This is a genomic window from uncultured Sneathiella sp. (genome assembly GCF_963976355.1).
Taxonomy (GTDB): Bacteria; Pseudomonadota; Alphaproteobacteria; order Sneathiellales; family Sneathiellaceae; genus Sneathiella.
Window position 1 is genome coordinate 345,336 of record NZ_CAXBKA010000004.1, and the last position, 57,671, is coordinate 403,006.

54 protein-coding genes (2 of these 54 cut by a window edge) are annotated in these 57,671 nt (G+C 48.2%); 24 read left to right on the plus strand and 30 right to left on the minus strand.

The window, feature by feature from the left end:
- The 5 genes in view from AAC599_RS11875 to AAC599_RS11895 are tightly spaced (at most 25 nt apart) and all read right to left on the minus strand, a layout consistent with a single transcriptional unit that may run on beyond the window.
- Positions 1-744 carry the beginning of an AMP-binding protein gene (locus AAC599_RS11875; protein WP_340150615.1) on the minus strand. The gene continues 1,089 nt to the left of window position 1, outside the view, so the window shows 744 of its 1,833 coding nt (coding positions 1-744); it begins with the start codon at positions 742-744; its stop codon lies beyond the left edge, outside the window.
- A 25-nt stretch (positions 745-769) separates the two neighbouring features.
- Positions 770-1,543 (minus strand): ABC transporter ATP-binding protein, encoded by a 774-nt coding sequence (locus AAC599_RS11880; RefSeq protein ID WP_340150616.1) that lies wholly within the window; start codon positions 1,541-1,543, stop codon positions 770-772.
- Positions 1,540-2,304 carry an ABC transporter ATP-binding protein gene (locus tag AAC599_RS11885; RefSeq protein ID WP_340150617.1) on the minus strand — a complete coding sequence of 255 codons (765 nt, stop codon included), beginning with the start codon at positions 2,302-2,304 and terminating at the stop codon, positions 1,540-1,542. The genes AAC599_RS11880 and AAC599_RS11885 overlap by 4 nt, the downstream gene beginning before the upstream one ends.
- Positions 2,301-3,410, minus strand: coding sequence for a branched-chain amino acid ABC transporter permease (locus AAC599_RS11890; RefSeq protein WP_340150618.1), 1,110 nt, complete (start codon positions 3,408-3,410; stop codon positions 2,301-2,303). Before AAC599_RS11890 ends, AAC599_RS11885 begins: the two co-directional genes overlap by 4 nt.
- Positions 3,411-3,412: 2 nt before the next feature.
- A complete protein-coding gene (locus tag AAC599_RS11895) occupies positions 3,413-4,273 on the minus strand; it encodes a branched-chain amino acid ABC transporter permease (RefSeq protein WP_340150619.1) in 861 nt (286 codons plus the stop codon).
- A 526-nt stretch (positions 4,274-4,799) separates the two neighbouring features.
- Between AAC599_RS11895 and AAC599_RS11900 the strand changes: the two genes are divergently transcribed.
- Positions 4,800-5,894: a pyridoxal-phosphate dependent enzyme gene (locus AAC599_RS11900; RefSeq protein ID WP_340150620.1), complete on the plus strand. Its 1,095-nt coding sequence runs from the start codon at positions 4,800-4,802 to the stop codon at positions 5,892-5,894.
- Between the two features lie 81 nt (positions 5,895-5,975).
- Here the strand turns inward: AAC599_RS11900 and AAC599_RS11905 are convergent, their stop codons facing one another.
- The 3 genes from AAC599_RS11905 to AAC599_RS11915 all read right to left on the minus strand — a co-directional run bounded on the left by AAC599_RS11905 (position 5,976) and on the right by AAC599_RS11915 (position 8,990).
- The gene (locus AAC599_RS11905) at positions 5,976-6,350 is read right to left on the minus strand and encodes an SMR family transporter (protein WP_340150621.1); all 375 of its coding nucleotides are present in this window, start codon (positions 6,348-6,350) and stop codon (positions 5,976-5,978) included.
- A 39-nt stretch (positions 6,351-6,389) separates the two neighbouring features.
- The gene (locus AAC599_RS11910) at positions 6,390-7,826 is read right to left on the minus strand and encodes a UbiA family prenyltransferase (protein WP_340150622.1); all 1,437 of its coding nucleotides are present in this window, start codon (positions 7,824-7,826) and stop codon (positions 6,390-6,392) included.
- A 267-nt stretch (positions 7,827-8,093) separates the two neighbouring features.
- Positions 8,094-8,990, minus strand: coding sequence for a diacylglycerol kinase family protein (locus tag AAC599_RS11915; protein ID WP_340150623.1), 897 nt, complete (start codon positions 8,988-8,990; stop codon positions 8,094-8,096).
- Between the two features lie 144 nt (positions 8,991-9,134).
- On the opposite strand from AAC599_RS11915, the gene AAC599_RS11920 reads away from it, so the two are divergent.
- The 3 genes from AAC599_RS11920 to AAC599_RS11930 all read left to right on the plus strand — a co-directional run bounded on the left by AAC599_RS11920 (position 9,135) and on the right by AAC599_RS11930 (position 12,526).
- Positions 9,135-9,992: a UDP-2,3-diacylglucosamine diphosphatase gene (locus AAC599_RS11920; protein ID WP_340150624.1), complete on the plus strand. Its 858-nt coding sequence runs from the start codon at positions 9,135-9,137 to the stop codon at positions 9,990-9,992.
- Positions 9,920-10,996 (plus strand): glycosyltransferase family 1 protein, encoded by a 1,077-nt coding sequence (locus AAC599_RS11925; RefSeq protein WP_340150625.1) that lies wholly within the window; start codon positions 9,920-9,922, stop codon positions 10,994-10,996. Before AAC599_RS11920 ends, AAC599_RS11925 begins: the two co-directional genes overlap by 73 nt.
- Before the next feature lie 81 nt (positions 10,997-11,077).
- A complete protein-coding gene (locus AAC599_RS11930) occupies positions 11,078-12,526 on the plus strand; it encodes a deoxyribodipyrimidine photo-lyase (protein WP_340150626.1) in 1,449 nt (482 codons plus the stop codon).
- A gap of 5 nt (positions 12,527-12,531) precedes the next feature.
- Here the strand turns inward: AAC599_RS11930 and AAC599_RS11935 are convergent, their stop codons facing one another.
- From AAC599_RS11935 to ugpB, 5 genes are all read right to left on the minus strand, one after another.
- A complete protein-coding gene (locus tag AAC599_RS11935) occupies positions 12,532-13,317 on the minus strand; it encodes an SDR family oxidoreductase (RefSeq protein WP_340150627.1) in 786 nt (261 codons plus the stop codon).
- Positions 13,318-13,439: 122 nt separating this feature from the next.
- Entirely contained in the window at positions 13,440-14,531 is a 1,092-nt protein-coding gene (locus AAC599_RS11940) for a sn-glycerol-3-phosphate import ATP-binding protein UgpC (protein ID WP_340150628.1), read from the minus strand.
- Between the two features lie 19 nt (positions 14,532-14,550).
- Positions 14,551-15,399: a sn-glycerol-3-phosphate ABC transporter permease UgpE gene (ugpE, locus tag AAC599_RS11945; protein ID WP_340150629.1), complete on the minus strand. Its 849-nt coding sequence runs from the start codon at positions 15,397-15,399 to the stop codon at positions 14,551-14,553.
- Positions 15,399-16,280, minus strand: a complete 882-nt coding sequence (gene ugpA, locus AAC599_RS11950; protein ID WP_340150630.1) for a sn-glycerol-3-phosphate ABC transporter permease UgpA — start codon at positions 16,278-16,280, stop codon at positions 15,399-15,401. Before ugpA ends, ugpE begins: the two co-directional genes overlap by 1 nt.
- A gap of 74 nt (positions 16,281-16,354) precedes the next feature.
- Positions 16,355-17,671, minus strand: coding sequence for a sn-glycerol-3-phosphate ABC transporter substrate-binding protein UgpB (gene ugpB, locus AAC599_RS11955; protein ID WP_340150631.1), 1,317 nt, complete (start codon positions 17,669-17,671; stop codon positions 16,355-16,357).
- Positions 17,672-17,918: 247 nt separating this feature from the next.
- On the opposite strand from ugpB, the gene AAC599_RS11960 reads away from it, so the two are divergent.
- From AAC599_RS11960 to AAC599_RS11975, 4 genes are all read left to right on the plus strand, one after another.
- Positions 17,919-18,815, plus strand: a complete 897-nt coding sequence (locus AAC599_RS11960) for a LysR substrate-binding domain-containing protein (protein ID WP_340150632.1) — start codon at positions 17,919-17,921, stop codon at positions 18,813-18,815.
- 67 nt (positions 18,816-18,882) lie between these two features.
- Positions 18,883-19,806 carry a helix-turn-helix domain-containing GNAT family N-acetyltransferase gene (locus AAC599_RS11965; RefSeq protein WP_340150633.1) on the plus strand — a complete coding sequence of 308 codons (924 nt, stop codon included), beginning with the start codon at positions 18,883-18,885 and terminating at the stop codon, positions 19,804-19,806.
- Complete coding sequence (locus AAC599_RS11970; protein WP_340150634.1) at positions 19,803-20,699, plus strand: DMT family transporter; 897 nt, start codon at positions 19,803-19,805, stop codon at positions 20,697-20,699. Before AAC599_RS11965 ends, AAC599_RS11970 begins: the two co-directional genes overlap by 4 nt.
- A 309-nt stretch (positions 20,700-21,008) precedes the next feature.
- Complete coding sequence (locus AAC599_RS11975) at positions 21,009-22,787, plus strand: hypothetical protein (RefSeq protein WP_340150635.1); 1,779 nt, start codon at positions 21,009-21,011, stop codon at positions 22,785-22,787.
- Between the two features lie 20 nt (positions 22,788-22,807).
- On the opposite strand, the gene AAC599_RS11980 is transcribed toward AAC599_RS11975, so the two are convergent.
- A complete protein-coding gene (locus AAC599_RS11980; RefSeq protein ID WP_340150636.1) occupies positions 22,808-24,220 on the minus strand; it encodes a glycosyltransferase family 87 protein in 1,413 nt (470 codons plus the stop codon).
- A gap of 345 nt (positions 24,221-24,565) precedes the next feature.
- Entirely contained in the window at positions 24,566-25,954 is a 1,389-nt protein-coding gene (locus tag AAC599_RS11985; protein WP_340150637.1) for a glycosyltransferase family 87 protein, read from the minus strand.
- Between the two features lie 409 nt (positions 25,955-26,363).
- On the opposite strand from AAC599_RS11985, the gene AAC599_RS11990 reads away from it, so the two are divergent.
- Complete coding sequence (locus AAC599_RS11990; protein ID WP_340150638.1) at positions 26,364-28,085, plus strand: hypothetical protein; 1,722 nt, start codon at positions 26,364-26,366, stop codon at positions 28,083-28,085.
- Positions 28,086-28,114: 29 nt separating this feature from the next.
- Here the strand turns inward: AAC599_RS11990 and AAC599_RS11995 are convergent, their stop codons facing one another.
- From AAC599_RS11995 to AAC599_RS12005, 3 genes are all read right to left on the minus strand, one after another.
- Positions 28,115-28,909: an ion transporter gene (locus tag AAC599_RS11995; RefSeq protein ID WP_340150639.1), complete on the minus strand. Its 795-nt coding sequence runs from the start codon at positions 28,907-28,909 to the stop codon at positions 28,115-28,117.
- A gap of 774 nt (positions 28,910-29,683) precedes the next feature.
- Positions 29,684-30,352 carry a hypothetical protein gene (locus AAC599_RS12000; protein WP_339635224.1) on the minus strand — a complete coding sequence of 223 codons (669 nt, stop codon included), beginning with the start codon at positions 30,350-30,352 and terminating at the stop codon, positions 29,684-29,686.
- 27 nt (positions 30,353-30,379) lie between these two features.
- On the minus strand, positions 30,380-30,559 hold the full coding sequence (locus AAC599_RS12005; protein ID WP_339635223.1) for a hypothetical protein: 180 nt from the start codon (positions 30,557-30,559) through the stop codon (positions 30,380-30,382).
- 179 nt (positions 30,560-30,738) lie between these two features.
- On the opposite strand from AAC599_RS12005, the gene AAC599_RS12010 reads away from it, so the two are divergent.
- The 4 genes from AAC599_RS12010 to AAC599_RS12025 all read left to right on the plus strand — a co-directional run bounded on the left by AAC599_RS12010 (position 30,739) and on the right by AAC599_RS12025 (position 34,982).
- The gene (locus AAC599_RS12010) at positions 30,739-31,848 is read left to right on the plus strand and encodes a hypothetical protein (protein ID WP_340150640.1); all 1,110 of its coding nucleotides are present in this window, start codon (positions 30,739-30,741) and stop codon (positions 31,846-31,848) included.
- A gap of 195 nt (positions 31,849-32,043) precedes the next feature.
- Positions 32,044-32,286 carry a hypothetical protein gene (locus tag AAC599_RS12015; protein ID WP_340150641.1) on the plus strand — a complete coding sequence of 81 codons (243 nt, stop codon included), beginning with the start codon at positions 32,044-32,046 and terminating at the stop codon, positions 32,284-32,286.
- A gap of 4 nt (positions 32,287-32,290) precedes the next feature.
- Complete coding sequence (locus AAC599_RS12020) at positions 32,291-33,274, plus strand: RelA/SpoT domain-containing protein (RefSeq protein ID WP_340150642.1); 984 nt, start codon at positions 32,291-32,293, stop codon at positions 33,272-33,274.
- 1 nt (position 33,275) lies between these two features.
- Positions 33,276-34,982 carry a class I SAM-dependent methyltransferase gene (locus AAC599_RS12025; protein ID WP_340150643.1) on the plus strand — a complete coding sequence of 569 codons (1,707 nt, stop codon included), beginning with the start codon at positions 33,276-33,278 and terminating at the stop codon, positions 34,980-34,982.
- Positions 34,983-35,422: 440 nt separating this feature from the next.
- Here the strand turns inward: AAC599_RS12025 and AAC599_RS12030 are convergent, their stop codons facing one another.
- From AAC599_RS12030 to AAC599_RS12055, 6 genes are all read right to left on the minus strand, one after another.
- On the minus strand, positions 35,423-35,740 hold the full coding sequence (locus tag AAC599_RS12030; protein WP_340150644.1) for a transcriptional regulator: 318 nt from the start codon (positions 35,738-35,740) through the stop codon (positions 35,423-35,425).
- A gap of 4 nt (positions 35,741-35,744) precedes the next feature.
- Positions 35,745-36,071 (minus strand): type II toxin-antitoxin system RelE/ParE family toxin, encoded by a 327-nt coding sequence (locus AAC599_RS12035; RefSeq protein WP_339635206.1) that lies wholly within the window; start codon positions 36,069-36,071, stop codon positions 35,745-35,747.
- Between the two features lie 163 nt (positions 36,072-36,234).
- The gene (locus AAC599_RS12040; RefSeq protein ID WP_340150645.1) at positions 36,235-37,962 is read right to left on the minus strand and encodes a ParB/RepB/Spo0J family partition protein; all 1,728 of its coding nucleotides are present in this window, start codon (positions 37,960-37,962) and stop codon (positions 36,235-36,237) included.
- A 94-nt stretch (positions 37,963-38,056) separates the two neighbouring features.
- Positions 38,057-38,434: a DUF3768 domain-containing protein gene (locus AAC599_RS12045; protein ID WP_340150646.1), complete on the minus strand. Its 378-nt coding sequence runs from the start codon at positions 38,432-38,434 to the stop codon at positions 38,057-38,059.
- The gene (locus tag AAC599_RS12050) at positions 38,431-39,333 is read right to left on the minus strand and encodes a zincin-like metallopeptidase domain-containing protein (protein ID WP_340150647.1); all 903 of its coding nucleotides are present in this window, start codon (positions 39,331-39,333) and stop codon (positions 38,431-38,433) included. The genes AAC599_RS12045 and AAC599_RS12050 overlap by 4 nt, the downstream gene beginning before the upstream one ends.
- A gap of 90 nt (positions 39,334-39,423) precedes the next feature.
- The gene (locus AAC599_RS12055; RefSeq protein WP_340150648.1) at positions 39,424-39,696 is read right to left on the minus strand and encodes a hypothetical protein; all 273 of its coding nucleotides are present in this window, start codon (positions 39,694-39,696) and stop codon (positions 39,424-39,426) included.
- A gap of 1,141 nt (positions 39,697-40,837) precedes the next feature.
- On the opposite strand from AAC599_RS12055, the gene AAC599_RS12060 reads away from it, so the two are divergent.
- The 5 genes from AAC599_RS12060 to AAC599_RS12080 all read left to right on the plus strand — a co-directional run bounded on the left by AAC599_RS12060 (position 40,838) and on the right by AAC599_RS12080 (position 47,295).
- Positions 40,838-41,143 carry a hypothetical protein gene (locus AAC599_RS12060; protein ID WP_340150649.1) on the plus strand — a complete coding sequence of 102 codons (306 nt, stop codon included), beginning with the start codon at positions 40,838-40,840 and terminating at the stop codon, positions 41,141-41,143.
- Between the two features lie 149 nt (positions 41,144-41,292).
- Positions 41,293-42,552: a TolC family protein gene (locus AAC599_RS12065; protein ID WP_340150650.1), complete on the plus strand. Its 1,260-nt coding sequence runs from the start codon at positions 41,293-41,295 to the stop codon at positions 42,550-42,552.
- Positions 42,522-43,757 carry an efflux RND transporter periplasmic adaptor subunit gene (locus AAC599_RS12070; RefSeq protein WP_340150651.1) on the plus strand — a complete coding sequence of 412 codons (1,236 nt, stop codon included), beginning with the start codon at positions 42,522-42,524 and terminating at the stop codon, positions 43,755-43,757. Before AAC599_RS12065 ends, AAC599_RS12070 begins: the two co-directional genes overlap by 31 nt.
- 21 nt (positions 43,758-43,778) lie before the next feature.
- Entirely contained in the window at positions 43,779-46,925 is a 3,147-nt protein-coding gene (locus AAC599_RS12075; protein WP_340150652.1) for a CusA/CzcA family heavy metal efflux RND transporter, read from the plus strand.
- Positions 46,900-47,295: a hypothetical protein gene (locus tag AAC599_RS12080; protein ID WP_340150653.1), complete on the plus strand. Its 396-nt coding sequence runs from the start codon at positions 46,900-46,902 to the stop codon at positions 47,293-47,295. Before AAC599_RS12075 ends, AAC599_RS12080 begins: the two co-directional genes overlap by 26 nt.
- Before the next feature lie 48 nt (positions 47,296-47,343).
- Here AAC599_RS12080 and AAC599_RS12085 read toward each other — a convergent pair whose 3' ends face one another.
- The 4 genes from AAC599_RS12085 to AAC599_RS12100 are packed head-to-tail and all read right to left on the minus strand — an operon-like array spanning position 47,344 to position 50,175.
- Positions 47,344-47,757 carry a hypothetical protein gene (locus AAC599_RS12085; RefSeq protein WP_339635197.1) on the minus strand — a complete coding sequence of 138 codons (414 nt, stop codon included), beginning with the start codon at positions 47,755-47,757 and terminating at the stop codon, positions 47,344-47,346.
- Entirely contained in the window at positions 47,754-48,206 is a 453-nt protein-coding gene (locus AAC599_RS12090) for a hypothetical protein (RefSeq protein ID WP_340150654.1), read from the minus strand. The genes AAC599_RS12085 and AAC599_RS12090 overlap by 4 nt, the downstream gene beginning before the upstream one ends.
- Positions 48,203-49,843, minus strand: coding sequence for a hypothetical protein (locus AAC599_RS12095; protein ID WP_340150655.1), 1,641 nt, complete (start codon positions 49,841-49,843; stop codon positions 48,203-48,205). The genes AAC599_RS12090 and AAC599_RS12095 overlap by 4 nt, the downstream gene beginning before the upstream one ends.
- A complete protein-coding gene (locus AAC599_RS12100; protein WP_339635194.1) occupies positions 49,840-50,175 on the minus strand; it encodes a hypothetical protein in 336 nt (111 codons plus the stop codon). Before AAC599_RS12100 ends, AAC599_RS12095 begins: the two co-directional genes overlap by 4 nt.
- 694 nt (positions 50,176-50,869) lie before the next feature.
- Here AAC599_RS12100 and AAC599_RS12105 point away from each other — a divergent pair.
- Together AAC599_RS12105 and AAC599_RS12110 are read left to right on the plus strand one after the other, a co-directional pair.
- Entirely contained in the window at positions 50,870-51,592 is a 723-nt protein-coding gene (locus AAC599_RS12105) for a SprT-like domain-containing protein (protein WP_340150656.1), read from the plus strand.
- Positions 51,589-51,933 (plus strand): hypothetical protein, encoded by a 345-nt coding sequence (locus tag AAC599_RS12110; protein WP_340150657.1) that lies wholly within the window; start codon positions 51,589-51,591, stop codon positions 51,931-51,933. Before AAC599_RS12105 ends, AAC599_RS12110 begins: the two co-directional genes overlap by 4 nt.
- A gap of 132 nt (positions 51,934-52,065) precedes the next feature.
- On the opposite strand, the gene AAC599_RS12115 is transcribed toward AAC599_RS12110, so the two are convergent.
- Entirely contained in the window at positions 52,066-52,434 is a 369-nt protein-coding gene (locus tag AAC599_RS12115; protein WP_340150658.1) for a DUF736 family protein, read from the minus strand.
- A gap of 400 nt (positions 52,435-52,834) precedes the next feature.
- Between AAC599_RS12115 and AAC599_RS12120 the strand changes: the two genes are divergently transcribed.
- Entirely contained in the window at positions 52,835-54,373 is a 1,539-nt protein-coding gene (locus AAC599_RS12120; RefSeq protein ID WP_340150659.1) for a type IV secretory system conjugative DNA transfer family protein, read from the plus strand.
- Positions 54,374-54,577: 204 nt separating this feature from the next.
- Positions 54,578-54,964: an ankyrin repeat domain-containing protein gene (locus AAC599_RS12125; RefSeq protein ID WP_340150660.1), complete on the plus strand. Its 387-nt coding sequence runs from the start codon at positions 54,578-54,580 to the stop codon at positions 54,962-54,964.
- A gap of 164 nt (positions 54,965-55,128) precedes the next feature.
- Here AAC599_RS12125 and AAC599_RS12130 read toward each other — a convergent pair whose 3' ends face one another.
- Positions 55,129-55,980 carry a hypothetical protein gene (locus AAC599_RS12130; RefSeq protein WP_340150661.1) on the minus strand — a complete coding sequence of 284 codons (852 nt, stop codon included), beginning with the start codon at positions 55,978-55,980 and terminating at the stop codon, positions 55,129-55,131.
- 190 nt (positions 55,981-56,170) lie between these two features.
- Between AAC599_RS12130 and AAC599_RS12135 the strand changes: the two genes are divergently transcribed.
- Together AAC599_RS12135 and AAC599_RS12140 are read left to right on the plus strand one after the other, a co-directional pair.
- A complete protein-coding gene (locus tag AAC599_RS12135) occupies positions 56,171-57,004 on the plus strand; it encodes a hypothetical protein (RefSeq protein WP_340150662.1) in 834 nt (277 codons plus the stop codon).
- A protein-coding gene (locus AAC599_RS12140; RefSeq protein WP_340150663.1) for a hypothetical protein crosses the window boundary here: on the plus strand, positions 57,004-57,671 show its 5' portion. It continues 202 nt past the right edge of the window; the window shows 668 of its 870 coding nt (coding positions 1-668); the start codon lies at positions 57,004-57,006; its stop codon lies off the right edge, out of view. The genes AAC599_RS12135 and AAC599_RS12140 overlap by 1 nt, the downstream gene beginning before the upstream one ends.

Consider the following 57,671-nt stretch of genomic DNA (forward strand, 5'->3'; position numbering starts at 1 on the left):
GGATCGCTCCGCCACATGGCAAAGTGGCAAGAACGAGAGCTGCTCGTCTTTCGGCCCGAAACCGATAATGGGTGTCAGGTTTGAAATCTGGAACATCAGATTGCGATGGGAGATCATCGCCCCTTTTGGCGGCCCGGTTGTTCCTGATGTGTAGATGAGAATCGCAAGATCCTCGGCTTTTGAGAGGGCTATCTGCTCTTCCCAGAAATCCGGATGCTCTTTATGATAGGCCTCGCCCAGTTCGTACAACTCTTCAATACTTATAACCTGATCATCCTCAAAATCGCGGAGCCCGTCCATATCGAGGACAATGATTTTCAAAAGATCAGGAAGCCTCTCCCGCACTTCCAGAACTTTATCGAGCTGTTCTTCATTTTCCGCGACGAATATCCGGGTTCGGGAATCCTGGCAAAGATACTCGACCTGTTTTGGACTGTCCGTCGTGTATACCCCATTGCTGACGCCTCCGACACCAAGGGTTCCCATATCAAGATACAGCCATTCAGGATTATTATCGCTCAGTATCGAGACCGTTTCACCCCGCTTGAGGCCGAGTGCGACCAATCCAAGCCCACCGGCCCGAGCGCGGGCACCATACTCGGCCCAGGTAATGCTTTGCCAGATGCCAAACTCTTTCTCGCGCATGGCAATCTTCTGGTTATGCTGCTTTACCCGCGCCCAGAAAAGCTGTGCCGTTGTCTCTGCACCATCAATGACGGTTGGCGGATATGTCATTGCATTCATCTTGTTCCTCCAGCCCCAGACAACCCTAACGCCAGGTCTTCCGCTTTTTCCATCGGCGTTTACCGCGCACGCCGTGGTCCTGAATACCCAGATAAAACTCCCGAATATCCTCTTTTTGCAGCAAATTTTCTGTCGTATCTTCCATCACGATGCGGCCAACCTCCAGCACATAGCCGAAATCCGCAGTATGCAGCGCAATATTAGCGTTTTGCTCCACCAGAAGCATGGTCACCCCCTGCTCCACATTCAGGCGCTTGATGATCGCAAAGATTTCCTTCACAAGAAGCGGGCTTAACCCGAGGCTAGGTTCATCAAGCAGCATCAGCTTCGGACGCGACATCAGGGCACGGCTGATCGAGAGCATTTGCTGCTCCCCACCCGAGAGCTGGCCAGCGGGCTGGCTCGACCGCTCTTTCAGAATGGGAAAGTAACTGTGAACAAGCTCCACATCCTTGGCAACCCCGTCGCGGTCACTTCGCGTATAGGCGCCCATCATCAGATTGTCATATACACTCAGGAACGGAAACACCTCCCGGCCTTCCGGCACATGGCTGATCCCGCGGCGCATGATCCAGTCGGGATCGCGCTTTTGAATCTCCTCTCCGTCGAATTCAACGACCCCCTTTTGCGGGTCCATAATGCCGCTGATAGTTTTCAGGATCGTCGTTTTTCCGGCGCCATTGGCGCCAAGGACTGTCGCGATCTGCCCTTCGCGCACATCGATTGAAATCCCGCGAATAGCCATGATGGGACCATAATAGGTTTCGATATTCCGGACTTTCAGGATGGATTCCGTCATTCCTGTTCTCCCAGATAGGCCTTGATTACCTCGGGATCATTCTGAACCTCCTGTGGGGAGCCATGCGCCAGCATTCGTCCATAGTTCAAAACCAGCACTTCATCGGAAACTTCGGATACCAGCCCCATATCATGCTCAACCATAAGAACCGTAATGCCGAGATCTTTTTTGATATCGTCAATCCAGAAAGACATATCCTGCGTTTCCTCCACATTGAGGCCAGAGGACGGTTCATCAAGGAGGATCAGTTTAGGCTCCGTACAGAGCGCCCGCCCGAGCTCCACAACTTTCCGGACGCCATACGGCAGATTCATGATCATGCTGTCGCGATAATGCTGAAGGTCGAGAAAATCGATAATGTCTTCCACCTTCTCCCGATGTGCGACCTCCGCTTGCCGGACGGATGGCAGAAACAACAGCTCTGAAAACATGCCTGTGCGTGAATGACAATGCCGCCCCACCAGCAGGTTTTGCAGGACAGATGCATGTTCAAACAATTCGATATTCTGGAATGTCCGCGCGATGCCAAGGCTTGCAATCGCATGGGGCGGAACTTTCGTTATATCCTGCCCATCGAACGTCATCGTCCCTTCGGTTGAGTCATAAATGCGGCTGATCAGATTAAAGATTGTCGTCTTACCGGCTCCGTTCGGGCCGATAATCGTAAAACACTCCCCCTTCTTGATCTCGAAATTCACTCCATCGACGGCCTTCACGCCGCCAAAATTGATCGCCAGGTTTTCTGCCTTGAATAACGTCATTTCAACCGTTCCGACTTCATATACGCTTTCTGCCGTTTAAAGGTCGCCTTCTTGTAGACAGGGAACATCTGGAAATAGAGCTTGATCTTTAACCAGCGGCCATAAATGCCGTAGGGTTCAAAAATAATGACAAGCACGAGGATGAGCCCGAAAATGAAGGGTTCCATACCTGGCGTCTCCGCGATGGTAACGGGCAGATAGTCCTTCAAAATCGCTAGTCCCTGCGGCAGCGCCAGAACGAAAATCGCCCCGAAGATAGCCCCGTGAAGCGAACCTATCCCGCCCACGACAACCAGCACCAGCAACTCAAGCGACTGGAAAATGGTAAAACTTTCCGGAGATAAAAAACCAAGCTTATGAGCGAAAAGAGCGCCGGCAAGTCCGGTGATACCTGCGCTTAGAGCAAAGGCCTTGGTTTTGACCTGCGCCAGATTAACGCCCATGCTCTGCGCGGAAATCTCGGAATCTCGAATGGCCATCATCGCCCGGCCGGTAGGTGAGCGGAGAAGGTTTATCGAAAACAGGAGTACGAGTATAAGGACCCCAAGGCACAGGAAGTAGAATGGCGGGCCATCCGTAAGTTCCATATCCCCAACATACAGCGATTCAACAAGTAATCCCGAATATCCGTTCGTCACACTCTCCCAGCGAGACAGGATTTCCTCAATGACAAGGGCAAAGGCAAAGGTTGCGATGGCAAGGTAAATCCCTGTCAGCCGCAGGACCGGAATGCCGATTGCCACCCCTGCCAAGGCCGCAAAAATTGCGGCGACCGGCATGGATACGAAAAAGGAGAAAACAACCGGCTCCTCCACGAAGGGAAGCGGTATGCCGTTTCCGGTCAGTACAGCCTCCGTATAGGCGCCTATGCCAAAGAACGCCGCATGACCAAGACTGACCAGCCCCGTATATCCGGCCAGCAGCATCAACCCCACTCCTGCAATGGCGATAATGTAGAGCTGGGTCAATTGACCGATATAATACCCCTCCAGAAAGAACGGCGCCGCGAAGACGATCAGCAGCAAAAGACCATATGACCAGTAGTATCCGGAATGTTTCGCAATTCGAATGTCCTGGTTATAGTCTGTCTTGAACAAAAACCGCATGGCTACACCCTCTTACCGGTTTTCTGTCCGAACAGCCCTTGCGGCCGGACGACCAGGACAATGAGCAGGACAACGTAGGCAGCAACATTCTTGAAACCCGGCGGCAAATAAAAGCCGGCAAGCGTTTCAATAATGCCAATGATTAGCCCGCCAACGACCGCACCGGGAATGGAGCCAAAACCACCGAGCACCGCGGCGGGGAACGCCTTTAATCCGATAAATCCCATGCTCGTATCAATCAATGTCGTCGGAGCAAGCAGGATGCCAGCGGCAGCAGCAACAGCGGCGCTAATCCCCCAGATCATCGAAAAAACCGCTTTTACAGGTATCCCCATGTAATAGGCGGCCAGCTGGTTTTGTGATGACGCCTGCATCGCAATTCCGAGACGCGTATGGGTAAAAAATGCATATAGAACCGCACACAGGATAATTGTCGCAACAATCACGGAGATATCCGTTTGTGAGATTACCAGGGAACCCATTGATTCCGGTACAAGTTGCATTCCCTCGCTCGAGAAGGGGGTCGAAATCGCATAGGTTTCGGTACCCCATCCGGGCATCATGCCCGCCGCACTCCGGGCCATGTATCCAAAGCCGATTGTGACCATGACGATAGAGAACTGCGGTTGCCCCAGAACCGGGCGAAGGAAGACACGGTCAACCATATTCCCTGCGAAGAACATGCAGATGATTGCCGCCGCGGCACCAATCCAATAATTCCAACCCAGAATGGAAATGAAGGTATAAGCGAGAAACGCCCCCAGCATCATCAACTCGCCCTGCGCGAAGTTGACAACTTCCGTCGCCTTGTAGATTAAAACGAACCCGAGTGCGACGAGAGCATAAATACACCCGATCGACACGCCCCCGATGACCAGTTGCAAAAATTCAAACAGGATAGCCTCCCACTATTGTTCGATTTTTGTTATTTTTAGCCACATTCATAATATCGGGAAAATGTGGCAATTGAGCGAAGTATAGGCAAGCGTTTTGCTCAGCGTCAATAAAACATTTTAGTAATACGGGTGTTTTTTTGTTCGCATTTGCAATATAATTTGAGCATCATGTAAATATAAATTTTTATTTATTAAAATTATTGTGATATTTAAAATTATACTTATTAATATTTAATATTTAGCGTATTTTTATTCAAAAAAACGTATTCATTCGCTTCCAGCGCTGGTTGAGAATTCGGGGCCCTATGGCGCTTGATAATCTCCTTTTTGTTGCACTGCGTGACGGTCATCGCAAATCCGCCGGATTCCCGGCGGTAAGATTTTGTTATATTTGCAATTTCAAATATCTGCCGTTAGGCTCTTCCCCTGTTAATTGCGGCCCTTCAATAGACTTAATAAAACCGGCTTAGCCATCAGGAAGCGGGAGTGTAATATGCAACAAAATCCACAAGGTAATTCAAGAACAACAAAAGGACGTGGGCAACTATATAATTCAGTTGTCGATACAATTGGTGATACACCCTGTATCCGCATCAATCGGCTCGCACCGAAAGGCGTTGAGATATATGTAAAAGCAGAATTCTTTAACCCGGCCGCATCCGTCAAAGATCGTCTGGCGATCTCCATCATTGAGGAAGCCGAGAAACGCGGCGATCTTAAGCCAGGTCAGACCGTGATTGAGGCAACAAGCGGCAACACGGGTATCGGGCTCGCCATGGTATGTGCGGCGAAAGGCTATCCTCTTGTCGTTACGATGGCAGACAGCTTTTCAATAGAGCGGCGCAAGCTCATGCGCTTTCTGGGCGCCAAGGTCATCCTGACCCCGCGGGCGGCAAAAGGATTCGGTATGTATCAAAAGGCGAAGGAGCTGGCCGACGCAAATGGGTGGTTCCTTGCCCGTCAGTTCGAAACCTCTGACAATGCGCTAATCCATGAAAACACTACCGCACGTGAGATTTTGGCGGATTTTGACGGCCAGCGTCTTGACTATTGGGTCAGCGGTTATGGCACGGGCGGCACGGTGACCGGCGTCTCGCGGGTATTAAGAAAAGAACGTCCGGAAACCAAGATTATCCTGACCGAGCCTGCCAATGCGCAACTGGTTGGCAGCGGCGTACCGCAAGAGCGTGATGCAAGCGGATCGCCAAGTGAAGGACATAAATCTTTTGAACCCCATCCGATTCAAGGCTGGACCCCGGATTTCATTCCTTTGGTTCTTCAGGAAACACTGGACAAGGGGAACTATGACGAACTGATTCCAATCCCCGGACCGGAAGGTATAGCTTGGTCTCAGAAGCTGGCGCAGCAGGAAGGGATATTTACCGGCATTTCCGGCGGATCAACCTTTGCAGTTGCCATGAAAGTTGCGGAAAAGGCGGAACCGGGCTCAGTCATTCTTTGCATGTTGCCCGATACCGGCGAACGTTATCTGTCCTCCCCGCTTTTCGAGAATATCGTTGAAGATATGACAGATGAGGAAATTGCCCTTTCCCTCTCTACGCCCGGCTATCATATGCCTGACTCCTAGTCTTCAGGGCTAAAACGTCGCCCCGCGTCGATGAGAAACAAGCAGTTTTAAAATCGGCGCGGGCTTTTTATTTCGCGAAATTCAAGCTGATCTTCCGACAAGAACGCAGCCACCGACAATCAGAACTGTGCCGATAATACGCATCGTAGTAACATTTTCATTCAGCAAAAGTATGCCAAAGAGCATGGTGACAACAAATCCGATACCGACAAAAGGATAGGCCACGCTCAGATCGACCTTCGACAGGACCCACACCCAAAGTACTACGCTCAGCGCATAAATAATCAGTCCAAGCCAGATAAAAGGCGAAAGCGCCGCTGCAATGAAAGAATCCACAATGCCGGATTGCATTGCCGCCTGCATTTTCTGATCTCCGACACCGAGCTTCAGCACAAGCTGCGCGCAAGCTGATGAAAATACTGTCAGCAGGATAAGGCTAAGAACAAGGAATGACATTTAATTAGGCTCCGTTAAAACCGCATCGCGCAGAAAATTTCAAAATTGTATGTACTTTGCCAGAAACAGGACAATCACAAAGCTCACACCGACCAGCTGGCTCGCTCTGTCCTTGATTGCAAATACTACTGGATCGTCCGGAATTTCCTTCCGGCGGGCGCATACCCATATATGGTTTCCCCAAAACAGAACCAGAAGACACAGCAACCAGAGCGCTTCCGGCGTTGAATATGACAGCAATACGAATGAGCTGTTGATATAGAGGGCAAGAATCACAACTGCCGCCGTGAAGTTCGTTATACCAAGGGCGAACATGGTTTCACTGTCGTCGGCAGAGTAACCCCGCCCGCGGACCTTACTGCTCTTCTCCGTAAGCGCAGATACTTCAATATAACGCTTCATGAACGCGAGACTGACAAAGATAAAGACCGAAAACGCGATCAGCCAGGAAGAAAGCTCAACCCCGGACGCCGCCGCCCCGGCGACAACACGCATGGTATAGAGAATTGCCAGCGTCATTACATCGACCGTTGTCAATCGTTTCAGCAGGAAGGAATAAGCATTCGTAATTGCAAAATAGACCAGTAATACAACGACAAATGCGATAGGCAGGAACGCAATCGAAACGGTAAACGCAAAGAGTGGGAATCCGACTGCACCGGCGACGCCCAATGGTAGAGGAAGCGCTCCCGATGCAATCGGTCGATACTTCTTGCTGCGGTGCCGGCGGTCTTCTTGCAGGTCAAGAAGGTCGTTCAGGAAGTAAACACCTGAAGCACAAAAGCTGAAGCAGATAAATGCAAGAACTGTCGCCCACAGATGCGAGAAATCGAAATACTCATGCGAGGTGACCAATGGCACAAAAATCAATATGTTTTTCGCATATTGATGCGGCCGCATTTCCTTTACAAAGGCCTTAAGCGTCGAACTTTCGGATTTATGATGCCAACTCAGCTTTCCGGCCTTTTCAGCTTCCGCAACGTTACTGGCCGGCGCATTGACCATGATATTGGCGGCAGCCGCCCTCCAGATCGGCGTATCCGCGGAGCTATCGCCTGCATAGGCAAAATCGTCATCGCCTAACAACTCCCGGATAGCGGCAAGCTTGTTATTGCCTTTAAGATTGTTCTCGCCCGAAGTTGCCATAACTTTATCGAAGATACCCAGATGCTCTGCCACCTGATTGGCATAATTCCGATGAGACGCTGTTGCGAGAATAATCTCCTTACCATCCGCTTTCAGCTGCTTCAAATACGCGATAAGCCCCTCTTCATAGGGGAGGTATTCCGCATCAATATCGACGCTTTCCGCGATTTTTTCTTTGGCGAAGGCACGACCTTTCAGCAACCACATTACCAACTGGAATATTCTGAAAGGGTTGCCCTTCAAATACCGCAGCAGTGATTCCACGAAAAGATCTGTACGAACCAGCGTACCATCCAGATCAACGACGACATACTTCACGTTATCAACCAATAGACTTTTACCCTTGATCTCGGCCGCGCAAACTCATGAGAGTATTGGACAAATCCCCGAATTTTACGGCTTTCAATTAACCATGAAAAAACAGTATGTACCGGAAAATCCTTAATTTTAGCTTTCTTTTCTCATTCTAGAAAAAACACCGCTCCGGACCAGCGTTAACCATAATTATAAAGCGAATTATCAATCCGCGTGACATTTTTACGATGGCGTTAGTCACGCGGTAATATGGATATCAATGCATACGGTATGCCTGATATCTTATTCTCCTGTTGCCCGTAGAATTCGGATTGGTGTCAGATCAAGAGATATACGCAGCGGTGTTTCAAGGCAGATATCCCCGTCACATTGGCAGGGGAATATTTTTGAGGATTTTATCGAAATTTCCTGATCTGTCGTCAATGTCTCGACATCAGGCAATCGCGACAGCCGATTAAAAAGGAGCGCCATGCCATACCGAAAAGCGGCAATGAACCCGGCATTCTTCAGCAATACGACATCAAACCTCGGCTTTTCTATTCCGCCATCCGCCGCGATAACGAAAGGTCCGCCATAGTAGCGAGCCTTAGAGATCACGGCCGAGGCGGCAACATAGTGCTTTCCTTCGACGCTAACCTCGAGCTCCATATCACGGAAGCCCGGTGCCGCTCGGAATGCCGCGAACACATATGCAAATGCACTAAACCGCTTTTTCTCGCCCGGACGCAGCGCCGCAACTGTCAGGGAATCATAACCCGCCCCTGCCATCAGCAAAAAGCGCTTTTCATTTGCCCTCGCTGCATAGACCGGTACAGGTAATGCCGTCGCAAGTACCTTGATCGCTTTTTCGATTGAGGCGCCAACACCAATTTCTCGTGCAAGCACATTCGCAGTGCCGAGCGGAATGACTCCAAGCGGCAATTCCCCGCCATCAAGCCCGTTCAGAATTTCCAATACTGTTCCGTCCCCTCCTGCCGCAACCAGCACGATGTCAGGATCGTTCCGCGCCACCAACTCTCGGGTCATTTCAGTTGCGTGGCCCGGCCCCATGGTTTTCAGTATTTCCACTTCACAATCCGTATCCGCAAGACGGAGCAGCGCTTTGGAAAAGCGACTTTTGTTACGCATCCCCGATGTCGGATTGTGAATAATTACCAGACGCCGCTTTGACAGAGTCATGAGACTGACTTTCTAACGCAACAAAATCATAACCGCACAGTCATCAAACTGACTCTCAAGAGGCCTATCACATGCTCATATGATTGTTTCGCCATTGAAACCATTTGATGACCGTTTGATGACACGCGAAAAGAGTCATGCGTAATGGATGCCCGCACAGTTACTCATAAGTACCGCTCGATCTGGATTTCAGACATTCATCTGGGTACACCCGGATGCAAGGCGAATTTCCTGCTCGATTTTCTGAGAAGCACCAAAAGCGACAATCTTTACCTCGTCGGGGATATTATCGACGGCTGGAGCCTTCGGCAAGGCTGGTATTGGCCCCAGGAACATAATGACGTCATTCAAAAGCTTCTGCGAAAGGCACGGCAGGGCACCCGAGTAGTTTTCATTCCCGGCAATCATGACGAATTTGCCCGGCACTATGTCGACCTTGAGTTTGGCTCCATTAAGGTCCTTCATGAAACCATCCACAAGACAGCGGACGGACGGGACTTTCTTGTCCTGCATGGTGACGAATTTGACGTTGTCGTGAAATATGCCCGCTGGCTTGCCTATCTCGGGGACTGGAGTTACGGGCTATGCCTGAAGCTCAACGACGTTCTGAATGCCATTCGGGCCCGCCTTGGATATCCCTACTGGTCGCTCTCGGCCTATTTAAAGCTAAAGGTGAAAAACGCTGTGAAGTTCATCGCGGATTTCGAGAATGCGCTTGCCGATGTCGCGCGCGATCGCAAAGTTGACGGCATTATCTGCGGCCATATCCACCATCCCGAAATCCGAGACATCAACGGCGTGACATATTGCAATGATGGCGACTGGGTCGAAAGCTGCTCAGCACTGGTCGAACATTTCGACGGTCAACTGGAACTAATCCACTGGATGGGCGCAGCGGCCTCTCTCTCCGATTCACAAGGAAACAAAACATGCGACTCATCCTCGTTACCGATGCCTGGCATCCTCAAGTCAATGGGGTTGTTCGGACGCTCTCGAACCTGAGGGATTATCTGACAGGCCTCGGGGATGACATCGTCATGGTGACACCGGAGCTTTTCACCTCCGTTCCCTGTCCGACCTATCCGGAAATCCGCCTGTCCCTTTTTCCCGCGCGAAAAATCAGGAAGATTTTTAATGAAACACCGCCTGACGCAGTGCATATCGCGACGGAAGGCCCACTCGGATTTGCGGCAAGGCGTTATTGTCTCAAAAGTGACATTCCCTTCACAACCGCCTTTCACACGCGCTTTGCCGAGTATGTCCATGCCCGTGTCCGGTTGCCATTGCGCTGGGGCTACGCCGGATTAAAATGGTTCCATCGCCCTTCCCGCACTATCATGGTCGCGACACCAAGCCTCGAAGCCGATTTGCGAAGTCGCGGCTTTCGCCATATCCGGAGGTGGACCCGCGGGATCGACACCACACTCTTTCATCCCCAGGACAAAACCGCACTTGTTTATCAACCCCCGATCTTTCTCTATGTTGGCCGTGTTGCCGTGGAAAAGAATATCAAAGACTTCCTGATCCTGGACCTGCCCGGAACCAAAGTCGTCGTCGGGGATGGGCCGATGCGAAAAGAACTGGAGCGAAAATATCCTGCCGTCGCGTTCCTCGGCCTGAAAGAGGGAGAAGAGCTGGCCCGTGTCTACGCAAGCGCCGATGTTTTTGTGTTTCCAAGCAGAACCGATACCTTCGGCCTGGTCCTTTTGGAAGCGCTCGCGAGCGGTGTGCCTGTGGCGGCTTATCCGGTGACCGGACCGCTCGATGTGATCGGGAATCATCCGGTGGGTGTGCTGGATGAGGATCTGGAAAGTGCGGCGAAGAAAGCGCTTGAAATTGATCCGGCGGCCTGCCGTGACTACGCAATGAATTATTCATGGGCAACCAGTGCGGCGCAATTTAAAGAAAACCTGGTGATATTTACATCCACTGAGAACACATCGGCCGCCGTGCAGTCGGGCGAAAAAACGGGCACTCTCGATCCTGAGTATTTGCTTAGAAAGTAAGTTGCGAGTGATCCGGCTGGCCTTTAAAGACGTATTAGGATTTATGATACGGACTTCTTCCACAACACAGCCTGCCTGATCGTGACAAAACAACCCGCTCGTGCCCCCATTTCAATCCACTGGTTTCGTCAGGATTTACGCCTGTCAGACAATCCAGCGTTGCTGGCCGCAGCGGAGGCCGGCAGGTTGATACCGGTATATATTCTCGATGACGAGAACGCCGAAGAATGGAAAATGGGTGGAGCATGCCGCTGGTGGCTTCATCGTTCCCTCTCCTCCCTGAATGACTCATTGCAAGGAAAGCTCCTGCTTTTCCAAGGCAATGCGGAGAAAATACTCCCGGCCTTTGCCGAAAAAGCCGGGGCAAGCACTGTTACCTGGAACCGCTGTTACGAGCCCTGGCGGATACAGCGGGACAAAAAAATCAAAGCCACTCTTACTTCTGGCGGTATTGATGTCATTTCAAAAAACGGCACATTGCTATGGGAGCCTTGGGAGGTCTTAAAATCCGATGGGACACCCTATCGGGTTTTTACGCCATTTTACCGAAAAGGCTGTCTGAACAGACCGTCCCCGAGAAAGCCTTTAAAAGCGCCTTCAAAAATTGGCTTCGCAGAAGCTAAAGATATGAAGGGTCAACTCACGCTTTCGGATATGGGGTTGGACCCATCGCACTGGAGTATTAAGAAATCTCCTGACTGGGTTCCTGGCGAGACCGGTGCCCAGGACGCGTTGACCCAATTTCTGGATAACGGCATTAACGGGTATAAAGACGGCAGGAATTTTCCGGCGGCTGAGAACTGCTCTCATCTCTCCCCTCATTTGCATTTCGGTGAGATATCGCCGCATCAGGTTTGGTATGCCTTGGCCTTCCGCGAACATCTTTTGGAGGGAGATGAGGACCCGGATCATTTCCGGATGGAACTCGCCTGGCGGGAGTTTTCATACAGTTTGCTGTATCATAATCCTGAATTGCCAAAGAAAAATCTTCAGGACAAGTTTGATCTCTTTCCCTGGCGCAAGGATGAGGATGCACTTCGGGCGTGGCAGCAGGGGAAGACAGGTATCCCGTTTGTCGATGCAGGAATGCGGGAGCTATGGCAGACAGGCTCCATGCATAACCGTGTCCGCATGGTTACCGCCTCCTTCCTTGTGAAAAACCTGATGATCGACTGGCGTGAAGGCGAGCGCTGGTTCTGGGACTGTCTCATCGATGCCGACCTTGCTAACAATAGCGCCAGCTGGCAATGGGTTGCCGGGTCCGGCGCGGATGCAGCGCCCTATTTTCGCATCTTCAATCCCGCCACACAGGGCGTGCGCTTCGATCCGAAAGGGGATTACACCAGACAATACCTGCCCGAACTTGCGGCCCTGCCCGACAAATGGCTTTTCAACCCTTGGGATGCCCCGGCGGACGTCCTTAAGGAAGCCAATGTGGTCCTTGGAGAGACCTACCCCCATCCGATTGACGATCTGAAATCGTCACGCCGGCGCGCACTTGACGCCTTTTCCGAGCTGAAGGATGGCTAAAGCTTCTAGGACACACCCGCCGTATACATCCGGTTTGCCGTCGGGCTGATCACCAGTTGATTGACGCACACGCGTTTGTCGAGCTGCGCCAGAAACAGAATTGTCTCTCCCAGATCTTCCCCCTGCAGCATCACGGCTTTTTCCTCATCTGTCACCTTTACCGGCCGGTTTTCGAGAATGGGGGTTGCCACCTCTCCTGGGCAGAGAGCGCAAGAACGAATTCCATTTATAGCCTCTTCCATGTTAAGGCTCTCGCTCATGGCGACCATTCCATGCTTCGCGGCGGTGTAGGCCGGGCCAGTCAACTTCGAAACCCGGACCCCAGCCCAGGAGGCGACATTTACGATCAACCCTTCCTTCTGGCGGCGCATAATGGGAAGTACGGATCGGCAGCAATAGAATGCACCGTTCAGGTCAATATCGACAACAGAGTCCCAGCCTTGCGTCTCGACTTCCTTCCAGCTGCGGTTCTTGACATTGATACCAGCGCTCAGCACGGCAACGTCGAGCCGTTTAAACCGCTCCTCAATCCGGGCCACGACTTTCGAAACGCTGTCGCTGTCCGAAACATCCAGCTCCTCAATGACCGGCGTTTTTCCTGCCTTTTCAACCAGCGCCGCCGTTTCCTCAAGATTTTCCCGGCGGCGGCCGGAGAGAATTACCTCCATTCCCGCCCGCGCCAGCGACACAGCCCCTGCCTGTCCTATTCCGGTTCCGGCGCCGGTAATCCATGCGACTTTTCCGTTCAAATCGCGCAGTGCGCTTTCTCCGTTTCCCGCTATCCCTGCCATTTCAATATCCTTTTTATTTTAATTTCCGGCTAAATATGTTGCACCCGTCAGGACAGGTGAACAACAAATATGAACTCTGCGTATAGTTTAGCGAAGGCAGGGGTCTTTGTCGTGGTAAACTGCTAATTACCTTCAAGCCGTCTTTCACTTTCAGGATCGAAAATGTGCAAGTGATCGGGCGTAACACGAATTGGTAGCACCTCCCCACCCTTGACGTTCCGTATGCCGTCAAGCCGAACAGTGAGGTTTGACCTGCTCTCTCCGAAATGACCATGTACCAGGGTATCAGCGCCCAGCTGTTCAACCATCGCAACCGTCATGGGAACTGCGTCCGGGTCATCCGCCACCAACTCCAGATGCTCCGGCCGAACACCGAGAATAACATTCTTATTACTATACTTCGGCATTCCTCCATTCCCGAGCGGCAGAGCCGCCTGACCGGAAATAGTGACGTTTTTCCCCGCTTCATCGATTTTCGCTTCGGCAAAATTCATGGCAGGGGAGCCGATAAACCCTGCAACAAAAAGAGAGGCAGGTTTCTGGTACAGTTCAATCGGAGTGCCGAGTTGCTCCACATTTCCGGCGTTCAAGACCATCAACCGCTGCCCAAGTGTCATCGCCTCGACTTGGTCATGGGTAACATAAATACTGGTGATCCCAAGATTTGCTTGCAGGGATTTGATCTCAAGCCTCATCTGGACACGAAGCTTGGCATCTAGGTTGGACAGCGGCTCATCAAACAAAAAGACGCTCGGCTCGCGAACAATTGCCCGTCCCATTGCAACGCGCTGGCGCTGCCCGCCACTTAACTGCCGGGGCTTGCGGGTGAGCTGTTCATCCGTGAGTTCCAGAATAGCCGCCGCCTTTTTAACGCGCTCGTCAATCTCGGACTTGGGCAGCCCCATGATCTTAAGGCCATATGCCATATTCTTATAAACGCTCATATGCGGATAAAGGGCATAATTCTGGAACACCATGGCGATGTCCCGCTCCGATGGTTCCAGATTATTCACAACCCGGTCGCCGATGCGTAACTGGCCTTCCGTGATCGACTCAAGTCCGGCAATCATCCGAAGCAATGTCGATTTCCCGCATCCGGACGGCCCGACAAGCACAAGAAACTCCCCTTCCTCAATGGTCACATCCACGCCATGGATGGCCTTGAAGCCATTTGGGTAGGTCTTGCGTAATCCTTCTAGAATGACCCGTGCCATCTTCCTGCTTTCCCCAAACTTATTTTTCTGTTTCCGTCAGACCCCGAACGAAGAGGCTTTGCATGAATATAACCACACAAATAGGCGGCAGCATCGCCAGAAGCGCGGTCATCATGATTACATTCCATTCCGGCGCCTGCTCCGCCGCCTCCAGCATCTGTTTGATTCCCATCACCACCGTATACATCTGCGGCTCCGACGTAATCAGGAGCGGCCAGAGATACTGATTCCATCCATAAATGAACAGGATCACAAAAAGCGCCGCGATATTTGTCCGCGACATCGGCACCAGAATATCCCAGAAAAACCGCATCGGGCCAGCGCCGTCAATGCGCGCCGCTTCCAGCAGCTCATCAGGGATAGTCAGGAACACTTGACGGAACATAAAGGTCGCCGTGGCCGAGGCTATCAATGGAATGGACAGGCCCCAATAGCTATCCAGCATCCCGAGATTGGCCACGACTTCATAGGTCGGCAATATCCGCACCTCCACCGGCAGCATCAGCGTAATGAAAATCATCCAGAAGAAAAATATGCGGAAGGGAAAGCGGAAATAAACAATGGCGAAGGCGGACAGCAAGGAAATCACAATCTTGCCAACAGCAATCATCAGCGCCATCACCAAGCTGTTGAAAAGCATCCTGGCAACACCTTCCCCGCTCTGTCCGGAAAGCCCCTTATTCAGGGCAATATCCAGATTCTCGAAGAAGAACCCGCCGGGCAGCAAGGGCAATGGAATCTGTGTCATGCGGGTTTCCGGGTGGCTGGCGGCCACGAACATAATCCAGATCGGAAAGGCGATCATCGCAACGCCGAAGATCAGCATGATATGGGAGAAGAATGTCAAAAGCGGGCGGTTCTCGACCATCAGTATGCCACCTTCTTCTCGATATATTTGAACTGGGCAACCGTCAGGCCGATCACGATAATCATCAGAATGACCGATTGTGCCGCTGACCCGCCAAGGTCGAGTCCGACAAACCCGTCATTGAAAACCTTATAGACAAGGGTATTCGTGGCGCCCGCCGGTCCGCCCGCCGTTACCGCGTGGATAACACCGAATGTTTCGAAAAAGGCGTAAACGATATTGATCACCAGCAAAAAGAATGTCGTCGGCGAAAGCAGCGGCAGGATAATATCAATCGTGCGCCGTCCAGGCCCTGCGCCATCAATTGCGGCGGCCTCAATCAATGATCGCGGGATCGACTGCAGACCGGCGAGGAAAAACAAGAAATTATAGGCTACCTGCTTCCAGGCAGATGCCATAACGACAAGCGCCATGGCTTCGCTGCCACTCAGCTGGTGATTCCAGTCATACCCAAGCGCGGAAAGAGCGTAGCTAACAACGCCGAGGGTCGGGTTAAACATAAACACCCAAAGGGCGCCGGCTGTTACAGGCGCCACGGCATAGGGCCAGATCAATAACGTCCTATACACCCCTGTTCCCTTGATAACACGATCCGCGAAAAGCGCGAGCAACAGTGCAAAAGACATGGACAGGAAGGCGACAAGAAAGGAAAAGACCACTGTGATCTCGAAGGAGCTCCAATACAGCGGGTCCCGGAAGAGTTCCTCGAAATTTCTGAACCAGACAAATTCGGTTTTCAGGCCAAAGGGATCTTCAATCAGAACAGATTGATAGAGCGCCTGGCTAGCTGGCCAGATAAAGAACACTAGCGTGACCACAATCTGAGGCAGAACCAAAAGGAACGGCAGCACGGACGGCCCGAAGTGAACATTCTTCAACATATACGGTTACCCCTCCGATGATGCCGCCGCAGCGGGAGGAATCGCTGCGGCGGTCTCAATCAGAAAATCAAACGTCAAGAACCGTTTGCATCTTCAAATTTACGGAGAAGAGCGTCACCACGGCTGACCGCTTCATCCATCGCGTCAGAAGGGGTTTTGCTCTCATTCCAGATCGCTTCCATCTCTTCATTGATGACGTCGCGTATCTGAACAAAGTTACCAAAACGAATTCCACGTGAATTCGGCGTCGGCGTGTTCAGGCTCAGCTGTTTGATTGCTGTATCAGTGCCCGGGTTTTCCTTGTAAAAGCCCTGTTCCTTGGACAATTCATACGCGGGAGTTGTGATTGGAACATAGCCGGTTTCCTGATGCCACCATGCCTGAACTTCAGGTGAAGAAAGGTAGGTCATGAATTTCGCGACACCTTTATACTCATCATCCGGCTTACCGCGCAGCACCCACAGGGTTGCGCCGCCGATGATAGAGTTTTGTGGCTTCTCAATAACATCCGGATAGTAGGGGAGCATTGTCTGACCGAAGTTGAACTTGGCCTGGCTTTTGATCGATCCGTAATAGGCGGAAGAGTTCATCCACATGCCGCATTCACCATTGGTAAACATCGGCAGACTATCACCACGACGACCGCCATACTGGAACAGTTTGTCCTTGTGCCAGTTCTGCAGGTTCGTCATATGCATCTTGACGGTATCGTTATTGAATTCAAACTTGGTGTTGGTGCCTTTGAAGCCGTTTTCTTCGGTGCCCATGGGAATATTGTGCCAGGCACTGAAGTTTTCGACCATCACCCAGGACTGCCAACCAAATGAGAAACCGCATTTATAGCCCGCAGCCAGCAGCTGGTCGGAGGCATCCTTCACTTCCGGCCAAGTTTCCGGAATCTTGGTGACACCCGCTTTATCCAGCGCATCCTTGTTGTACCACATGACAGGAGTGGAGCTGTTGAACGGCATCGACAGAAGTTCGCCATCAGATGTCTGATAATAGCTGATCACGGCCGGCAGATAGACCGATTTGTCGAATGGCTCGCCAGCGTCGTTCATCATTTCTTCGACCGGATAGACAGCACCCTTGGCCGCCATCATTGTCGCCGTACCAACCTCAAAGACCTGCACGATATGCGGCTGTTTCTTCGCACGGAAGGCTGCGATGGCCGCCGTCATGGTTTCCGTGTAGTTACCCTTGAAGGTAGGGACGACTTTATAATCGGATTGGGTCGCGTTGAAGTCTTCCGCGATCTTGTTGACCCGCTCACCATTGGTACCGCCCATTGCGTGCCACCATTGAATCTCGGTAACCGCCGAAGCGACACCGGTTCCGCTCATAAAGGCGGCCAGCGCCGCCGGTAGAACTAGTTTTTTGAATATAGACATAATGTTTCCCTATAGGTTGTTTATAAAACACCGCCTATGACGATGCCCGAATCTGATTTCTTTCTGTCAGGAGGCAACCCGTCCCCTCCCGATAGAGTATAGGTATTTGTCCGACCTTCAATGACGGTTTAATGACAGCGCCAAAATCTATTTCAAGATTCCACAATTTGCGGGACTAATGATAATCTTGCGGAATAACTCCATAACATCATATTATGGGTACGCCGAATGAAGAGGGGCTGAGGGAATGAATCGTCTACGCCAACTTGAAGCATTTCGGGCTGTCATGATTGCCGGAGGCGTCACGTCGGCGGCCAACATTCTCAACATCTCCCAGCCAGCCGTCAGCCGATTGATTGCCAGTCTGGAAAAAGCCCTAAAAATTCCCCTTTTTGATAGACGGCAAGGGCGGCTTCATCCCACTTCGGAGGCGGAATTTCTCTATAGCGAGGTCGATCGCGCGATCGCAAACCTAGACCATGTGGCGCAACTTGCTGCGGATATTCGCAATCAGAAAGCCGGTCACCTCCGCATTGCCTGTCTTCCCGGCTTTGCGACATCTCTCTTGCCCAAAGTTGTCGCAGAATTTCTGGCAGAACGCCCCGATGTGACCATGTCAATTCAGACCCGGAGTTCGGCCCGAGTGCGCGAATGGATCGCGGCACAACAATATGACATAGGGATCGCAGATGAGTTTGAAGGACACAGCGCCGTCAACCATGAATCAGTCATTATCCGGACCGTTTGTGCACTTTCCAGCCGCCATCCCCTCGCCAGCAAACAGGTGATTACGGCTAAAGACCTTGATGGCATGCCGATGATCGTCCAGGATCGACAGAACCGGTTTTACCATGCCGTAAAGTCTGCCTTCGATGCGGCCGGAGCCGTTCTGAATCATAGGGTTGAAGTACGTCAATTCGCGACGGCCTGTCTGCTGGCGGAGCAGGAAGCCGGTATTGCCATCGTCAGTTCAATTGATGCGGCAGAATATGTCGGGCGCGGGCTGGTGACCCGGACATTTGAGCCTCAGCTCCCTTTTCAGCTTGATATTTTATATCCCAAGTTCCATCCGCGCTCTCTCTTGATGCAGGAATTCATCGTGCAGTTCCGCGAGAGTCTGGCCCCCTTTATTCTCACGGGATAGCCGCCAATCAATTTAGTTGACAAAATCCAATATTTTATTGTGTTATGACAATAAAATGGAGCGTAACATGGCCATATCTGAAACCCGCATTGATGCGATCAGAGCGTTCAACCGGTTTTATACCAAACAGGTAGGAGCGCTGAATGAAGGACTTCTTAAAAGCCCCTTTTCATTAACTGAAATGCGCATCCTCTATGAACTTAACTTCGGAGAGAAATTAACGGCCGGTGATCTGGTCAAAAGCCTGTCTCTGGATCCGGCGTATCTCAGCCGCCTGCTCAAGAAATTCAAAACCGCAGGATTACTTGAGACCATCAGGAGCGAGACAGACGGACGGCAACGCGTACTCGCCCTGACCAAGGAAGGCAGGCGTGTCTTTGCGCCCTATGTCAAAGCGTCCCGTGATGAAGTAGCTGCAATGCTTACCCCGCTTTCGGACAATGAACAGGCGCGTCTCGTTTCCTCCATGCAGGAAATTCTCTCTATTCTGGACACCGAAACTGATAAAGCTGATCCGGTAATTATCCGAGCGCATCATCCGGGCGATATTGGCTGGGTCATTCACCGTCATGGCGCGCTCTATGCGCAGGAGTACGGATTTGACGAGAGTTTTGAAGGTCTGGTGGCCAAGGTGGCCGGTGATTTTCTGCAAGAGCATGATCCTGCATATGAGCACTGCTGGATTGCCGAGAAAAATAGCGAAATTCTCGGCTCTGTCTTTCTGGTGAAAAAGGATAAGACCACAGCGCAACTGCGATTGCTCTATGTCGAGCCAACCGCTCGCGGTCTCGGCGTGGGTCGTAAGCTTGTCGATGAGTGCACCTCCTTTGCCCGTCGCAAGCAATACAAAACGCTTACCCTCTGGACCAATAGTATTCTCCATGCCGCTATCCATATATATGAGGAAGCGGGCTTCAAACTCATGGATGAAGAACCCCATCACAGCTTCGGTCAGGGTCTTATCGGACAAAACTGGGATCTCGAGCTATGACACGCGAGCAGTTGGCGCTGGTTGCCGCCGCCGGTAGCGGTGTCGTGGTCGGCTCGGCGACTGTCGCAACCGGATCCATTGTCGGAGACATCGGCCCGATTACCATTGCCTTTGTCCGCTACCTGATCGGCGTACTACTACTTCTGCCGCTTGCGTTACGGATTACATGGATAGCGGTCACGCCGCGTGCCATGGTCGGCATAGTGCTATTCGGCGTATTTCAGTTTGCGGTACTGATCATCCTGTTGAATTTCTCCGTCATCTATATCGCCGCAGGCCTCGCTGTTCTTATATTCGCCAGCCTGCCGCTGTTGACGATGGCCATTGCAATCCTGCTGGGTCGCGAAGCCTTCACCTATCGCAAACTGATCGGCATTTTACTCACCCTTGTTGGTGTGGGGTTCGCTGTTGGCGCCAATGCCTTTACGGGCGAGATCAACGCCGCAGGCTGGCTCGGTATCGGAGCCGCCTTTTTAAGTGCGCTGGTCGGTGCGCTTTGCTCTGTGCTCTATAGTGCCCACATGCCTCGATATCCGACACTTCAAATCAGTACGATGGCAATGGGCTCCGCCGTCGTCTTTCTGTTCGGTCTTGCCATTATGGAAGGCATGATTGATGCAATAACCGGATTTTCGATGAATACATGGCTTATTCTTCTTTTCATTGGGTTTGCAAGTGCGGTTGGCTACTTTTGCTGGCTATTTGCACTGTCACATATTCCTGCTTCTAATGTGACCGTTTTCCTCGGCCTCAGCCCGGTGGTAGCTGCTGTTCTAGGGGCAATTTTCATTGCACAGCCGCTGTCATTTGAGGATTTAGTCGGCGCCGGACTTGTCATCATCGGGCTGGTTGTTTCGTTGTGGCGAAAAGCCGGCACAACCGACCAACATTGAAATTACTTCGATCATATCCTGCAAATTTTAACAGCTGAAACGATCTGATTTTCAGCTCTTCGCCCTGATAGGCGCCAGAAATATATGATACCGGCGTCAATACAAATAACCATTCCTGACACATTTCATCAATATACAGCTTCTTTCTAATACTACTTGGCTAATTCCAGGCAGCTGCATCTTATAGCGGCATTGAAAAAGTAGATTTTTTAAATTTTTATATGTTAAGTTGCCTTGGTTTTGTTGGGAAATGACATGATAGCTGTCTTACTGCTCCCTTTTGTGATTATAGTTGGAGATTGAAGGTCAATGAGTAACAACAAATCCACGCACAAGTTAAAGGCTGTGGAAGTCGGTGCGTCTTCAATTTTTATTTTCCTTGCTATTCTACTATCGGTTAGCAGAGTTCCATTTCCAAGCTTCATTTTTCCGATACATATTGTCACGATAACAACCGTGGCTGTTGTATTAATTTTCCTGGCAACAGGAGGACGTAAGGCTGCAACCATATCAATAGCAGCGTTAGCAGTATTTTTTGCCATTGTTACCGCCTGGGCGTTCTTGACGAATCCCTTCTACTCGCCCGGTGACGACGACTACGGATACCACATTCTTGCTGTATGGGAGCTCGCAGAAGGATGGGACCCTTTTCAAACCCCGCATGATAATATTTGGCTCGATTCCTACCCGACCGGCATCTATGTTCTGGAATCATATATGGTGTCTTTGACGGGACTGCTGCTTTCCGGACGTTCGGTAATAATAGGGCTTGCCGTCACCGTAGGATTTTTGGCGTTCTCTTTCTATAATGACCGCATAGCCCCCCAAGTTCCATACTTCAAGTATATCTGTGCGCTGCTGTTCGCTGGTATTGTCGTCGCGAACCCCGTTGTTTTAACACAACTCACGACACATTATGTCGACACCCCCCTCTACCTTATGGGCTGCGCTCTCGTATTTTTTCTATTGTCCGATGCCTTCACGTCAAACCGCTTGGCCAGATGGAGTGTGATCAGCTGCATTATCTTGCTGGTGAACACTAAAACGGCAGCTCTTTACTATGTGCCATTAATTGTCATTTCCGGATTTGTTGTAGACCTTATCTTGAATAGCTCTAAAACAGATTTTTTCTCAAAAGCGTTTCATTGGATTGGAACCAAAGGTATTCCCTATGTGGTCGCATTTGCCTTCGGTATTCTCGTAATAGGCTATAAGCCCTTTGTTACAAATTATTTGGATCATGGCGAATTTCTTTATCCTTCAGTAGATGAAATTATGCAGGGAAATGTGCCTAAAAATGTTATTCCCTTGTCCTCGCCGATGAAGTTTATTTATGGAATAGGGGCAGAAACAGGCCAAACCACATGGCCGTTTTATTTCCATGCACCAATTGATCTCAAAGTCCCCGGGACATTCAAATTAGCTGAATTCAAGCTTCTCAGATATGATACTCGCCGGGGAGGGTTCGGCCCCCTTTTCAGTTTGGCCTTGCTCGCTTCAATTATTGCGTATGCATCAAGTAGAATAGCGGGCTACAACAAGTCCCGGTACAACTGGCATCGTGAGGGAGATGGTATAGCAGTATTATCCCTTTTCTTGCTCATCATTTCGATGTTTTTTCCGGAATCCTGGTGGGCCCGCTACGTCCCGTTCGTCTGGCTAAGTGCTATTTTGTTTGCCACCTCATCTTTGTATTTGAGCGGCAAAGGAGCACTTCTGATTTTTTCGAGGGTCATGTTCGGGATTACGCTGATTTCGTTTTTAGGCTGTATAGTTGCCGGACTTGGTGGCGCCGCCCGTGCAAACTATAAGACTTACAAAAAAACAAAAATCATCAAGACGATGGAAAACGCTCCTTTAGTTGAGATATATCCCGAAATCGATCCGAGAATAACAACGGATTTTCAATCAAAAACAATAACAAGCGCAGGTGATGTATGGGGCCGGCTTTTACAGGAGCGCGGTGTCAATGTCCGCGTTTACAATGGGGTTGGAAACAACAGAGATGATCGAGAACAATATTGCCAGGATAGCTTATGGTTTGATGCAGACGTAATGTGGTGCATTCCACGCCATCCGGTAAAATGAGCTATATGCCGATACTGATTTCAACTCGGCACATTAGCCCTGCTATCCTTGAAATTTCCAGTTCTTGAACTGGCCGCATCGCTAATCAATTTCCGGGATATTATCAGGGAAACCAACAGGATCAACCCTCCATAATACATGTAGGACTGGACTAAATTCCATGGTGGCAGGCTTAAGGACACTTTTTTGTTAATAAAATAAAAATAGTTGGATATCAGAAAATAACTCGCGCCCATGAATATAAGGTTCGCACTTGCCAACCAGGTCGGCCTATTTCGGTAAATCTCAATGGCAGCCATGAAAGCAATGATAATTACCGGCCAGGTAACACCGTAATGATGCTCCCATGCAATGGGTGACGCAATTGTTGCGACGACCAACATTGTGCCGAAATCCAGGACAGAATTTCTTTTTTGAATACTTTTTGAAACTTCCCCTGGCTTGATCGCCCTATATAACAAAGCAAAAAGAACAAGTGCGGCTGTTGTAATTACAGTCCCAAAATACACAGCAGGATTATATGGCGCAAACTCCTCAACTGAAAACTGAAGGGTATTAAGACCACTCAAAAGTCGATTTAACAAACCATTCATGCTTTGGTTCGGCCAATAGACTTCTCCATGTTGGCCAATGAAGGAAAGCACTGATACATATGCAAGATGCTCATCAAATCCGAACACCGCGAGCGACACAATACCCGCGGGCACAAAAACAGCTACCATTCCTAGTGTGAATTTATGCTCTTTTCGTATAAGAGACCAAAGCAAAAACAGTAGGAATTGCGGCTTGATCAAAGCTGCAAAGGCAACAAGAACTCCGGACATCTGCTTTTTATCGCTGACCCAGGCCAGCATTGCCAAGCATATAACCAAATCCAGCATCACCTGTATTTGCCCTAGCCACACTCCATAAACAATCGGATAGAAGGTAAGCGTGCCAACAAAGAGAATGAAAAAAAGTGCAGCCTTTTCCCAGAGGTTCAAGACACTCTGGTCATCGAAAATTCTGTTATTTGCAATCACGGCTAATCGGTAAACGATATATCCGGTCACAATGGCCATGAAGATGGATACGTATCCCATGTAATAACAGAAATCCTCAACCTCCACGTCTAGCTTAATAAGTGGTATGAAGGGAAGAATACTGATAGGCGGATATTGAAATTTGGTTTGATAATCAAAAAAGATTGTCTGATATAGGCCTGAGTCAGGCTTAAACACGTAAACCCAAGCGGCCTCATACATCGGGCCCCATGAATCATCCCAGGTCCCATCATTATTCACGATCAACTTTAAAAGTTGCAACTCGTATCCATAGGACCATAGCCAGAAAACAAAGTCCTTGACCAAGCTCGCAAAGATTAATAAGCCAATAAAAAAAATGAAATAAAACAGATTACTCTGTTTTTGGGCAAAAATTTTAGATTGCGGCATCTGCACCCCAGAACAAAAATCCGCATCCAATCAACTAGCGGAAATAACACAAAGCCAAGCAACTAGCGAGACCGTCTACATTGCTTCTGCACACAAATTGCCGTGAAAACCACAAACATAGCAAATTTAGTTGTTCTTCAAAGTAAAGCTAATTCTCATTCACTTCACGTAATATACTGCGTTTGTTGCATAAATGAAAACTTTTAATGCTATCTTCTTTGCAAAAGACGAAGAGCTCAGCTCTAGTTTTTCAGTCACCTTTATTATGCTATATCACGGCTCATTTAATCCGGGATGTGAAAAACACGTTACGACTCATCAGATCTTCGATTCATTAATATAAAATCAATGCGAACGAACACCCACCTCTTCGACTTTACTCGCTTTTAGGTAAAAATTTCGTAAAAACAATAATCCGATAAGCAACAAAATTCCGCCTAAAAAATTGTATGACTGAATTAAATTGATTGGCACACCGCTAAACTGCTTTGTGTGTAAAAAGATAAAATGGTTGGAGATTAAAAAGTAACTTCCACATAGCACCACAAGAGTGACACCAGACCAACTTCTTTTCTCCACCAAGAAATGGATCGCAACCAGTATCGCGATACTTATACCCGGCCATAAAATTCCATAGTGATGCCCCCATGCAATGGGAGTGGCGATCGTTAGTAGAAACATCATAGTTGCCAAATCCAAGGCTGAATATACCAAGCGATCCCAGCTCTTTAATGACGCTTCACCAATCGGCTTGTAAAAAAGCAGGCCAAACAACAACAATAATGCGGATGACACCAAAGTGGTTACGTAAACAAACATATTGAACGGGGCAAAGGATTTCGCATGAAATACCAAAGGATCTGCGTCAGTAAATAATCTATGCAATATCCCACCCACACTTTGATTTGCCCAAATAACCTCACCACGTCTGCCCATATGCGAGATTACCTTCAAGTATTCGACATGCTCCTGAAAGCCAAAAACAACGAGTGACACAATGCCGGCCGGGACAAAAACTATCATCATACCGATAACAAGCTTTTTTTGCTTCCGGAACAAAGCCCACAGTAATATCACCGCTATTTGAGGTTTGAACAAAGCAACAACAGCTATCGCGCCTCCTGAAAGATGCTTCCAATTAAAGAGCCATGCCATAAAGGCAAAGGTAATCAGGAAGTCCAGAATAACTTGAATCTGACCAATATACTGACCAATCCATATCGGATAAAAGGTAAACACTCCCAATACAGAAACAAAAAACAGGGCGATCTTTCTATTGATTAATAGAGATCCGTCCTCAGAGTATTTTTCAAGAATGATGACCGATATTACATAGCCGCAATAAGCCATGCAAAACATTGAAAATAATGACAATGCGCACGATAATTCAAATAAGGTATCGTACCCAAAACCTACCTTAAGAGCCAAAAAGTAGGGTAAAATACTTATAGGCGGATACTGAAATTTAATCCCTTCTTCAAAAAATATAAATTGGTAGATTCCGCCTTCGACACGGTTATATCGGGCGTATGCTGCTTCCAACATCGGCCCCCAGGAATCATCTTCGTCCATACTTAATGTTAAAACAGACGTCAAATTTTTGAGAATATATCCCGAGCCCCAGATATACTCAATTGCAATACACAAAATGCTGACGGCGATGAGCCCTCCCACTATCCACATATAAAACAGGAAAGGATCGCCAGTTCGCTTTGCTCTCGACAAAATAGACATGTAAACCTAATAATTACTCGTAAGAATTAATCTTTTTTACAGTTTCCGCCCAATGGCTGACGCTATACTATTGATCTCCAAAATTGGGTCAAGCTAATCGCCTGGTATTGAGTAATGCAAAATTTATTTGTGATATTTGGGCGACCTCCGCATCTGGCCGTTTTCGCCGTATGACTATAAAGTTAAATCAAAAAGCAGCATTATACGAAACGCGAGCAGGATTCTTTTAATACAATCATTCTCTAAATTTTCACTGCGCACCCATTAGCTGGCATTGGTAATTAATTTTTAGTTGTTTTTATATTATTAACGGCTGTTTCGAGTCTGATGGTATTACCTTGCGATAAAGGATTTATGCCTAAGATTATCATGAGATTGTATACTTTATGTTGGTAGGAATAGTTTTTTAATGACAAGGTTTGCGAATATTGGTGCTTCGTCAATCTTCCTGTTTCTGGCATTTCTCCTTGCCTTGAGCCGACTGGCACCTACCGGGTTCAGCTTTCCTACCTTGTTTGCGTCGGCTTCAATCGTTCTGGTTCTCATCGTCGTCTTCGCACTCAAAGGAAAAAGCGGCCTTTTCCCAGCTTTATGCGCCATCGTCGTGTTTTCTGCGGTTATTTTGATATGGAGCCTGGTGACCCGCCCCCTCTTCGACCCCGGTTATGATGGATATTCATATCATTTGAGCGCTATATGGGACATCGGGACAGGCTGGAATCCCTTTTTGTCCCCCCATAATAATATTTGGGTTGATTCATATCCCAATGGCTATTGGACGTTACAGTCATATATCGTCGCGCTGACCGGCATGCTGCTGTCGGGACAGGCTTTGTCTACTGCGTTGTTAGCCACTGTTGCGTTACTGGCGTATGGCTTCTTTCTGGAAATTCTCTCAAAGCAGGAGCGTCCGCTCCCTCATATTCAGGCTTTGCTTTTCGCGGGCATTATTGTCGCCAACCCGGTGACTCTCGGGCAACTCATGACACATTATGTGGATGGCCCGCTTTATCTTTTTGGCTCTGCCCTTGTGTTGTTTCTGCTTCTGGACGCAACCTCTCAAAACCGTCTCGCCAGATGGAGTGCTATTTGCTGTATCATTCTGATGGTCAACACCAAAACAGCCGCCCTCTACTACGCACCCCTTATCGTATTTGGCGGTTTTGTGTATGATATTATCCGCCAGAAAACGAAAGAACCAATTATGCAGCGCGCGCTTCAATGGATCGGGCGGAAAGGATTTCTATATGGCTTCGCATTTATTTTCGGAGTTGCCGTTATCGGCTACAAACCGTATGTGACGAACGTTGGCGATCATGGAAAACTGCTTTATCCGTCGGTCGATAGAATTATGGACGGCAATACACCGTCAAACATTATTTTGCTCTCAGTGCCAATGAAATTTGTTTATGGCATTTTTTCAAGCACTGAAGAAAGCTCCTCTCCGATTGACGCTCAGGTTGAGCTCAAAATACCCGGAACGTTTTCACTATCAGAATTCAAGGTTCTCCAGTTCGACACCCGGCGCGGCGGGTTCGGCCCCTTTTTCAGTCTGGCCCTGATCACTTCAATCCTCGCATATCTGGGCTGCCGACAAGCCGCACGGAACAGAACACCTTACAGCTGGCGCCGTGAAGGTGACGCGTTCGCAGCCTTTGGTGCAATATTATTTATCTCTTCCATGTTCTTTCCGGAATCCTGGTGGGCAAGATATGTTCCGTTCATCTGGCTCAGCGCTGTGATGTTCGCGGCTACGCCCATTTTCTTGACTGGCAAAGGGACTCTCCCCCACTTTAGCAGAACCATGTCAATCATTGCCCTTCTGTCCTTCATCGGATGCATCGTTGCTGGAACAATTGGTAGCGCCCGCCAGATGTACCATGCGTACAAGCAATCTGTCGTCGTCAATAATCTCAAGGATTATCCAGTAATTGAGCTATCATATTACTGGGATTCAGTGATAAACGGAGACTTCCAGTCCAGCAGCCAGTCCGATGCCGCCGAGATTTATGCACAGATCATGGAAGAGCGCGGCATTCACACTGAAATTGTCGAGAACTACGTCAAGAACAATTGCGAAGCATCCGGCTATTTGTTTGGCGGGATAATCTGGTGCGCTCCAAAATCCTGAAATGCCGGACTTTCTTCCTAAGCTTTATCCTACCCCGTTTTCCTAATTTCAGCCAGTTCCTGACGGAGTTCTCTCACCTCGCGCAAGATGAGTTCCGTTTCATGCTTCATGGCATCGCGTTCCGCATGCGCCTCTTCCGCATGTTCGGATTGCATGGCATCGACAATCACGCCGATAAACAAGTTCAGGACCGTAAACGCCGTCGCAATGATAAAGGGCACGAACAGCGCCCAAGCATAGGGAAAGTCTTCCATTACCGGTCTCACTATTCCCATTGACCAGCTTTCCAGGGTCATGATCTGAAACAGGGTATAGGAGGACTTACCGATAGAACCAAACCATTCCGGAAAAGAGGTGCCAAACAGCTTTGTGGAAATCACGGCGAATACATAAAAAATCAGCACAAGCAGCAGCATTATGGATCCCATTCCCGGAAGGGCTGCCAGCAAGCCGCTGACCACGCGCCGCAGCGCCTCGACTGTGGAAACAAGGCGCAAGACCCGCAAAATCCGGAATGCCCGCAATACGGCAAGCGGACCTGTCGCCGGAATGAGAGCAATAGAAACAACCAAAAAATCGAAGATGCGCCAAGGGTCCCGCCAAAAGCCCCTAAAATCAGCCACCATGCGTGCGATGAGTTCAACCACAAAAATCGTCAGAATCAACCCGTCAATTAAGGCAAGCAATCCGCCTGTTCTCTCCATGACGGTCGCACTCGTCTCCAGACCCAGTGTCACAGCATTGATGGCAATTAATACCAGAATAAATTTGTCTGTACCTGGCCGTGCAAGAAATAAGTTCAGATGTTCTTGGAATTTTGCCATTTTGTAGCGCACACCCCCTTTAATACGTGCTTCGCAACATATGGGTATTCAGCAAATCGCCACAATATTTTTCTGGATTTTTAGCTGCAGGATGGAATGGCTGATCCATGATATCGAGAAGAACGGCAAGGCAGTGACACAAATGGAAGCCGCTGCACGTCCTGTCCCGTATTTTGAAGGAAGCTTGTAATGCTTGGTTGCGGGGGCAGGATTTTGCTTCGCTGTCCTTGGGCCTGTTTCGCAATGCGCTGCATTGCTGGCCCTGCGGGTGAACCTCCTTTATTGGTAGGTTCAACACTTACTCAGTATCCAAAACGTAAAAACCCGCCGAGTGGCGGATTTTGTCGTTTTGGTTGCGGGGGCAGGATTTGGTCTTTATAGACTCATCCGCGCCGATGAGCTGATACCATTGAGATACCGCGATCTTTCAGTGAGTTAGGGGGTTGTCACACTAATTTCGGGAAAAAAACCGGCCTTGGAATAGCCTTCTTCGAAGCAAAAGATCTACGATTCCTGCCATCGCTTCCCCCTCTCACATCATTCAACGCGCAGTTAGACGTTGGCTACGAAACAGTTCGCGTACCTATGGAGAGCTATTGATCATGAGGGTGAGGTTCTTGAAGCCTGTGTTACAAAGAGACGGGATCGAAAGACTTCCCTCAAATTCCGCAAAGAAGAGTTCAAGAAAATAAGAAAAGACAAGGATAAGCAGTACAGAAGTATCATCTCAAGAAAAATTTATAACATGGCTTTATTCAAGGATTTTTATCAAAATTAGACATTCTTTCCAAATATGAAAGCCAAGACTATTGAAATAAATATTCCGGAAATAGTGAGGATTAGGCGGATTTTGTCTATGGTAGTTTTCCCTTTAGCCTCTGCATATGCTTCACAATCTTTTAGAACTTTACCAACTTCTTTTTCTAAACTGGATAAATTGGACAACTCTGAGACAATTTTTCCGATGGCGCTGTTAATTTCATCGTCTAGAGAAGAGTATTCATTTGAAAGAATTTCCGCGATTTCTTTACGAATTTCATCTAGTTCATGTTTTATATCGGCTACTGCTCGTGAGTTTCTGATTTTCTCCTTTTCGTTATATTTATCTTTGACTGTTTTATATCTATGAAGTTCGTTTTGTAGGCTATCAATTCTAGCGTTGAATTTTTCAAAAAAACTGATGAATGTAACTGTTAGCAGCTCATCAGACTTCTCTATAGTACTCTTCCTTTGCTTGCTGGATAGAGATGAATCAAGCGAAACTGACAAATACTGCAAGAATTCTTCATGCGCGAATTCTTTTACAGCAACATTCGAAGTACCCAAAAAAGTTACAGCACATCGATATGCCGCACTAAGCTGGCCATGCTGAAGTATGAGTTGTAGAATCTCGCCATGATACTCTTTGGCGGGTTTGTTTGGACTATCTGGCGGGTATTTCACTTAAATGAATTTAATTATTCATTTTCACTAGAACGACGGGGTGAGATTTTCAGATGAAGACTGCTTTTTCATATCAGTCTTATTCTTTCTTTTAATATACTCCGCAGTCACTGCTTCTATAGGAACATCTTCAACTTTAGCAATAGCCCGTTTTAAAAAGTGAGATAAGCTCTCCCCTTTTTCCATCTTCAAAATCGGTGCTCCCATAGAAAACTCCCATTAATGGCAAATTACGGGCCAGAAAAACTAATCCAGCACACTACATAATTTAAGTCTCAAGCTAGCGATTGTCAAGTATCTATACACTTGACAATCGCTAGCCATAACATTGTATATTCACAACTAAGGATTGATGATATCAGGTATTTATCATAAAGATATAAATTATGAACAACAAATCAAACATGCTTCCTATTGATAAAGGAGATCCTGAATATCTTATAGTGAATCTATCCTTTGCTCTTTTTGGTCATCAACCAGAATATAGAGCGATCAAGGGCGATAGACGAAAAATTCTTGCCCAATATTCTACTTCTGTTATCAGCGTAATCAACCTAATATTTGAACGAATTAAGTCGAGAAGAGTTGAAATAGGCCACTATGACTTTTTTGATGAAGAGTATTTTTATGAATTTTTCAATGGGAAAAAATTTTACCATCTAAAAAAAAGCCTAGAAGAGAATAAAGTCAATTTTAAAGGAAAAAAGAATAAGCATCAAAGAGCAGTGTTTAGGATGATATTGAAACTATGCCACGACGCTTTCGCGTGGAATGTTACTCATCCTGTTGTTGATGAGATTAGAAGAAGAATAGAATACGATAGACATTCAAAAGTTGATGTTTCAGGGCAAATAAAGTCAATAAATCAATTACTTGCTATCATTATTGATTTCATGGAGAGAAATCCACCAGATACACCTGTTACTTATGATGGTGTATACAATCGCCCAATAATAAAAACGGATCAGGCTGGCAATTTTTTGTCACCTTCTGATACAAAGAGAAGCGGGACATATATTGAAGGACGGTATACCATTTATCGGAAAGCGTTTGTAGAGCAAGACAATCAATATAAATACGTTCTCGAGCCACTCACAATCAAATTAAGAGCTTACGGCACAGTGTTCGAATTGAAATCGAAAAATGCTGGGCAAGACGAATATTCTAGATTTCAAGGAGTGGGCTTCTTTTTAAATAAATCCTTCTGGCTGGTTGGTCATTCAAAAGATATATACCCTCGGATGAGAGTCATGGCAGGCAATACTGACGAATGGCGAAAGTTAAAAATGGGTCAGGAGAACAATTGTGCGGCTCTAAGTGTACAATCACATATTAACCAGAATGAACTGATACATCCCAGGCATTGTTACGCTGTAGGTAAATTACAACAGAGAGACGATGCTTCTTCACCCTTCTTGCACATCCCTAGGTTTGTCAAAAGAGAAGAAATTTTAGACTTTATCAGTGAAGCAGAATTAAGCCGTATTGATAGCTAAAAACTAAATCCAATTTAACTGTTGGTGTTCAGGGTATATGAGACAGATATCGATCTGGTTTAGAGACTGTTCAGAATTCTGTGTCACGGTAGTATCACGTGATCTATCTGATCACAGAATTCTGAACAGTCTCTGGAAAGCCGCAACAAATGTATCACTAATCATAAAAAAAGACTGTTCACCGATCTCTACTCATTGTGGTGCCTACTTGCATTTGAAGCAGATTTATTAGACCTTGCTTCCAAAGACCTGGCGGAAAAATATGACAGCTTTATAACTTCTATTGATTCACTATATGATGATATTAAGAATAACAGAGATACAACAAGTTACACACCTGAGCAGGTTAAATATCACGCGAACAGCACAGGTGCAGGAACAGAAGAAGATTCAAGGCGTAACCGTCACGAAGCTTTGAAAAAAGCGTTTTTCAATTAATGTCATGAAAATTGAACAGACGATAAGAAAAAACCATGACGCGTACCGTCAATTGTATGAAGAGTTTTCACTGCAAGTTAAAGAGTTACTGCAAAATGCGTGTGAAAGCAGGAAGTGGTATTTCACAGACCGATTAAAGTCGGTGGAATCGTATGCTCTCAAAATCCTGACTGGTAGATATGATAGATATGAGATCGATGACTTTTATGCCTGTACGATTGTAGTGCCCAATCTTACTCTGATAAAAGATGCGCAATCGCTTGTCGAAGATATATTCAAAATAATAGAGAAAAAACCAGGTGATACTATCTATTATCGACCAACAGAGTTTAATTTTGACGGGATTCGTTACTATTGCTCCTTAAAAGAAAGCGTCGTACAAAAGAGCGACAATGGCTTAAAATTTGAAGTTCAAATAAAAACTTTTCTTGAACACGCTTGGTCGGTTGCTACGCATGATTTTTCCTATAAAGGAAAAGAGTTAAGCTGGTCAAAAGAAAGGTTGTCTGCACAAATTAAAGCTATTTTAGATAATGCTGATATGACAATTTTAGAGATGGACAATGTTTCTAAGTCGCAACCTCTTAATAAACGTAATCCAAAGTACGACATTATCGTCAAGACAATTGAATTTGTTGAAAGCAAATTTGGCAAGCAACACAATATTGCTCTTCCGGAAGATATGAAGCGATTAGCTAGAGAAATTGATCGGGTACTTAAAACTTCTAAAGTAAAACTTTGTGAACTCGAAATTTTACTGGATGAGGAAACTAAATTAGAGCGGGGTTACAAAACTACAAACCTATCGATATATTCAATTGTCTTAGTCGCCTTATTTAATCAGGCTACAGCGAAATTTGTGGCAGGGCTGACACCTAAACCGAAACGGAACTTCCCTTCCATCATTATTCCTGAAGAAACCCGCTTATACGATGAACTTAAAGATGAAAATCTTGAAGGCGTCACCTTTTTAGAACATATTTCGTAGCATGTCAGATACTAATGCCTACACGCAGCCACTTAACTCTAATGTGGCCATGCTTAGTAAGTTGGAAACAGAAGCCGAGATTAGGTTTACTGGGGCTGTTTATACTCCTTATCCTATTGCAAAAGCTTTGGTGGCTAAGGCTCTTCCATTATGTGAAGTAAAAAACTTGAAGATTCTTGAACCAAGCGTGGGTGATGGTTCTTTCATAGAAGCTTTACTTGAGCATGAAATGTGTTTCGATAATATAACTGCGGTAGACATTGACGATGTCGTTATTCAAAAGCTCTCAAAGTTTTATAGAAAAGAAAAATCTACAAGTTTATCTTTCGTCTCTTCAGATTTTCTTGATTTTGTTTCTGCAAATAATAATGCAGATTACGACTTAATAATCGGCAACCCCCCGTTTATCCGTAAGCATAATTTTTCGAAGAATTTTAAAGAAAAATTGGTCGATCTTAGTAAGGAAGCAAACTACAATCTGAAATACATGCAAAATGCTTGGGCCGCATTTGTCGTCGCGTCAGAAATGCTACTAGCTGCAAAAGGAATCCTAGCATTAGTGCTACCATACGAATTGATTAACGTTGGCTATGGAAAAAAACTAATTTCAGAAATTTTTTCTAGATTTGAACAAGTTGACATATACGTACCAGATGAGAAAGCGTTCAAAAGCATTGACCAAGACGCAGTTATTGTCATTGCACAAAAGAAGAATAGAGGTGCCAAGGGTATTCGTATTTGTAGAGCAACCGATTTGGAGAATCTTGACGCCATTTCTCAACACAAACTGGAAACACACTCTTCAAATGATATGTCGCTGGAGTTAGTGTCGTTTCTTCTCCCAAGAAAAACCACAAGTTCTCTAAAAGAAATACGAGAAAATTTTCAAAAAATAGGGGACTTTTGTACGAGTGCGCCTGGATTAGTCACAGCAGCTAATGATTTTTTTATCCTAACCGAGAACGATACTCGTAAGTATGGTTTATCCAATTGGGTAAAACCAGTCTTAAAAAAGGGGAGTTATCTCACCAAACGGCCTATTTTTTCCCAGGAAGAGATGTGTGACCTTTCAGCAAAAAACTTGCCTACGAACTTTTTGTATTTTGATCCAGTCGACAGTGTTAGTAAAGACGCGAATGCTCAAAAGTATATAGAATATGGAGAATCACTAGGAATTAATAAACGATACAAATGTAGGCAGCGACAGGATTGGTACAAAGTTCCTCTAGGCAAAATAGCAGAGGGGTTTTTCTTCAAGCGTTCATTTTATTACCCGCGTTTATGTATTAATGAAGCTAAAGTCCTCACAACAGATACTGCGTATGGAATTAGCTGTTTTGAGAACTATTCGATGAAAGGGCTTTGTTTTTCGTTCTATAATTCTATTACACAATTATTTGCTGAAATAGATGGACGTTTCTACGGTGGCGGCGTTCTGGAATTGACACCTAAAGAGTTTAGAGGGTTGCCGGTATTATATCATGAACCATCAAAAGAAGAGTTTGACGCATTTCTTGCGGTGCATGATGCTTCTGAAGATATCTCTAAAAGTTTATTAGATTTCGGCGATCAATGGTTAAGCGAAAATAGTAGTTTTACCGCCAAAGATATGAATATGTATCGCCAAGCATGGGATACCCTTCGACGTCACAGACTCCGTCATTCAAGAAATGCAGTGCCAACGGGTCCAAACAATGGGCAACTGTAAGCTCAGCTGACTGAAAGTTCTAGTCGAGGAATTTCTGCATCTAAAGGAAGTTGTTTTGACGATGCCACTACCGTGTCTTGATATCTTCCAGCACCCAGTTGTATTGCGAAGCCTTTCGTATAGTGATCTGAAATGTTCCCTTTCAGCATTCATGAGACAGGGAACGGTTAATAAGGTGTTTTTTATTGATTAGACTCGAAATGTTGACCAAGCGCAGCGTTTAGTGCTTTTAAACGCCTGTATGGTTTATCGCGATATATCCATGATTTCTCTTCGCGCTGTTCATCCTTCGCAATCTGGTGCAGCGTTATTTCAACAACATTGTCGACACGCATCAGTGAAAAACGGGCATTATTCGCACCCTGCTACGAAATATGTTGCAGTGCGAGATCAAGTTGCTCAACATTATTTGCAAGGATTTTCAGCATGAATTAGCTTAGTCACGCTCCGGCGCTGACATGAAGCTGAACACCTTCATGCTGTCGCAGCGAGGCCATAAGCTTGGAGATATTCCCAAGACTGGGATTACCGCTTGCACTGAGCATACGCATCAGGCTTTGAGGTTTTTTATCTGTAAGGGTGCCGAGTTCCTGAAACCCGATAGTGGCGTTCACATAATCGCGTAGCAATGTTTTTGCCACATCCACTTCATTATTGAGAATGCATTCCGCCGCTTCTGTAAGCAGACCAACACGGAAGTCAGGGTCATTTTGCGCCCGTTCCTTGATGGTGTCTTTAAAATCACGTGTTAAAGCCATGGCTTTATCCTTTTCTCTTTCGGGTTTTGTAATCCTTCCAGTGCAACTTTGCAGTTTCGATATCGCGGCTTTGCCGCTTTTTCGTACCGCCTCCTAAAAGGATCACCAGCTTATCGCCATCCTTGCCGAAATAAATTCGGTAGGCAGGGCCAAAATCAAGCCTATATTCGCTTACGCCCTGCCCTACGGATTTCACATTCGAGAAATTGCCGTTTTCCATGCGGGCTATGGCTGTACGAACCTTTAGCGCTGCGTGAACATTGAGGCTAGCGAACCAATTCGAATAAGGGTGCGATCCGTCTTCATTCTCAAATTCTACAACAACGATCATATTTATATGATAACATTTAAGTTATTATCAAGCAACATATACTTTTAAGGATTTTAGGAACAATTGAGCTTACCGGCTTCCCCGCCCACATCTTCGAAGAGCCTATCAAGCGCGTTAAAACCAGACAGCGCAGCTAGCTGTGTTGTCTGGTCCGAGGGAGCAACTACAAAACTTTCTCAAAGAGCTTTTTAACGGCCGCCCATTGGTCCATTGGAGGCAAGCCTTTGCGCTTTGTGTAGCCTTGCATCGGAAAGCGCATATAGCGCGGGTGCCAGCCTTCGGGTTTCTCGGAACCATTGCGGCCTTTCAGAAAGGCTTTAATGGTGTCTTTTTGCAACTTAGCGGTTTTAGTAACGCCATCTTTAGCAATGCGTTTTCCCGCAACCTCGCCAAGGATTGCATTGATGGCGGGTTTGTCGCGCAGGAGATCAAAAAACGTATCTTCCGGCTCCCACCAATTCGCCATACCCACGCTCAGGATTTGACCAAGCCCCTCAATAATGGGAGTGCCTGATGCAAGGGTTTCACCCATAGCAAAGGCAAGTACTCGCATTATCTCTTTATCGTTAAGCTGCAAAGTCCTTGCAAATAGAGAGGGAAGTTCCTGCGCCCTTGAGAATCCATGGTTTTTCATCAAAGATTCACGCTCATCTTCAAATCCCATGAGTTTCTTGATTGCGTCACGTTCCTTGGCAAAAGCCTTTTGCGCCTTGCTGGCTTCAATGCTTTGGGCGATTGCCTCATTGCCGCCCGCTCTCTGAGGTTCGGGCTTGACCTCCCATAAATCAGAGCCAGCAATGACATGGCTCACCATGAGCCGCAAAGCAATTTGCGGGGCTTTAAGTAACTCGACCCTGACCGCATTATGACGGTGCAGTTCAAGATAGCGGATCGCCGCCTTTGTCAATTCAGGTTTGGGGTTGGCTTTAACCTCGCCGTCCTCTTTCGCTGCTGCGTGATCAAGGTGTCTGGCTTCTTTTTCTTCCAGCCAACCTTCATAAAACTCAACCTCACCATCGGAGCCACAGCGGATAAAAACCTTGCCGCCTTCCTTCTTACTGCGCTTTTCCCTTTCATAGTTGATCCAGTAATTCGAGTTTTCCAAAATAACGACATCTGACCATCCATCTTCCAAATAGCGCTGCTGACGCTCGCCCACGACTTGCATTTGAAGTGTCCAGAACTTCCCCACATCATCAAAAAACTGTCCTTCCTCGAAGAGGTCCGTAATGATTTTTCCATTATAGTTTTCGAGCGGAAAAAGCGCATGTGATACTGGGATTTCTTTGCCGCCAAACAGCCATGCTTTCAGCCATCTTCCGGTAGGTTCGCTTTCCTTCGGATCGCGGAATAGTTTAAGCCATGCTTTTTGCTGGGCCTTGCTCGCCATCGTCAAAGCACGCAAGGTTTGGGCGTTGATCTCGTCTTTGCGGTAAGCGTTAAGAATGGGCATATGAAGATTGGCTATCGCCAGCCTCTTAGAAACCAGTAATTCGGTCACACCAAAATGCGCCGCAATATCTTCTATGATCAGGCCCTGTTTTTTAAGCATAGCAAAGGCTTCATACTGGTCGATTTCATCCATCGGGAGACGGGCGATATTTTCAGCCAGTGAAGCTTCAATAGCTTTCGCGTCTTCGTCCTCTTCAAGGATGATGCAAGGCAGCGGTTCAACGTCCCCGCCCTCTTCGGCGATAAGCTGACAGGTTCGCAAACGCCGTCCACCGGCTATAACCTCGTAGCCTTCGCAGTTCGGACGGACCAAGAGCGATTGAATAACGCCGATATTACGAATGCTCGGCAGCAAATCACTCACATCATCGCCGCCATGCTTGCGCACGTTGACAGGTGAGATTTTCAGGTTTTTCAGTTCAATATGTTCAAGTTTCATTGTTTTCTTCCTTATATAAAGTTGATTTCGCATCACACCGACACGCAGGAACGCACTAACTAGGAGAGAGCCAATGCGCTCGCGCAAAGCGGCCCTAATACTCATCGGCAAGCATTATGGTGAGGACGCGGAAGGTTTTTTCGGAGTCTGCAGGGTCTTCGCTTAAATGCTGGCGGTCCAGCGCGTAGTAATCGAACTTCCAAAAAACCGTTCCCGCGCCTTCAACCTCAAGACTGCCAAAATCATGTTCACCATACGGGTCGTTTGCCTCGGTAAATTCATCAAAGCTGCGGGTCTTGACGCAGATTTCGGCTTGAACCTCGCTCGGTAAATTGGCGATGCCTTGTGTAAAAACAATCACGCCCTCCCCTGTACGCTCTGTTCGAAACACGCCCACTTGTGAACGGCAACGGTCATTTAATTCCGCAATGCGCTGCGCCTTAATTTCTTCGCTGTCTATATGATCGTTCATTGCGCTACCTCCTGCTTAGAGGTGGTCAAAGGCGCTGCATGGGCCTCGGCGCTTTCCAGCGCAAAATCTGCTGCTTTCTGTGCGTGGCTTGCCGCGCTGATAATGAATTTCGGATCGTTGCGCAGATTGGTGAGCCAGCCCTTGATGTATTGGGCGTGATCGAGGCGCGGGGTTTGCGAAAGGCCAAGCGCGCCGCAAAGCATGGCGCTGCCAAGCTCGGCAACCAGTTCCTCAAAAGCGTAAGCCTGATCGCCAAAACGCCCTGACATATCGCGGTTCAGGCGGTTTGCATTGCCTGTTGAATGGGTAATTTCATGGGCAAAAACGCTGTAATAGCTCTGGGGGCTATCAAACTGGCCAAGCTCGGGCATGGCGATATGCTCGGCAATACCTCCGGCGTAATAGGCACGATCAGAAACCCGCACAGGCAAACGCTCGCCAGCAATATAATTTTTGACGAAACTCTCAGCCTCGGCAATCGGGTTATGGTCCTTAAGTTTGTCTTTAAATTTCTGCTCTACGCCCCGCGCATACTCGCCTTCCACCTGCTCGGAATTGAACACGCGAAAATAACGGGTAGATACGGCACCAATTTTGCCGCTGTCATTGCCCTCATCATCCGTTTCATTAAAGAATTTCCACAAGACAATAATTTGCGAGCGCTCGCCTTTACGAACATTGCACTCTTTATCCTGCCACTGCTTGAAGGTCGCCCATATGTTCGAGGCGTAGCCCGAATGAGACAGCAAAATATGATTGATGCCTCTATATGCTGTGCCCCTTAGATTGATGGGGGAATGCCCCACGCAAAACCACGGCGTTTTAAAATCGCTGGGGTCAACCTGCTCCAGTTGCCTGATGATTTGGTCTGTGACCATTTGATAAATTTTGTTTGACATCCCATTTGCTCCTTTGTTTCCTTTTTTGGCTCTGGATGGGCCAATTTCTCTGCACAACCGCGCGCATGAACCCTTGGCTAGCGCCGAGCGTCAGAACAAAAAAAGCCTCCGCACGTCTCTTTTGGCGGGGGCTTTTCTGACGAGAGATCGAAGAGCGGATGCCTCAAACACTTTTTGTGCGCCACACGGATATTTGGAGCGGGCCAGCGCGCAAAAAGTGTTTGAACAGGCATCCGAAATTCGATGTAAGCTTGGAATTTGGGTTCCAAGCGCACCTTTTTTCAGGTGCGCTTTTTGAAACAGCTCATGCACCGGCGGCGCATACCTTTTCTCTTCCTTCACGCCAAGGATCGTGACCCGCATGGGGCGAAACCGCTCTTTCGCGGGTTCGACAAAGCTTGGTGAATGAATATAAGCCTAGCGGCGTAGAGCCTGGCCCGCTGCATTTTGCAGTGGGCGGCGGGCCGCTACTCTTCTTATTTTATCTTCAAATTGATAAACAATTCACCGCAATTACAGCGTATGGTTTCCGCCGATGTATGACGACGGTGAGTATGCCCGGCTTCCAACGTGCATTCCCGAGCGGAAATGAGCGGGGTCTCCATAGAAAGAAGAGATAAAGAAGGATCAAAAGGCCGGTGATGATCACAGGCACATAGCAATTGTTCACCATTGAAGTAAAATAGGGAAAGGGATTGCCACGGCCAGGATTGCAAGCATAATAATGGCGCCTGCAAGAGACGTCGGTTCCGCCTTTTAGGGAGCTTGGGGATTGCCGGAAATGTTCCTGGCAGAGGCTCCTATCTTTTTTCTGTCTGCCGCCGCACCAAGGGCAAAAATTCTCTCCGCCTCTTTCCCTCTAGCCGACAACACCATATGCTTCCCATCACTAAGGAAACATTGAGTATCATGTTCTTATCTATTTGTGTTTCCTGTATGACGGAACGGAGGTTCTTCGGTACAGAGAAAATGGCTTTTGAATCTGCCGGATTATCACGGGAACATTGGGCCAGTTCTATACCCGTAAGGGAAGTTTTTAAACGCGCCCTTAATAACGCTGTTCTGCGGTATTATCAGACTCACTCCTTACGAAAAACGCATGTGATAGGGGCGATGGAGAACCGCCGCCGATATCAGAAGCCAGAATATTGGCCATGAACATGTTATGACCACTTACAATGCGTATGGAAAATTAAATATGGGCGATCAACGAAAAGCCTTTTTCCGCAACGGAAACAACAAAACTGTTTCGCAAAATATATTCAGCGAAGAACTGATCTAAAAATTGAGTAAAAGAACACAAAAATAGCGGCCTTTTATTTTTAAATCTAGTAAACAACCATAAAAATCATTAATTTTTTCAATATGATATAGAATTAACCCACTCACCTTTTAGGAAAAAAGCAGCGTTAGTGATAATGATAGGGCACTGTTGTCTGCCCGCCAATACCGCCTGATAAAGAATGCCATTGATAAACCTAGCGCCCAATGTTAGATAACAGCTATGAAGAACGTTTTACTCTTGATATGTGCATTTGCTCTTTTCGCCACTGGCTTTGTTTCGGCGGCGCATGCGGATGGTGATATGCAAGGTTCTGACCAGCAGATTGAGTCAAGCATGGATCAGGATAATATGAACGACAATGCAGCCGATCCGTTAAATGATCAGCACTGTGGTCACAGTCATATTGATTTTATTGATCATGCAAAAACCAACCTTTCAGACAGCAAATCAAAGTTATTTGCCACGCTTTCCGAAGCTCCGCTTCCATCCCTTATTTTTGAACTTAAACGCCCTCCCTGGATTTAATTTTCAGGAGTGTGGTGTATCTTTATTCAGGCCAAAAAAGACCATGAGTCTGTCTGATCTAATCTCCAACATTCCCCTATATGCTGCGTAGCGAAAGTTCTCTTTCGTCCGCTAACTGCGTTTTTGTAGATTACTAAGGGAATACTTAAATGAAACAACGATTACGAATACTCGCGATGACGACTGTGGTTTTGCCGCTTATGTTTACCGGCGCGGCGCTGGCTCAGCAGGAACAAAAACCCAGTATAGCTGCTTTCATCAATCATATATGGCAGGCCAGTCCCGCTATCCATGAAGCCGAAGCACGGGTTGCTGCCGCGCAGGCCGGACAAAGAGCTGCTTCACGTTGGCAATATAATCCGGAACTAGAATTCGAGGTTGAAGACGTTGATGGTGAAGATAAAACCATGCTGCTTGGTGTAAGCCAGACAATTGATTGGAGCGGTAAATTCCGCTCATCAGGAAAGACCGCTGAGTTTGAATTGCTGGCTGCTTCCGCAGAACGTGATCGGACACGACAAAATATCGCTCTGGGTGTGTTGTCGGCTTTGGCGGACATCAGGGCTGCAAAGGATATTTTCGGATTGGCGGCGCAACGTTCAAGCCTGATGAAGCGTTTCGCGGGGTTGGTCGAGAAGGGCTTTAAAGCGGGTGATATTGACCAGAGCGAGTATAACCTTGCTCAACTGGCCTTATCCGAAGCCTTGATTGAGCAGGCGGATGCGGGAACAACGCTGGCAGAAAGCAGGCAGGGTCTTGATACCGCCATAGGCTTTCCGCTGGAAAACGGCTTTGCTCTGCCGGATTTACCGGGAACCCTGCCAGAGTTTTCAGATAGTGGTGAAAGCGAAGACGATATTCTTATGAACCTTCCCGCCATTCGCGCCATGAAAAGCCGCGAGGAAGCAGCCAAATCAGTCATCACACAAGCCAATAAGGATAGATTTCCTGACCCCACCATAAGCGTTGTGGGCGGGGAAGATGCTGGGGCCGGTAAGATTGGTTTTTCGGTATCTGTGCCGCTGTATGTCTTTAAAACCTACAGAGCTGAAGTTGATGTGGCGAAGCAGGAAGCGATTGCCGAGGCCAAAGCCGGGCAAAATGCCTTTCATGCCGCTAAAGCGCGTCTGCTAGCCAGCCGCAGCGCTTATCAGCTTTCAAGAAGGGCGTGGGAGAACTGGCAGGAAAACGGGGCGCAAGCCTTGACTGAGCAGTTTAACATTCTTGATCTCAAATTCAAGGTCGGGGATTTAAGCGCGACTGACTATCTGGTGCAGATTGAACAGGCTTTGGATACGGAAGGCGCTGCCAAAGAACTGCATAGCAAGGTGTGGCAATCGTGGTTTTCATGGCTTGCCGCATCAGGAAAAACTGAACAATGGATCCAAAATTCAGGACAACAACAATGAGACACATATTATTTTTAACCGTATTGATAGCTTTAACCTTCTCATATCCTGTTATGGCTGCTGATGATGACCATGGGCATGAGGAAGCTAATCGCGAAAAACATGGTGATGCTCAAGAAGATCATGGCAAAAAAGATAGTCACGTAGATGAAGAAGGCGGCCATGAAGGGGAAGATGAAGAGGAAGAACGCGGTGGGGTTGATCTTTCTCCTGAATCCCTAAAAGAGGCGGGCATTCTTGTTGAGCCTTTAACCCTGCAAAATCTGGCAGGTGAGGTTAAAGCGCCCGGTGAGGTCACCCTTAATTCTTATCTGAGCAGTAAGGTTACGCCGCGCATTGAGGCACAGATTGTGGCTCGTCATGCCAAGCTGGGCGATACTGTTGAAAAAGGCCAGCCGCTTGTCACACTTTCTGGTGTTGAAATGGCCGAAGCCATCGGTGAATTGCAGGTGGCCCGTAAGGAATGGAGGCGCGTGCAACAACTTGGTTCATCGGCTGTTTCTGCTAAACGTTACAGTGAAGCCAAAATTGCCGATGAACAGGCGCGGGCTAAAGCCATGGCCTACGGTATGACCAAAGAGCAGGTTAAAGTGCTGCACGAAAAAGGTCTGGGCGTTACTCCCGGATCATTTCAGCTTATTGCGCCGCAGAGCGGCACCATTGTCAGCGATGATTTTATTGAGGGCGAGTTGATTGAACCGGGCCGCGTGTTGTTTGATATTGTCAATGAATCCGCTCTATGGGTGGAAAGCCGTCTGTCACCGGAACGTGCCAAGGACGTTGAGGTTGGCGCAGGTGCGCGGGTTCACATTCCTGATAACGGCTGGTTGCAAGGCAAGGTCGTTCAAAAACACCATCTTCTGGACGAAGAAACCCGCACGATTGGTGTTCGCATTGAAGTAGATAATGAAGAAGACCGTTTGCACCCCGGCATGTATGTGGACACACGGATTCAAGCAGGAGATGAACAGAAATATTTGGCCGTTCCCACGTCCTCCGTATTGCGTTCTCCCGATGGTGATTGGGTGGTTTTTGTCGAAACAAAGCCCGGTGAATTTAAACCGCAGGAGATCAAAACGCTACGCAACATTGAGGATCATACCGTGATAGAGGGTTTGCCGGAAGGCACTCGGGTTGTCACCGAAGGTGCATTTTTTGTGCAGTCGGAATTGGCGAAAAGTGGTTTTGCCGTACACAACCACTGAGGTGGGATTAGGAGACAAATTATGCTGAATACAATTATTGACGGAGCGATACGACATCGCTTGATGGTAGTATTGATGCTGGCGGCGATTTTGGTCGGTGCTGTAATGATCTTGCCGAAACTCAACCTTGATGCTTTCCCCGACGTGACCAATGTTCAGGTTACGGTCAACACCGAAGCCGAAGGATTAGCGGCGGAAGAGGTCGAACAGCTTATTACCTATCCGGTGGAAGCGGTGATGTACTCTCTTCCCGATGTAGAAGAAGTGCGTTCAATATCAAAAACCGGATTATCCCTTGTCACTGTTGTGTTCAGGGAAGGGATCGATATTTATTTTGCGCGTCAACTTGTCTTTGAGCGTTTACAGGATGCACGGGAGCAAATCCCCGAAGGCGTGGGAACGCCAGAAATGGGGCCGAATACCTCCGGGTTAGGACAGGTTTTTCAGTACATGCTAAGTACTGATAACCCTGAAAAATACGACACCATGGCATTGCGCTCTCTAAACGATTGGGTTGTAAAATTATTGCTTATGCCGATTGACGGTGTAACAGAGGTTCTCTCATTCGGTGGTGACGTTAAACAATATCAGGTCAATCTGGAACCCGCCAAACTGCTGTCTTATCAGATTCATTCCGAAGATGTTGTAGAAGCAATTGAAGAAAACAATCGTAATGCGGGCGGGTGGTATCTCAATCGCGGCGCAGAACAGCTTGTCATTCGTGGTGTAGGCTGGGTGCGTGGTGGCGAAGATGGCTTGCGTGATATTGCCAATGTTCCCGTCAAGGATGAAGACGGTATCGTTGTAAGGGTGCGCGATGTAGCAAAAGTGGGCTATGGCCCTGAAATTCGCCAAGGCGCGGTCAGTATTACCATGCGAGACGAGGCCGGAAAACCGGAACAAATGGGCGAAGTCGTCACGGGCATTGTGATGAAGCGTATGGGCGCGAATACAAAAAACACGATTGACCAGATTTATGAACGTTTGCCAATCATTCAAAATGCCTTGCCGGAAGGCGTGGTGATTGAGGCTTTCTATGATCAAGCGGATTTGATTAGCAAGGCTGTTGATACAGTCAGCAAAGCCCTGATTGAAGCCTTTGTCCTGATTGTGATTGTGTTGTTTCTATTTCTAATGAATATTCGGGCAGCGGCGCTTGTTTTGCTTTCTGTGCCAATCTCCATTGCGCTGGCGCTGATGGCTATGGCTTATTGGGGCGTATCCGCGAACCTTATGTCTCTTGGCGGTCTGGCAATCGCTATCGGGATGATGGTGGATGGTTCGGTTGTGATGATGGAGAATATTTTTAAACATCTTTCCCAGCATGATGAAAACCTCAATCCCGAAGGTGTCAAACTCCGCATTCTGGAAGCGTCCCGCGAGGTCGGGCGTCCGGTGTTTTTCGCGGTATTAATTATTATCGTGGTCTTTACCCCGCTTTTTACATTGGAAGGCGTTGAAGGAAAACTATTTCAGCCTATGGCGGTGAGTATTGTACTGGCTATGCTGGCTTCGCTGATGGTGGCGTTGGTTGTGATTCCGGCGCTTTCCACCTACTTGTTTAACAAGAACGTAGACCACAAAACCAACTTTCTGATTGATGCGTTTGATGCCGCATATAAAAAAGTACTTTCCGGCGCGATGAAAGCCAAAAAGATGGTGGTAATTATTGCTGTTGCTCTGTTTATCGGTTCTATGGCGCTGGTGCCTTTTTTGGGTACAGAATTTGTGCCTGAGCTGGAAGAAGGCACAGTCAATATCCGTGTTACGCTGGCCCCGTCTTCTTCGCTGGAGACATCTTTGGGTGTTGCGCAAAAGCTGGAACGCAAGCTAATGGAATTTCCCGAAGTGCTTTATGCTTCAAGCCGGGTCGGACGTGCTGAATTGGGTGGCGATCCTGAACCTGTCTCTAATGTGGAAATTTATGTGGGCTTAAAGCCGGTCAAGGAATGGACTTCCGCTAAAGACCGCTTTGGATTGCAAAAGCTGATGGAAGAAAAAATGTCCGTTCATCCGGGCTTGCTCTTTACCTTTTCACAGCCGATTGCTACCCGTGTGGATGAACTGCTCTCAGGTGTGAAGGCACAGCTTGCTATTAAACTGTTCGGCCCTGATCTCAATGTATTGGCTGAAAAGGGTAAAGCGATTGAAGGGTTAGTACGCAAGATTGAAGGCGCACAATCCGTAGAAATGGAGCAAATAGCTGGGGAGGCGCAGCTTGTTGTACGGCCTGACCGGGATAAGTTGGCGCGTTACGGTATTCCAGTGGGGCAGATCATGTCTCTTGTGTCTGATGCAATTGGCGGCAGCGACGCCGGGCAGGTTATTCAGGGCAATGAGCGTTATGATATTTACGTTCGCTTTGCCAAGGAATACCGCAATGACGCGCAATCCATAGCTGACCTGATCATGCAGGCACCCAGCGGTGCATGGGTGCGGATGGGTGATGTGGCCGATGTGTCTATTGAAGCCGGACCGCCGCAAATCCGCCGTGATGACGTGCAACGGCGTGTGGTTATCCAATCTAACCTCTCCGGACGCGATATGGGCGGCTTTGTTGAAGAAATTAATAGGCGCATCAAGGAAGAAGTGAAACTCCCTCCTGGCTATTCCGTGGTCTATGGCGGACAGTTTGAAAATCAACAGCGAGCACAGGCACGGCTTATGATCGTTGTGCCGATTTCGCTGGGCATGATCTTCCTGCTGCTGTTTTTTGCTTTTGGCTCAGTACGGCAAGCTGCGCTGATTATGCTGAACGTCCCGCTGGCCATGATCGGTGGGATCGCGGCGCTGTATTTTTCGGAGCAATATCTTTCTGTTCCCGGTTCTATCGGTTTTATCGCCCTGTTTGGTGTGGCGGTGTTGAACGGTGTAGTGATGGTCAACGCCATTAACCTACTTGTGGAAGGTGGTACGGAAGCCGACAAGGCTGTTTTTAACGGCGCGTTGTCTCGTCTGCGGCCTGTTCTTATGACAGCCTTTATTGCAGCGTTAGGCTTAATCCCTATGTTGCTGGCTACAGGCATAGGCTCGGAAGTGCAAAGGCCATTGGCGACTGTGGTGGTTGGCGGACTGGTTTCTTCAACGCTTCTGACACTGTTTGTACTTCCTGTGCTGTACGGGACATTTTCGCGGCGGCTTATTGAGGATTATAAAACTACTAATTAATAAAATAGAATTGGTCAAATGCGGCAATGGTGCGGCAACAGGACAAAAGAAAAGCCGCCCGAAGGCGGCTAACTTATTGATTTTATTGATTGCGAGAGGGCGCATTACGCGCCAGTATGGCGATTACCTCCAAAAGCGGGAGGCGTTGGTTGCGGGGGACCGCAGCTGCCCTGAGGAAATTAAAATTGATACAGAATTCTTCACGATGGTTACGGGAGATCGCAACCATCGTGAAGATCTTGTCGCGACCTTTGATATCTCAAGTTCCCACAATCGCGAAGACAAAGAAATAGAGCACTCCTGTCTCCTTACCGAGAATAAAAGAAAGCATGCCACAAACACTTGCGCCGGTGTTGTCACATTAACTTAGTGGCTGGAGTCTACTGCCCACCATACGTATTTCTTTGTGTCTTGGACATCAAAACGGTATTTTGAATCCAAACTCACGGTCAATATTTTTGCGGGATTCGACAAGAAACCGGTCACCATTCATCAACTGTGATGTTTGCCTATCAGCTGAAAGATATTCATTCCCGGCAGCAAACAGTCCCTCGGGAAGAATCTCGACGTCTTTTTTAACAAGGTCATCGAAAATTCGAGCATATTCAGCGCCTTTGCTAGTGATTTCGGCATCAGTAGGCAACAGACCAGCTTTTTTCTGTTGGTCTCTCCAGGTTAACATTTTGCTTTGTATTGCCTCAAGATCCGCTGGTGATACGATTTCCGCAAACTCATTCTGGATGTGGCGCTGTGCCGCTTCTTCGCGCACAGCCGGTTCGTATTTCTGCCAGTCCCAGTCAGGCGGGAAAACTGCATCATCGTCTTTACTCATCTACGCCTTCCTTTACCACTATCGGGCGCGGGAAAATGGTTATTGTTGCGCGGTAACAATTCGCCGGACGGCGGATTATAGGTGCTTGATAGGTTCGGGCGCTGCCCGAAAAACGTGAGTGTTTTCTGATCGCCGCGCAGATTGAGCCTTGCCCTTGCCAGCGCCTGATCAAAAATATTGTCAAGTTGCCGCCCAAGGTCACCGTTCATGCCAAGCAGAAGATTATCAGATGGCAAACGCCCTTCTTTCACTTGACGTTCCCACCAATGGTTAAGCTTTATACCTTCATAGTCGGTGCAAGTGAGGCTGCTACCGGTGTTTAATAACCGCCCGTTCGGCGCAGTGGCTTCCTGGGTCTGAGCCAAACGGTTCATCAATTCCGAAAAAGCCGGTTCGTATTTCCGCCAGCCCCATTTAGATGGAAAAATTGCATTATCATCTTTGCTCATCTGCGTCTTCCTTTGCCGCGATCAGGATCATGCGGTTTAAATGGGTCAATTTTTTTGGGTTTCTTTCCGGAGGGATCTTCGGCTTGTTTGCGCGCCATTTCTGCCGCGAGCTTAAACTCAAGCTGCAAATCACCCTGCTCCATCTTCTTTGCAGGCTCGGCGCGCTTGCGCATCTCTTGCGCTAACGGCGAGGTATGACGATTTTTGGCTTTGCTCACAGCCGCCTTCCTGCCTGGCGGGCCAAGCGTGAGGTTCATGGCAGGCATATGCGGCTGGCCCCTTCTGGCCTGAACAGCCCTACTTCGCTCAAGCGAGAGGCGAAGCGATTTCTGTTCTTTGGCCTGCGTCTGGCTAAGGGCGCGGCGCTGGCGCTCTTGATCGAGCCTTTGCATGTTATGACGGCGTTCTAGCTCGAGACGCTCGATGCGTTGGCCCTCATGCAGCGCACGCCTGTCCTTGAGAAAAGTGCTGCGGGCTTTGGCATCGTTATATTTATGGAGATGGGAGCGCAGCAGCTCTACGCCGCTGGCTTTTGCCAGAAACGCGCTCAAGCCTTTTGGTTTGGCCGCCTCGCGTTCGGCCCTGATCTCGCGCGCCTTATTCACATAGTGCCGGGACACCGCTATCCGCAGCGTGAGCTGGTCCTTTGACTGCTGCGATTTTTCGCGCTCGTGCAGGGCGCGTTTGGCTTCAATTTGGCTTTCGAGTTTTTCGCGCTGGATCTTATAAACCTCGCCAAGCCGCTCAAGCTGTTCGTGAATTTTACGCGATTTTTCCTGATCTTTCAGAGCATGCAAATGCTGCGCGGCCAAGTCCTTCGCGTCTTCAACAGATGGCAGGGTCTCTTCGGAATATTCATCGCCCAGAAATTCACGGACGGCTTTGGTCGTTGCTGATTTATCGTCAATGAGCTTGGGGAGCGAATTTGTATGACCGTGAATATCGACCAACACAAAAGGTCTCTTACCTTGGGCCAATATGTAACCGTGATATTCAAGAGCCTGAACAAAAGACGAGGCGCTATCGCGCTGGCGCCAAAGCTCTGTGACTACCTCCATGCGCTCTTGTTTGGAGATACCAAGCTGATTTTCCTGAGCTTTATCGTAAAGAGAAAGCTGGCGGTAATTCTGGCGCTTGCGGTCTTCAAGTTTGTAATAACCCGGCGCAAGCTGAATATCGTGATCACGCGCAAATGCGCGCGTTACGCCCATGAGCTTATCGTAGTCATAGGCCATGTGGATGGCCTTGCATTCCTGCACGTCGATACGCGACCAGACGACATGACAATGCTCTCGAAGCACGCCGCGCTTATCCTCCTTGATATGAAAGACAACTGCCCTGCCCTGCCCGTGCAGTCCCAACGCCTCTTCGGCGCGCTGTATGTAATCCGCATAAAGCGCGCGCGCCATTGGACCTTGCGCCGTGTCCGGATTGATCGACAGGCTATAGAGATAATTCTTGCATTTGGTCATGGCCTGGGCTTGCGCCTCGAACTCGGCAAAGGCGCCGTGGAGATCACCGGCCATAGCGCCGCGAATGTCGGCCACTTCGACATACTCGTTGTCGTGCGCATTGAGAAGATGAGCGGCCAAATCCGCACCGCCACCGCGCTGAGAAGCAAAAGGAATGAGGCTCATGGTTTTCGTCCCAACAACAAAAACAGCGCCGAACGGATCTCGATCAGGATGAGCTTGATGTCTTCGAGCAGGACTTTGATTTCCGGATCGCGCGCAGCCACAGCATTGAAGGGTTTAAGCCGCTCCACAATAGCTTGACCAAGACCAAGAACCAGCGCGAGCTTCCTGTTTTCAGCGGGGCGATGACGGTTTCGGCCAAAGACGGCTTCGGTGATAAAGGCGTTGAAAGACAGGCCGGACACAGAAACGCGGCGCTCCAGCTCCGCTTCCAGATCTTTGGGCGGGCGGTATGAGCGTTTGCGCCGGGTATTTTTCTTAAGCTGCTGGGTCATAATCCTCCCATTTTACAGTGCCGCGAAGAGGCAAATCCTCGCACCGCGCAGGCACCGGGGTTCTTGGGCACCGGATATGTCCCAAGTCGTCATGCGGATGGCCGAGACCATCTGGCGCGCATCCAAACCGCGAAGGGTTGGTCAGGTTTTCTAAGGGCGCTGAAAGCTCTTAGATCGGTGGCGGCGGAGAACCGAAATCTCTGGCCGTCCTCCAAGGAACGTTCCTTGGCCGATGGTTAATCCAAATGGAGAGCGGGCGTCTCCAATTGGTCGTACTCCGGGATGGCGAAACACCCGGTCGTGATTGAACGGCGAAACGTTCTCCTCGCTCGCATCAAGGCTCGATGCCTGATGTGAGCGACCAACCCCTTAGTGAAAACATGCATAGTGCGTGTTTGAACTTAGGGGGTCCAAGGGGGGTTAGCGGGGGACTGGAAGTCTCCCCTCAAGGTAAGCGGTGGGACCACCGCATACCTTGTACCAACTCACGTCCTCTATATTCCATAATACCATAGGTTATAGGCATTACAGGCAAAATTCTGTGCTGCACCTGCGTAAGATGCACTGCGATATACACTACAATATTTAGGCTCACGAGGATACCGCGAGGAAATTGCATAACGCGGGCATTGATACTGACACGCTCTTAACCGGATGCATCCGGACAATCAAAATTGATGGAGTGTACATTCCAATGTCTGATCTTATGAGAACGGGTTCCGTCCCGCTGGACACGACTAAAAACTTCGATCCGTCCTTGCGGCCAACCCAGGACACGTACGATGCCTTACAGAAGGCTTATGATGAAACAAATTACGCGCTATTCGAAGACCAGCTTCCCAATTGTCTGATAACGCTGCAACGGCGCGCCCGGACGATGGGGTACTTCTCACCGAAACGTTTTGCGCGCGGTGACGGTCTCCACACTCATGAAATGGCACTCAACCCGGCATATTTCCACGAATGCGAATTGATCGATACTTTATCGGTACTTGCCCATGAAATGGTTCATGTATGGCAAGAGCATTTCGGCAAGCCCGGACGCGGCCGTTATCATAACCGCGAGTTTGCGGAAAAATCGAAAAACCTGGGTCTTTACCCGTCCGATACCGGCGAGGCAGGTGGCAAAGAAACCGGCGACCGGATGAGCCACTATATTATAGAAGGCGGCGTGTTCGAGCGTTTTGCCCAAAGCCTGATCACCTCGGGGTTTGTAATCGAGTGGACGGAAATCCCGGCTGAACAACCGAAATCTGTCATCGATGGCGAAGACGAACAGAAGCCAAACAAAACAGGTAAGCGTGTTAAATATACATGTTTATCTTGCGGTCAAAATGCGTGGGCCAGGCATGAAGCCGCGCTTGTGTGCGGCAACGAAATGGGGCCAATGGTCCCGGCGGCAGGACTAGCGTCATGAACGGCTGGATGCTTGCGCCGTTGCTAATGGCTATGACCGCACTCTATGCAGGCGGGGGTTACTATCTGAGCCTCTACGCCAAGGACAAGGCCGGACTTGCGGCTGTGTTTGGCTCTTTTGCGCTCTATGGGCTTGGGAACCTGCTTTATTTGCTTGTCATCAAGGCACATGGTTATGGTCTGGCTGTCACGCTATCAGGCGTTGCCGTTACGATCGTCAACCTTGGCGTGGCGGTACTGATCATGGGAGAGCGCTTTTCAATTCTTCAAATGTTCGGTGCGGCTGTCGCGGTGATTGGCGTGACGTTAATTTTGATACCAAGCTCAGGCATTACGAGTTAGCAGCGAAGGACATGGCGGTGCTCGTGCGGGCTGGCAATGCGGGAGCTGCCGCCCTGCCGTAAAAACCCATATCTCCACAGCATAAAAAAAAGCCCCGGACCGGTGCCCGGGGCTTTTGTCTGAGCGAAGCCGCTAGAAACTGCCGGCGCTGCTGGTATCGGCTGAGCCATTCTGGCTTACACCGTTTTTCTTGGGACGTGAACGGCTCCATTTGAGCTGATAGCTACCGTCTTCTTCTTTGACCAATGCCCCCCATATGGCTTTGGAAAGCTCGGGCGTATCGATCATGGTATTGAGATAGGCTTTGCCGGATTTTTTGCCAAATTCATGGCGGGCAAAACCAACTTCAACATCCGTTCCACTCCGGTAGAGCCTGAAGTCCGGGCTGTTGCCAACCTTTTCTTCAATGGGGCGGTATTCGATATCGAAGCTGTTTAGTAGCGTCGTAGCGGTGCCCGAAATGGTGCCGTTTTCGTGTTTTGTAAAAGTTCCAAGGTTCATTGTAGTGCTCCTTTTTTAGTTTGGTGCCGCAGACCATCTGCGGCTTTCCATGGACACCGATCAGAAGATTGGAGGGGACGTGTTCACTGCCCCGCCTTTCGCATAAAAGGGAAGAAAGGCAGGCGGGGCAGGAAAAAAGAATTTTGTTTCGCGATGGAATGACCTCCGGTCATCGGAAAATTCTTTTTGAACCCGTCCCCTCCAATCTTCAGGTTGACCAATTGGAAAGACCGATTTGGACTGCGCTCTAGGATCAAAGGGCAACAGCAATTTTCCTTAAGATATTTTGGAACTTAAAGTGGTTTCTCTAGAAACCCACGAGGATCATGCCCGCCTTCATATGCGAACCTGCCCAGTTGCAGACATGCAGCCAACCTCAAAGGCAACCGGAGAAAGATCAATGAAAATTCGACCCGCCCCAATAAATATAATGGACAGTATTCCACGCGGCATATCGACAAAATATTTGAAAGACCAGCGCATACCGCAAGCACGCTGGCAAACGCAGGAAGCAATAGAAGCCCATAAAGCACTGGAGTATGACCCGAAGAATCCGAACGGTAAGATCTTGATCGGCGCTATCGGCGATAAGCTGATTGGAGTTGCGGAAGATCGGCATATCGGAACGGTTGCAGGCAATCGCTCAGGCAAATCTGTCGGCGTGAAGAATAATCTCTTCTTCTATAATGGCTCAGTTGTCGTCATTGACCTCAAAACCGAACATGCAAACGATACGGCGGAAAGACGCGCGGAGATGGGTCAAGACGTTTTCGTACTCGACCCATATGATCGTGCGCGCGGTAAAGCCCGAAAATACCGCGCAAGATATAATCCGCTTCGCGCGCTGACGCTGGGCGACGTGAGTGTGATCGAAAAAGCCATGCAGATCGTTGACGGGTTGATCGTCACCAGCGGGCAGGAAAAAGATCCTCACTGGAATGAGACAGCGGGCGCAAGTCTGCTGGGATTCATTCTCTATACGGCTTTTGGCACAGACGTACCGGATAAAGAGCGTCATATGGGAACCGTGCGCCGGTTTGTGCGCAATGCACGGCGGCAAGAGCAAACCGAAGACGGCGCTGTTTACGCCTTGCCACGCCGTATTATTGCGGGCATCCAGACACTCTATGATACCGGTCATGAGGATGTTGCCGAAGCCATCGAGTTTAGCGTGCGCGGCCTGTACGAAAAATCACATGAAGAAATGGCAGGCGTGGCATCGACCATGAACCGGCACACGGCTTTTTTAGATTCCATCTCCATAAAGGATGTCCTGAGCGGGCATGATTTTGATTTGCGAGACGTGAAGCGCAAAAAGATGACGATCTATCTTTGTCCGCCCGCGACAAAACTGGATGCGTGCAAGCGCTGGCTAAGAATATTCGTCAACCAGCTCATTGATGCGATGGAAGAGGAAGAAACCGTGCCCGATGCACCGGTTCTGGCTATTCTTGATGAATTCCCAGTGCTGGGCTTCATGCAACAACTCCAAAACGCCATCGGACAAATCGCCTCATTTCATCTGCTCATATGGTGGATTATACAAGATTGGGGGCAAGGAAAATCATTGTATAAAGACCGCTGGGAGAGCTTCACGGCGAATGCGGGTATCTTGCAGTGCTTTGCCAATGTGGATCTGGTCACGACAGAGTATATATCAAAACGGCTCGGCAAAACGCCGGTGCTGGCAACGCGCCAGGGCGATACATCTTTTGATCAAATTGAGAAAGGCATGAGCGGCCAAAGCCAGTCAAAGGAAATGTATGATCTTCTTACGCCCGATGAAGTGGCGCGAGCGTTTGCCCGTTCCGACCCGCTCAAGCGCCAGCTCATCATGCTGGCTGGGCTGCACCCGATGATCATTCAGCGCTGTGAATATTTCGATGAAAGCGCTCCTTATCATCATCACTTCGCCGGAAAATATGAGGTTAAGGTGTAAGGCGGCAATACCGCCTTACACCGCACCAGACTTTACCGCTCGTCTTTCTCGCAAGCATAGGGGCGCAATAATTACAGTTTCCTTGCGCGTTTCATTAAAGTTGACAGGTAATAAGATATTGTTTTTAAACCAATAAACAGATGCTTGTTTCATAGTTTAGAAGAATTCTATATAATATATACTTAACAAGAGAAAGTATAATTAGTGGACAATATAAGTAAGATTTTTATAGCTATTGAAGATGGAGAAGATGAAGTTACCAAAAAATTTCTAGAAGATGATCCTACACTTGCCAATGCCACCAATAGCAGAGGCCAAACTGCGTTTTGGTGGGCTGCGTCTTTCGGACGCACGCCAATCATAAAGCAAATGTTAGAAGAACCGATCAGAGGCATTCTTGATTACCGGAAGAGCGATAATTTACTTCGCACTGCACTTGACGCCGCTGAGGCCTATAACAACTGCGAGATCATTGAGATGTTAAACCCGGTATTTGGTGTTGGCGTCTATACTGCTTATGCGGAAAACGAGGAAGAAGAGGCCGCAGAGTTTGACAGCTCTCCGCCAAAGCCTGAGGAACCGGGTTTTTGATTCAGGTTGGTATGAGAAGCTTTCAATAGACGACAAATCTGGAAGAAATACATTTCTACAGACACCGGCCACGATATGGCGCTGGCAAAACACAATAAAAGCGCCGCCCGGACGATTTCAGGCGGCGCAGATGGTTGGTTCATTGTTATTGTATTGCGGCAGTATCAGCTCAGCTTTGCACTGATACGGTGCAACATATCAAGATAGCGATCAATATTGTCAGGCTGGCGACAGAGCTGAAAGCGGACAAGATTGCCAGCTTCATCCTGTGGAATGGCGGTGAGCCCCAGTACACGCCGTCCCGTATTATCAAAGGCAAAATCATAAGCATCATAGCCTGAAGCCCCACCCTTTTCACCGTCCAGAAAAAACAGAGCGCCTAGATTGGTAGCAAAGGATGCAAAGCCATCGCGCATTGACCAGGAATCCCAACCCATGCTTTTCGAGCGCTGGACAAGTCCTTCGTCATCTTCACCTCTTCGGCGTTGGTATAGTGCGCCGAAAATACGGATGCGGAAATATTGTTCATCAGGGATGAAATGGCACTGCAATACATACTCGCAAAGATCTGCGGCACTCAAAGAAGCTCCTAAAAAAGTGCCGCGAAATGTACTTGCAAGCAGCCTTTGATCGGCATAGCAGTCATATCCCTTGGCCGAAGCAACAAGCGCGGCGGCGTAGGCAGTTTCACTATGATCCAAAAGCGTAACCCGGGGCAGGAAACCATTGCCTTCAACAAACGCCTGCACCGCTTTATAACGATCCGGCTTTGGCATTGTATAAATGCCGCGACCCGTTTCTTTTTGGAGGTAATAATCGATATAACGGCGCAGCCATTCCGAGGACTCTGATTCACCAGACTCATATAAAGGGTTGTTCAACTCCTCGTCGCTGAGCGGGATAATATCGTTCTTGAATCCGAGTAATGTGTCGCGCCTTTCCGGCGCATAGCGGTAATCGCGCCAGTAGTTAGCTTGCGCCGCTGAACGGCGAACTTGTTCTTGATATTTACTCATGTGCTGTCCTCATTTTTGAATATGAAGTCAGCGAGGCCTCGCAAATACTTCGGTTTGGTTGTATTGACCGAAGAAATGATGGCATTAATGTGTAATGTCGAATAGAACAGCATGTGGGCGCCAACGTGTCACTCTGTGGTCACTTCGTCGCAATGTTCATAAAACATCGAACTAATGAGATAGTATTCGAATGCCTCTTCCACACCCCACAAAAAATTTCACGGTAAAAGAGGAATATGACACACGGCGGCGTAGAAATATTTGGTATATAATACAAAATTATAAACGTACTCAGGTATCAGCTCGTAAATTCTCACGTAATATGAAAAGAAGATACTTAGATACATTCGACCGTGGACTAGCGCCTTTAGAGAATGGAAGTGGCGAAATTTCAGTCAGATTAATCGGAGATACGCAGAGGAGAAAATATTACAAATGGTCTGAAAAAGAAGCCATAGAAAAGATAGAAGACCCGTCTTGGCGGTTTCTCGACAGATTCTCGCAACTTATTCTAGGTGATCTGAATCTTGGGGTGGTTCCAGCAATATTCGATTTCTTCAATTCTGAAGATGGCGTCCAGAGCAACACTATCGGTGCCCACTCTAACACATTGTATTTTATTCGGCCCATTGGAGCAGAGGCCGGTCAAAAATCGGGAGTTTTGAAAGTCAGTGAACAGGTAGATAGCCAACATGCAAACGTAATTTTTTGGATGAATACCCAGAGCATCTCAGATGTCGATTTAGCAGAACAGGAGTTTAGAGAAGGCAATAGAAGAAACTATATTCTGTGGAAAGGTCTTATGAAATTCCTGTTACCGCCGAGTAGGACAGTGAACGACGATTATTTGTTTTCGAATCACGACGTGGTTGCAATTTTGCGCGAGTACGGCAGCAATCAACCCGGCTCTTTGATTATTCGAAATCTTGCTGAAATCAAGCCATCGTCGACTCAAATCTGCTTGTTCAAAACACCTCATGCGGAACTCAAATACAAATTTATCTGTTCAGAAATCAGCGATTAATGATGGACGCTGCACTACAGTTATTCGAGGCAATAGAAGCTGATGATATTCGGAGCGCTTCCGAGTTGCTTCGAACATCACCGTCTCTGGCAAATGCCACTAATGAGTACGGGCAAACCGCGTTCTGGCAAGCATCTAGCAGGGGCCGCATCGAGCTTGTCCAGCAAATGTTGAATGATCCTATAGCTTCCATTTTGGAGCCGCACACTCCTGATTGTTGGTCGCGTGATGCTCTAGACGCGGCAGAAGCTTACGGACACAGAGACATTGTTGCCTTGTTGGAACCGGTTTTCGAGGTTGGCATCTATCCGGAGACACCACTTAAGACGGAAACGCTAATGCAGTGTATGTGGCTTGGGGTTGCAAATCTGAAGGATACGATCTGGTATACTTTAGAACCCGACAGACCATCATGGAGGGTTGTTAGCATCGGCTTGACAATACTCGCCGCTACTATGATGCTGGCATTGTGGTATTCTGACTATTTTCCAAAGAATCCGCAGCGATACATTGCACAAAGTATTGAGGAACGACCGATTAACGATGCGGTGCTAAACACAATCGGGGGCAATCGTACCAATTATGTGAAGTTAGAAGACCTGGTTGAACTCATACGCAATGATAGATGGGATGATATAACACTTGAAAAAATTATCGTTGCTCCCGC

Bases quoted from the DNA above. Each gene is read 5' to 3' on its own strand.
- AAC599_RS12040 (WP_340150645.1), bottom strand. From the start codon at position 37,962: ATGAAACTTGAACATATTGAACTGAAAAACCTGAAAATCTCACCTGTC.
- AAC599_RS12105 (WP_340150656.1), top strand. From the start codon at position 50,870: ATGTCTGATCTTATGAGAACGGGTTCCGTCCCGCTGGACACGACTAAA.
- AAC599_RS12090 (WP_340150654.1), bottom strand. From the start codon at position 48,206: ATGAGCAAAGATGATAATGCAATTTTTCCATCTAAATGGGGCTGGCGG.
- AAC599_RS12050 (WP_340150647.1), bottom strand. From the start codon at position 39,333: ATGTCAAACAAAATTTATCAAATGGTCACAGACCAAATCATCAGGCAA.
- AAC599_RS12060 (WP_340150649.1), top strand. From the start codon at position 40,838: ATGAAGAACGTTTTACTCTTGATATGTGCATTTGCTCTTTTCGCCACT.
- AAC599_RS11970 (WP_340150634.1), top strand. From the start codon at position 19,803: ATGACACGCGAGCAGTTGGCGCTGGTTGCCGCCGCCGGTAGCGGTGTC.
- AAC599_RS11925 (WP_340150625.1), top strand. From the start codon at position 9,920: ATGCGACTCATCCTCGTTACCGATGCCTGGCATCCTCAAGTCAATGGG.
- AAC599_RS12085 (WP_339635197.1), bottom strand. From the start codon at position 47,757: ATGAGTAAAGACGATGATGCAGTTTTCCCGCCTGACTGGGACTGGCAG.
- AAC599_RS11985 (WP_340150637.1), bottom strand. From the start codon at position 25,954: ATGTCTATTTTGTCGAGAGCAAAGCGAACTGGCGATCCTTTCCTGTTT.
- AAC599_RS12005 (WP_339635223.1), bottom strand. From the start codon at position 30,559: ATGGGAGCACCGATTTTGAAGATGGAAAAAGGGGAGAGCTTATCTCAC.
- AAC599_RS11980 (WP_340150636.1), bottom strand. From the start codon at position 24,220: ATGCCGCAATCTAAAATTTTTGCCCAAAAACAGAGTAATCTGTTTTAT.
- AAC599_RS12055 (WP_340150648.1), bottom strand. From the start codon at position 39,696: ATGCGGGTCACGATCCTTGGCGTGAAGGAAGAGAAAAGGTATGCGCCG.
- AAC599_RS11940 (WP_340150628.1), bottom strand. From the start codon at position 14,531: ATGGCACGGGTCATTCTAGAAGGATTACGCAAGACCTACCCAAATGGC.
- ugpE (WP_340150629.1), bottom strand. From the start codon at position 15,399: ATGGTCGAGAACCGCCCGCTTTTGACATTCTTCTCCCATATCATGCTG.
- AAC599_RS12135 (WP_340150662.1), top strand. From the start codon at position 56,171: ATGCCTCTTCCACACCCCACAAAAAATTTCACGGTAAAAGAGGAATAT.
- ugpA (WP_340150630.1), bottom strand. From the start codon at position 16,280: ATGTTGAAGAATGTTCACTTCGGGCCGTCCGTGCTGCCGTTCCTTTTG.
- AAC599_RS11900 (WP_340150620.1), top strand. From the start codon at position 4,800: ATGCAACAAAATCCACAAGGTAATTCAAGAACAACAAAAGGACGTGGG.
- AAC599_RS12025 (WP_340150643.1), top strand. From the start codon at position 33,276: ATGTCAGATACTAATGCCTACACGCAGCCACTTAACTCTAATGTGGCC.
- AAC599_RS12100 (WP_339635194.1), bottom strand. From the start codon at position 50,175: ATGACCCAGCAGCTTAAGAAAAATACCCGGCGCAAACGCTCATACCGC.
- AAC599_RS11975 (WP_340150635.1), top strand. From the start codon at position 21,009: ATGAGTAACAACAAATCCACGCACAAGTTAAAGGCTGTGGAAGTCGGT.
- ugpB (WP_340150631.1), bottom strand. From the start codon at position 17,671: ATGTCTATATTCAAAAAACTAGTTCTACCGGCGGCGCTGGCCGCCTTT.
- AAC599_RS11890 (WP_340150618.1), bottom strand. From the start codon at position 3,410: ATGCGGTTTTTGTTCAAGACAGACTATAACCAGGACATTCGAATTGCG.
- AAC599_RS12035 (WP_339635206.1), bottom strand. From the start codon at position 36,071: ATGATCGTTGTTGTAGAATTTGAGAATGAAGACGGATCGCACCCTTAT.
- AAC599_RS12070 (WP_340150651.1), top strand. From the start codon at position 42,522: ATGGATCCAAAATTCAGGACAACAACAATGAGACACATATTATTTTTA.
- AAC599_RS12095 (WP_340150655.1), bottom strand. From the start codon at position 49,843: ATGAGCCTCATTCCTTTTGCTTCTCAGCGCGGTGGCGGTGCGGATTTG.
- AAC599_RS11880 (WP_340150616.1), bottom strand. From the start codon at position 1,543: ATGACGGAATCCATCCTGAAAGTCCGGAATATCGAAACCTATTATGGT.
- AAC599_RS12065 (WP_340150650.1), top strand. From the start codon at position 41,293: ATGAAACAACGATTACGAATACTCGCGATGACGACTGTGGTTTTGCCG.
- AAC599_RS11935 (WP_340150627.1), bottom strand. From the start codon at position 13,317: ATGGCAGGGATAGCGGGAAACGGAGAAAGCGCACTGCGCGATTTGAAC.
- AAC599_RS12045 (WP_340150646.1), bottom strand. From the start codon at position 38,434: ATGAACGATCATATAGACAGCGAAGAAATTAAGGCGCAGCGCATTGCG.
- AAC599_RS12110 (WP_340150657.1), top strand. From the start codon at position 51,589: ATGAACGGCTGGATGCTTGCGCCGTTGCTAATGGCTATGACCGCACTC.
- AAC599_RS12010 (WP_340150640.1), top strand. From the start codon at position 30,739: ATGAACAACAAATCAAACATGCTTCCTATTGATAAAGGAGATCCTGAA.
- AAC599_RS12120 (WP_340150659.1), top strand. From the start codon at position 52,835: ATGAAAATTCGACCCGCCCCAATAAATATAATGGACAGTATTCCACGC.
- AAC599_RS12030 (WP_340150644.1), bottom strand. From the start codon at position 35,740: ATGGCTTTAACACGTGATTTTAAAGACACCATCAAGGAACGGGCGCAA.
- AAC599_RS11990 (WP_340150638.1), top strand. From the start codon at position 26,364: ATGACAAGGTTTGCGAATATTGGTGCTTCGTCAATCTTCCTGTTTCTG.
- AAC599_RS11965 (WP_340150633.1), top strand. From the start codon at position 18,883: ATGGCCATATCTGAAACCCGCATTGATGCGATCAGAGCGTTCAACCGG.
- AAC599_RS11920 (WP_340150624.1), top strand. From the start codon at position 9,135: ATGGATGCCCGCACAGTTACTCATAAGTACCGCTCGATCTGGATTTCA.
- AAC599_RS11960 (WP_340150632.1), top strand. From the start codon at position 17,919: ATGAATCGTCTACGCCAACTTGAAGCATTTCGGGCTGTCATGATTGCC.
- AAC599_RS11995 (WP_340150639.1), bottom strand. From the start codon at position 28,909: ATGGCAAAATTCCAAGAACATCTGAACTTATTTCTTGCACGGCCAGGT.
- AAC599_RS12020 (WP_340150642.1), top strand. From the start codon at position 32,291: ATGAAAATTGAACAGACGATAAGAAAAAACCATGACGCGTACCGTCAA.
- AAC599_RS11885 (WP_340150617.1), bottom strand. From the start codon at position 2,304: ATGACGTTATTCAAGGCAGAAAACCTGGCGATCAATTTTGGCGGCGTG.
- AAC599_RS12130 (WP_340150661.1), bottom strand. From the start codon at position 55,980: ATGAGTAAATATCAAGAACAAGTTCGCCGTTCAGCGGCGCAAGCTAAC.
- AAC599_RS11905 (WP_340150621.1), bottom strand. From the start codon at position 6,350: ATGTCATTCCTTGTTCTTAGCCTTATCCTGCTGACAGTATTTTCATCA.
- AAC599_RS12075 (WP_340150652.1), top strand. From the start codon at position 43,779: ATGCTGAATACAATTATTGACGGAGCGATACGACATCGCTTGATGGTA.
- AAC599_RS12115 (WP_340150658.1), bottom strand. From the start codon at position 52,434: ATGAACCTTGGAACTTTTACAAAACACGAAAACGGCACCATTTCGGGC.
- AAC599_RS11915 (WP_340150623.1), bottom strand. From the start codon at position 8,990: ATGACTCTGTCAAAGCGGCGTCTGGTAATTATTCACAATCCGACATCG.